Origin of the sequence: Flavobacterium sp. (assembly GCF_031409475.1) — a bacterium.
In the GTDB taxonomy this organism is placed as follows: domain Bacteria; phylum Bacteroidota; class Bacteroidia; order Flavobacteriales; family Flavobacteriaceae; genus Flavobacterium.
In genome coordinates this window covers 1-53663 of record NZ_JANNXH010000056.1, presented here as the reverse complement: position 1 = coordinate 53663, position 53663 = coordinate 1, and the positions used below count along the sequence as shown (strand labels likewise).

The 53663-nt window shown below is 32.8% G+C and carries 47 protein-coding genes and 1 tRNA gene; 28 read left to right on the top strand and 20 right to left on the bottom strand.

Annotation, left to right across the window (positions count from 1 at the left end):
* Positions 1 to 635 precede the first annotated feature (635 nt).
* Positions 636 to 2939 (top strand): radical SAM protein, encoded by a 2304-nt coding sequence (locus RMO53_RS10145; RefSeq protein WP_310380228.1) that lies wholly within the window; start codon positions 636 to 638, stop codon positions 2937 to 2939.
* A gap of 142 nt (positions 2940 to 3081) precedes the next feature.
* Positions 3082 to 5184, top strand: coding sequence for an ATP-binding protein (locus RMO53_RS10140; protein ID WP_310380227.1), 2103 nt, complete (start codon positions 3082 to 3084; stop codon positions 5182 to 5184).
* A gap of 213 nt (positions 5185 to 5397) precedes the next feature.
* Here the strand turns inward: RMO53_RS10140 and RMO53_RS10135 are convergent, their stop codons facing one another.
* A complete protein-coding gene (locus RMO53_RS10135) occupies positions 5398 to 6084 on the bottom strand; it encodes a response regulator transcription factor (RefSeq protein ID WP_310380225.1) in 687 nt (228 codons plus the stop codon).
* 60 nt (positions 6085 to 6144) lie between these two features.
* Entirely contained in the window at positions 6145 to 7401 is a 1257-nt protein-coding gene (locus tag RMO53_RS10130) for a HAMP domain-containing sensor histidine kinase (RefSeq protein WP_310380223.1), read from the bottom strand.
* Between the two features lie 179 nt (positions 7402 to 7580).
* Here RMO53_RS10130 and RMO53_RS10125 point away from each other — a divergent pair, with 179 nt between their 5' ends.
* Positions 7581 to 7985, top strand: coding sequence for a DUF1573 domain-containing protein (locus tag RMO53_RS10125; protein WP_310380221.1), 405 nt, complete (start codon positions 7581 to 7583; stop codon positions 7983 to 7985).
* 61 nt (positions 7986 to 8046) lie between these two features.
* On the opposite strand, the gene RMO53_RS10120 is transcribed toward RMO53_RS10125, so the two are convergent.
* The 4 genes from RMO53_RS10120 to RMO53_RS10105 form a co-directional block, all read right to left on the bottom strand.
* Positions 8047 to 9381 carry an aminotransferase class III-fold pyridoxal phosphate-dependent enzyme gene (locus RMO53_RS10120; RefSeq protein WP_310380220.1) on the bottom strand — a complete coding sequence of 445 codons (1335 nt, stop codon included), beginning with the start codon at positions 9379 to 9381 and terminating at the stop codon, positions 8047 to 8049.
* A gap of 24 nt (positions 9382 to 9405) precedes the next feature.
* Complete coding sequence (locus RMO53_RS10115) at positions 9406 to 9852, bottom strand: GNAT family N-acetyltransferase (RefSeq protein ID WP_310380218.1); 447 nt, start codon at positions 9850 to 9852, stop codon at positions 9406 to 9408.
* 2 nt (positions 9853 to 9854) lie between these two features.
* Positions 9855 to 10334 (bottom strand): GNAT family protein, encoded by a 480-nt coding sequence (locus RMO53_RS10110; RefSeq protein ID WP_310380216.1) that lies wholly within the window; start codon positions 10332 to 10334, stop codon positions 9855 to 9857.
* Between the two features lie 125 nt (positions 10335 to 10459).
* On the bottom strand, positions 10460 to 11917 hold the full coding sequence (locus RMO53_RS10105) for a CoA-acylating methylmalonate-semialdehyde dehydrogenase (protein WP_310380213.1): 1458 nt from the start codon (positions 11915 to 11917) through the stop codon (positions 10460 to 10462).
* 228 nt (positions 11918 to 12145) lie between these two features.
* Here RMO53_RS10105 and RMO53_RS10100 point away from each other — a divergent pair, with 228 nt between their 5' ends.
* From RMO53_RS10100 to RMO53_RS10025, 16 genes are all read left to right on the top strand, one after another.
* Positions 12146 to 13672, top strand: a complete 1527-nt coding sequence (locus RMO53_RS10100) for a Na+/H+ antiporter NhaC family protein (protein ID WP_310380211.1) — start codon at positions 12146 to 12148, stop codon at positions 13670 to 13672.
* An 8-nt stretch (positions 13673 to 13680) separates the two neighbouring features.
* Positions 13681 to 14340 (top strand): GNAT family N-acetyltransferase, encoded by a 660-nt coding sequence (locus tag RMO53_RS10095; RefSeq protein ID WP_310380210.1) that lies wholly within the window; start codon positions 13681 to 13683, stop codon positions 14338 to 14340.
* Positions 14341 to 14357: 17 nt separating this feature from the next.
* Complete coding sequence (locus RMO53_RS10090) at positions 14358 to 15005, top strand: GNAT family N-acetyltransferase (RefSeq protein WP_310380209.1); 648 nt, start codon at positions 14358 to 14360, stop codon at positions 15003 to 15005.
* Between the two features lie 41 nt (positions 15006 to 15046).
* Positions 15047 to 16393 carry an aspartate aminotransferase family protein gene (locus tag RMO53_RS10085; RefSeq protein WP_310380208.1) on the top strand — a complete coding sequence of 449 codons (1347 nt, stop codon included), beginning with the start codon at positions 15047 to 15049 and terminating at the stop codon, positions 16391 to 16393.
* Positions 16394 to 16492: 99 nt separating this feature from the next.
* A complete protein-coding gene (locus RMO53_RS10080) occupies positions 16493 to 18070 on the top strand; it encodes an amidohydrolase (RefSeq protein ID WP_310380206.1) in 1578 nt (525 codons plus the stop codon).
* Positions 18071 to 18119: 49 nt separating this feature from the next.
* The gene (locus RMO53_RS10075; protein ID WP_310380203.1) at positions 18120 to 18596 is read left to right on the top strand and encodes an Lrp/AsnC family transcriptional regulator; all 477 of its coding nucleotides are present in this window, start codon (positions 18120 to 18122) and stop codon (positions 18594 to 18596) included.
* A 1-nt stretch (position 18597) separates the two neighbouring features.
* Positions 18598 to 19899 carry an aminotransferase class III-fold pyridoxal phosphate-dependent enzyme gene (locus RMO53_RS10070; RefSeq protein WP_310380202.1) on the top strand — a complete coding sequence of 434 codons (1302 nt, stop codon included), beginning with the start codon at positions 18598 to 18600 and terminating at the stop codon, positions 19897 to 19899.
* 199 nt (positions 19900 to 20098) lie between these two features.
* Entirely contained in the window at positions 20099 to 21520 is a 1422-nt protein-coding gene (locus RMO53_RS10065; RefSeq protein WP_310380201.1) for an aldehyde dehydrogenase family protein, read from the top strand.
* A 99-nt stretch (positions 21521 to 21619) separates the two neighbouring features.
* Complete coding sequence (locus RMO53_RS10060; protein WP_310380200.1) at positions 21620 to 22270, top strand: GNAT family N-acetyltransferase; 651 nt, start codon at positions 21620 to 21622, stop codon at positions 22268 to 22270.
* A 27-nt stretch (positions 22271 to 22297) separates the two neighbouring features.
* Positions 22298 to 23374 (top strand): CaiB/BaiF CoA-transferase family protein, encoded by a 1077-nt coding sequence (locus RMO53_RS10055; protein ID WP_310380196.1) that lies wholly within the window; start codon positions 22298 to 22300, stop codon positions 23372 to 23374.
* A 10-nt stretch (positions 23375 to 23384) separates the two neighbouring features.
* Positions 23385 to 23870: a GNAT family N-acetyltransferase gene (locus RMO53_RS10050; protein WP_310380194.1), complete on the top strand. Its 486-nt coding sequence runs from the start codon at positions 23385 to 23387 to the stop codon at positions 23868 to 23870.
* A 62-nt stretch (positions 23871 to 23932) separates the two neighbouring features.
* The gene (locus tag RMO53_RS10045; RefSeq protein WP_310380192.1) at positions 23933 to 25285 is read left to right on the top strand and encodes an NAD-dependent succinate-semialdehyde dehydrogenase; all 1353 of its coding nucleotides are present in this window, start codon (positions 23933 to 23935) and stop codon (positions 25283 to 25285) included.
* A gap of 34 nt (positions 25286 to 25319) precedes the next feature.
* The gene (locus RMO53_RS10040; RefSeq protein ID WP_310380190.1) at positions 25320 to 26993 is read left to right on the top strand and encodes an NAD(P)/FAD-dependent oxidoreductase; all 1674 of its coding nucleotides are present in this window, start codon (positions 25320 to 25322) and stop codon (positions 26991 to 26993) included.
* A gap of 58 nt (positions 26994 to 27051) precedes the next feature.
* The gene (locus RMO53_RS10035; RefSeq protein WP_310380188.1) at positions 27052 to 27882 is read left to right on the top strand and encodes a hypothetical protein; all 831 of its coding nucleotides are present in this window, start codon (positions 27052 to 27054) and stop codon (positions 27880 to 27882) included.
* Positions 27883 to 28111: 229 nt separating this feature from the next.
* The gene (locus RMO53_RS10030) at positions 28112 to 28537 is read left to right on the top strand and encodes a hypothetical protein (RefSeq protein WP_310380186.1); all 426 of its coding nucleotides are present in this window, start codon (positions 28112 to 28114) and stop codon (positions 28535 to 28537) included.
* 3 nt (positions 28538 to 28540) lie between these two features.
* Complete coding sequence (locus RMO53_RS10025) at positions 28541 to 28861, top strand: hypothetical protein (protein ID WP_310380185.1); 321 nt, start codon at positions 28541 to 28543, stop codon at positions 28859 to 28861.
* A gap of 70 nt (positions 28862 to 28931) precedes the next feature.
* Here the strand turns inward: RMO53_RS10025 and RMO53_RS10020 are convergent, their stop codons facing one another.
* The 6 genes from RMO53_RS10020 to RMO53_RS09995 all read right to left on the bottom strand — a co-directional run bounded on the left by RMO53_RS10020 (position 28932) and on the right by RMO53_RS09995 (position 36647).
* Entirely contained in the window at positions 28932 to 30803 is a 1872-nt protein-coding gene (locus tag RMO53_RS10020) for a proton-conducting transporter membrane subunit (protein WP_310380183.1), read from the bottom strand.
* On the bottom strand, positions 30803 to 33349 hold the full coding sequence (locus RMO53_RS10015; RefSeq protein WP_310380181.1) for a DUF2309 domain-containing protein: 2547 nt from the start codon (positions 33347 to 33349) through the stop codon (positions 30803 to 30805). Before RMO53_RS10015 ends, RMO53_RS10020 begins: the two co-directional genes overlap by 1 nt.
* Before the next feature lie 10 nt (positions 33350 to 33359).
* Positions 33360 to 34043, bottom strand: coding sequence for a carbonic anhydrase family protein (locus RMO53_RS10010; RefSeq protein WP_310380179.1), 684 nt, complete (start codon positions 34041 to 34043; stop codon positions 33360 to 33362).
* A gap of 20 nt (positions 34044 to 34063) precedes the next feature.
* Positions 34064 to 34729, bottom strand: coding sequence for a DUF2490 domain-containing protein (locus RMO53_RS10005; protein ID WP_310380177.1), 666 nt, complete (start codon positions 34727 to 34729; stop codon positions 34064 to 34066).
* 15 nt (positions 34730 to 34744) lie between these two features.
* Positions 34745 to 36316 (bottom strand): SulP family inorganic anion transporter, encoded by a 1572-nt coding sequence (locus tag RMO53_RS10000; protein WP_310380173.1) that lies wholly within the window; start codon positions 36314 to 36316, stop codon positions 34745 to 34747.
* Between the two features lie 61 nt (positions 36317 to 36377).
* Positions 36378 to 36647 carry a hypothetical protein gene (locus RMO53_RS09995; protein WP_310380171.1) on the bottom strand — a complete coding sequence of 90 codons (270 nt, stop codon included), beginning with the start codon at positions 36645 to 36647 and terminating at the stop codon, positions 36378 to 36380.
* A 411-nt stretch (positions 36648 to 37058) separates the two neighbouring features.
* Here RMO53_RS09995 and RMO53_RS09990 point away from each other — a divergent pair, with 411 nt between their 5' ends.
* Positions 37059 to 38084, top strand: a complete 1026-nt coding sequence (locus RMO53_RS09990; RefSeq protein ID WP_310380169.1) for a porin — start codon at positions 37059 to 37061, stop codon at positions 38082 to 38084.
* Positions 38085 to 38276: 192 nt separating this feature from the next.
* Here the strand turns inward: RMO53_RS09990 and RMO53_RS09985 are convergent, their stop codons facing one another.
* From RMO53_RS09985 to RMO53_RS09965, 5 genes are all read right to left on the bottom strand, one after another.
* A complete protein-coding gene (locus RMO53_RS09985) occupies positions 38277 to 39125 on the bottom strand; it encodes an N-acetylmuramoyl-L-alanine amidase (RefSeq protein WP_310380167.1) in 849 nt (282 codons plus the stop codon).
* 84 nt (positions 39126 to 39209) lie between these two features.
* On the bottom strand, positions 39210 to 39698 hold the full coding sequence (locus RMO53_RS09980) for a hypothetical protein (protein ID WP_310380165.1): 489 nt from the start codon (positions 39696 to 39698) through the stop codon (positions 39210 to 39212).
* 27 nt (positions 39699 to 39725) lie between these two features.
* Positions 39726 to 41027 carry a 30S ribosomal protein S12 methylthiotransferase RimO gene (rimO, locus tag RMO53_RS09975; RefSeq protein WP_310380163.1) on the bottom strand — a complete coding sequence of 434 codons (1302 nt, stop codon included), beginning with the start codon at positions 41025 to 41027 and terminating at the stop codon, positions 39726 to 39728.
* Between the two features lie 282 nt (positions 41028 to 41309).
* On the bottom strand, positions 41310 to 42812 hold the full coding sequence (locus RMO53_RS09970; protein ID WP_310380162.1) for an outer membrane protein transport protein: 1503 nt from the start codon (positions 42810 to 42812) through the stop codon (positions 41310 to 41312).
* A 54-nt stretch (positions 42813 to 42866) separates the two neighbouring features.
* Complete coding sequence (locus RMO53_RS09965) at positions 42867 to 43715, bottom strand: hypothetical protein (protein ID WP_310380160.1); 849 nt, start codon at positions 43713 to 43715, stop codon at positions 42867 to 42869.
* Positions 43716 to 43816: 101 nt separating this feature from the next.
* Between RMO53_RS09965 and proS the strand changes: the two genes are divergently transcribed.
* The 3 genes from proS to rpsT all read left to right on the top strand — a co-directional run bounded on the left by proS (position 43817) and on the right by rpsT (position 45732).
* Positions 43817 to 45295 (top strand): proline--tRNA ligase, encoded by a 1479-nt coding sequence (gene proS, locus RMO53_RS09960; RefSeq protein WP_310380158.1) that lies wholly within the window; start codon positions 43817 to 43819, stop codon positions 45293 to 45295.
* Positions 45296 to 45373: 78 nt separating this feature from the next.
* Positions 45374 to 45445 (top strand) — tRNA-Glu (locus RMO53_RS09955).
* A 35-nt stretch (positions 45446 to 45480) separates the two neighbouring features.
* A complete protein-coding gene (rpsT, locus tag RMO53_RS09950; protein WP_269684195.1) occupies positions 45481 to 45732 on the top strand; it encodes a 30S ribosomal protein S20 in 252 nt (83 codons plus the stop codon).
* Positions 45733 to 45794: 62 nt separating this feature from the next.
* Here rpsT and RMO53_RS09945 read toward each other — a convergent pair whose 3' ends face one another.
* Positions 45795 to 46202: a response regulator gene (locus RMO53_RS09945; protein ID WP_310380155.1), complete on the bottom strand. Its 408-nt coding sequence runs from the start codon at positions 46200 to 46202 to the stop codon at positions 45795 to 45797.
* 5 nt (positions 46203 to 46207) lie between these two features.
* Positions 46208 to 47908, bottom strand: coding sequence for a PAS domain-containing protein (locus tag RMO53_RS09940; protein WP_310380153.1), 1701 nt, complete (start codon positions 47906 to 47908; stop codon positions 46208 to 46210).
* A gap of 161 nt (positions 47909 to 48069) precedes the next feature.
* On the opposite strand from RMO53_RS09940, the gene typA reads away from it, so the two are divergent.
* Positions 48070 to 49866: a translational GTPase TypA gene (gene typA / locus RMO53_RS09935; protein WP_310380151.1), complete on the top strand. Its 1797-nt coding sequence runs from the start codon at positions 48070 to 48072 to the stop codon at positions 49864 to 49866.
* 212 nt (positions 49867 to 50078) lie between these two features.
* Here the strand turns inward: typA and folP are convergent, their stop codons facing one another.
* Positions 50079 to 50903: a dihydropteroate synthase gene (gene folP, locus RMO53_RS09930; RefSeq protein WP_310380149.1), complete on the bottom strand. Its 825-nt coding sequence runs from the start codon at positions 50901 to 50903 to the stop codon at positions 50079 to 50081.
* A gap of 110 nt (positions 50904 to 51013) precedes the next feature.
* On the opposite strand from folP, the gene RMO53_RS09925 reads away from it, so the two are divergent.
* The 4 genes from RMO53_RS09925 to RMO53_RS09910 all read left to right on the top strand — a co-directional run.
* A complete protein-coding gene (locus tag RMO53_RS09925; protein ID WP_310380147.1) occupies positions 51014 to 51556 on the top strand; it encodes a DUF1599 domain-containing protein in 543 nt (180 codons plus the stop codon).
* A gap of 60 nt (positions 51557 to 51616) precedes the next feature.
* A complete protein-coding gene (locus RMO53_RS09920; protein WP_310380142.1) occupies positions 51617 to 52714 on the top strand; it encodes a BT_3928 family protein in 1098 nt (365 codons plus the stop codon).
* 21 nt (positions 52715 to 52735) lie between these two features.
* Positions 52736 to 53230 (top strand): TlpA disulfide reductase family protein, encoded by a 495-nt coding sequence (locus tag RMO53_RS09915; protein ID WP_310380141.1) that lies wholly within the window; start codon positions 52736 to 52738, stop codon positions 53228 to 53230.
* On the top strand, positions 53230 to 53663 hold a 434-nt coding region (locus RMO53_RS09910; protein WP_310380139.1), incomplete at its 3' end, for a triose-phosphate isomerase. The genes RMO53_RS09915 and RMO53_RS09910, both read left to right, overlap by 1 nt.

Below are 53663 nucleotides of genomic sequence, written 5' to 3'. Positions count from 1 at the left end.
ACTCTGGCAGGTTCATTGGTTACCAAAACATCGGGCAAAATTGCCATTATCAGATTTTGTAAATCGCCACGATAGGAGTGTTCTCGTGCGTTCCCTGTTTTGTGTAAGGTATCTATTTTAGAAAGATACTGTTGAATCGTCATTAGGCTTTTTTTCAGAATTTAAAAGTAGTAATTATATTCTTAAATACAGAAAACGTTCGATAATGAATCTCATTCTTTTTTTAAACCATTAGGTTGAGGGTTTATTGGTCTTAAATATAGTTTAAAACTTTGCACTTTAATGCATTTCGCTTTCGCTTCTAAAAATATTTTACCGCAAATTCGCTAATTATTTTCCGTTTTTCGAGCTTTTAATTCGCGAATTCGCGGTTAATTTTACATTTCAACAGTGCAGACTTTCAGTTTGCAAAACCAAATCTATGGACTTCCAGTTCATAGTGCTTTAGTTGCCCTTTCAACCGCCGAGAGATTCAAGCTATTGCGAACAAGCGAAGCAAATCACATAACGCAAGCAAAAAAATGAGATGCTTCCTCACGTCAGCATGACAAAAAAACGGCGTGTTTTCTGGTAAAGTCAAAAGATTAAAAGATTTAAATCCTAAATTTCTCTTACTTTTGCACAAAACATTCCTTTTGAAAACCAAAGTATTTCTCATCACGCCTCCATTTACTCAACTGAATACACCGTATCCGGCAACAGCGTATATCAAAGGTTTTCTGAATACTAAAAACATTTCGGCAACCCAAGCGGATTTAGGCATCGAAGTGATTTTGAAATTATTTTCGAAAGAAGGATTAAAGGATTTGTTTCAGGTTTCAAGTTCAAAGTTTCAGGTTGTAGATCAAAAAATATCGTATAATTCGACAAGAATCCTCACTTTACAAGACGAATACATCAAAACCATCGATTCGGTTATTGCCTTTTTGCAAGGGAAAAATCCAACATTGGCATTACAAATTTGTCAGGAAGATTATTTACCCGAAGCGTCTCGTTTTGCACAACTCGAAGAATTGGATTGGGCTTTTGGAACCATGGGAACACAGGACAAAGCCAAACATCTCGCCACTTTATACCTTGAAGATATTTCGGATTTTATTGTAGAATGTGTTGATGGTAATTTTGGTTTCAGCCGCTACGCCGAACGTTTGGGACGAAGCGCGAATTCTTTCGACGAATTGTACGAAGCTTTACAAAAAGAACCAACTTATATTGATGCGATATTAATTTCGATTTTAAAAGAGAGAATCGAAACCATTCAACCCGAATTATTCTTGATTTCGGTTCCTTTTCCAGGGAATTTATACAGCGCTTTTCGTTCGGCTCAATATGTAAAAAAACACTATCCAAACATAAAAATTTCCATGGGTGGCGGTTTTCCCAATACCGAATTGCGTTCGCTTTCTGACGCTCGTGTTTTTGAGTTTTTCGATTATATTACTTTGGATGATGGTGAATTGCCTGTGGAACTTTTATACTCTCATATTAGTCATTGCTACGCCAATTCGAGCTTTGCTCTCGGGTCTGACGCAGGAAGAATCTCATTTTCTAATTCTGTACAAACTCAAGAACCAAATTTTAAAAGAACATTTTTATTAGAAAATGGTGTTGTAGTTTATAAAAACAATTCCTTAAAACCAGATTATAAACAATCGCAAGTTGGAACGCCCGATTATTCAGATTTGTTGTTGGACAAATACATTTCGGTTATCGAAATTGTGAACCCAATGCATCGAATGTGGAGCGATGGTCGCTGGAACAAACTCACGATGGCGCACGGTTGCTACTGGGGAAAATGTACTTTTTGTGATATTTCATTAGATTACATCAAATTTTACGAACCCATTGCAGCCAATTTATTGTGTGATCGAATGGAAGAAATGATTTCGCAAACGGGACAAAATGGTTTTCATTATGTCGATGAAGCTGCGCCACCAGCACTGATGCGGGCTTTGGCACTCGAAATTCTTCGTAGAAAATTGTCGGTTACGTGGTGGACAAACATCCGATTCGAGAAAAGTTTCTCCCGAGATTTGTGTTTGCTCTTGAAAGCCTCAGGTTGCATTGCAGTTTCTGGCGGATTAGAAGTGGCTTCGGATAGATTATTGCAATTGATAGACAAAGGCGTAACGGTAGAACAAGTCGCAAAAGTAACCCGTAATTTCACCGAAGCTGGAGTTATGGTTCACGCTTATTTGATGTACGGTTACCCAACGCAAACCGTTCAAGAAACTATTGATAGCTTGGAAATGGTGCGACAATTATTTGAAGCGGGCGTTTTGCAATCCGGTTTTTGGCATCAATTTGCGATGACGGCGCACAGTCCAGTGGGAATGTATCCAGAGAAATTTGGTGTGGTCAAGGAAACCGAAAGCATTGGAACTTTTGCCAATAACGATATTAATTTTAAGGACAAAACGGGAATTGATCACGATAAATTCAGTTTTGGATTAAAGAAATCCTTGTACAATTTTATGCACGGAATCTGTTTTGATTACGAATTACAGGATTGGTTCGATTTCAAAATTCCAAAGACAAAAATACATCCCGATTTTATTGTTGATGCTTTGGAGGATGATTTAGATTGCTTCCGCCACGGCGGACAGGTCTTTTCTCGCAATGACAAGCCTACAGCCAAAATAGTTTGGCTAGGAGGAAAGCCAATTTTAGAACATTTTATTAAATCCAAAAAAGAGAATAGTTGGGAAATGATGACTTTGACTTTTCATGATAAAAAGGAAAGTTTTACGATTCAAACCAATAAAAATGAAGGGGAATGGTTGGTAGAAATCCTTGATAAAATTGCGGTTTCAAAAGAGAAAACCCATACTTTTCTGGAAATTAAAACAGATTTTGAGACTCGTTTTGAAAATTTTGAATTGTTTTGGTATTCAAAACCTATTAATACGTTGCGAGAATTTGGGTTATTGGTGTTGTAATTGCTGTTTAGGATTACTCATTTCAACGCATTATTAATTGTGATAACTATTTACTAAGTTTTTTATTTTATTTGATTATTTATTTTTAAAATGTTAATATTACCCATAATTAATTAAAAATTTGATTTATCTTTTGAAAATAATGGAAGTAAAAAAAACGTATCCTAAAATATTATTATTGATTTTTTCTTCTAGTATTTTTTTTATTATCCTCTATTATATACTTTTTTATTATACAAAACAGGTTGAAAACCAAGTGTATACTAACTCCAAAGCACAGTTTACTAACGAGGTTACTAAATTGGTAGTTTTAGATTCAAAACCTATTTCTGTTGCTATAAATAATGATTCAAACTGGGATGAATATGTAAACTTTATTACGAGTAAAGATACAATTTGGTACAATGAATCGATTGCAAATGAAATAGAAATATATAATGTTGATTATTTAGGAACTTATGATGCCAATCAAAATTTTGTAATTCACACTGCTACTTCAAAAATCAAGACGATTGATTTTATATCAAAACAAGCTATTTTAGACCTCAATAAATCAGGTTTAAGTAAGTTTTATATGAAAATACCAGAAGGAATAATTGAAGTTTCTGGTGCTGCAATACATCCATCTGATGACTCTAAAAAAAATAAAACAAAAGCTTTTGGCTACTTTTTTGTGGTGCGACTTTTAGATGCTAATTTTTTAAAAAATTTAGAAAAACTCACAAATTCTCGTATTCAATTTATAGATTCTAATGCTAAAAATAGTACAGGCAAACATCATATTTACTCCACATTCGATTTAAAAGACAATAACAATAAGGTAATTGCAAAGTTACTATTTGAAAGAAAATTTGATGTGTATTTTGAAAATACAATTGACATTCTTTATATCATTATGGTTGCATTCATTATTAATTTATTAATCAATGTATTTTACACTCGAAAATTAGTTTATCATCCTTTAGAATTAGTAGCCACTGTGCTCGAAACAGGCAGCAAAAAAGCAATAAAGCATTTAAAATCTACTTCTGGAGAGTTTAGTTATATAGGAAATTTATTCGAAGAAAATAATATTCAAAAGCTGGAGTTAGTTAAGGCAAAACTCAAAGCCGAAGAAAGTGATAGGCTTAAATCTTCCTTTCTTGCCAATTTATCGCATGAAATTCGAACGCCTATGAATGCAATAAATGGTTTTACGGATTTGTTATTACATACTAATTTAACGGATGCCGAGAGATTAGAATACTTAAATGTGATAGATAAAAGTGGCAGAAATTTAGTTTCAATAATTGATGATCTTATCGAAATGTCGAAAATAGATTCGAATCAAATAACGCCTAATTATACGAGTATAAATTTAGAGTCTTGTATAAATGAATTATTTGAAACTATAAAAGTTACGATTCCAAAATCTAAAGCGATTGATTTTTTTATCATCGAAAATAAAAACCCAGCAGCTTATACCATTATTGTTGATGAAATTAAATTGAAGCAAATCATTATCAATTTAGTTACAAACGCTATAAAATTTACAAATACTGGCTATGTTTCCTTTGGTTATGAAATCAATAAAAAAAACAATGAAATAGTATTTGTTATACAAGATAGTGGACTTGGAATCGATGAAATAAATCAGAAACATATTTTTGAGAGGTTCAAAAGAGTCGATGGCGATGCTTCAATAAACGAAGGAGGTTTAGGACTTGGATTGGCTATTTCAAAAGCCTATGTTGAAATGATGGGTGGGAAAATATTTTTAAAATCTAAAGTCAATAAAGGTTCTGTTTTTTCCTTTTCAATCCCATTAAAACTCGACAATGCCCAAATGATTTCGGTTCAACCCATCAAAGTTAAAGATAATTTTATAAGCAAAGAGAATGGAGTTATTTTGATTGCAGAGGATGATAATATTAATTTTTTATTATTTCAAAAAATCATGCAATCAAAAAATTATACAATTATAAGAGCAATAAATGGGCAAGAAGCAGTTGATTTTTGCTTATCGAATTCAAGTGTTGACCTTGTACTTATGGATATTAAAATGCCTAAAATGAATGGTTTTGAAGCTTTAGAAATAATAAAAGCAATTAGACCAGAACTTATTGTAATAGCTCAAACAGCTTATGCCTCAGTTGAAGATGAAGAAAAAATTTTAAAAGCTGGATTCCATGGTTACTTAACCAAACCTATAAACAGAGAAAAATTATTTGAAGTAATTGAAAATGTTTTTCGAAATAAAAAATAATTTTTAATGTCAAATAATCCTTCAAATTTTATGCTATAAGTAATTAGAAAGATATATTGTCTTACTATCAAAATAGGATAAAAAGTTTTTGCCACAGATTTCAAGGATTAAAATGATTTTTAAGCTTTGTGACGAATCAATCCGTGTTAATCTGTGAAATTTGTGGCAAATTAATTTAGTGCTTCACTAAAATGCGACATTAAATTTTGACTTTTACTTAGCTACAAATCGGAATCCAATTCCGTGTAGATTTTCGATAGAAATCCCATTTTCGTTTGCGAGTATTTTGCGCAAACGAGAAATAAAAACATCTAAACTGCGTCCCATAAAATAATCGTCATCACCCCAAAGTGATTTTAATATTTCTTCTCGTTTGAGGACTATATTTTTGTTTTCTAAAAAATATTTTAATAATTCTGATTCCCGCTGGGTAAGAATTATTTTTTCAGTATCATTATTTAAGAGATAATTTTTTGGATCAAAACAATAAGTTCCAACCTTAAATAGTTCTTTTTCACTATTTTTATTTTTGTTGGTTCTCTTGAGGAAAATTTCAATTTTCAGTAGTAATTCTTCGATGCTAAACGGTTTTACGAGGTAATCATCGGCGCCAAGACGCAGCCCTTTGAGCCTGTCTTCCTTTAAGGTTTTTGCTGAGAGAAAAATTATAGGAATATCAGTATTTATTTTTCTAATTGCTGTGGCGAGTTCGAAACCATCTACTTTTGGCATCATAATATCAAAAACGCAAATGTCAAATTGCTCTTTTGAGAAAACTTCTAAAGCCTTTTCACCATTAGTACAATGCGTGACTTCGTAGTTGTTTTGCTCCAAATTGTCTTGGGTCAAAAAAGCTAAAGTTTCGTCGTCTTCGGTATAAAGGATTTTATATTTTGTCATTTTTATAGTTTAAAATTGCTATTGCCATTGAAATTGCCATTGAAATTGCCATTGAAATTGTTATTGAATAGGTATTACAATAGAAATAGTTATCCCTTTGGTTGTATTATTTGCAGCGAAAATTTTCCATTTGTGCAAGATGCAAATCTTTTTTACATAATACAATCCGAGACCAAAACCGTTGACTTCATTGCTTTTTTTAGTTGGAATTCTATAAAATTTATCAAAAATAAAATTCAAATCTTTGGTTGGAATTCCAATTCCATTATCGGAAAAAGAAAGATTAATGTGGTTTTTTTCGGCTCTAATCGAAATCACTATTTTTGGATTTACCTCACAATACTTTATTGCATTATCTAATAAATTATATACAATATTGGTGAAATGAAAAACATCGGCTTGAATGCTAAATTCCTTTTCTGTATGAATTGAAACTTCAAGATTTTGATGTTTGAGTTTTATATTTTCGATGACATCCTTCAAAATTGGAGTTATTTCAACTTCCTTTTTTTCCAATGTCATAGGTGAATTATCAGACTTGGCAATGTTCAAAATCTTCTCGATATGATTGTTGAGTTTGTTACTCTGATTGATAATAATTCCAGTATATTTTTCTAGTTTTTTATCGGATTTTATTTTGTCTTGCTGAATTAAATAATTAGATGCTAATAAAATCGAAGATAGTGGAGTTTTGAATTCGTGTGTCATGTTATTGATGAAATCACGTTGCAATTCGGAGTATTTTTTTTGCTGAATAATAGTATAAATCGAATATACGTATACCAATAAAATTACAATTAAAGCTATAGAAAGTATAAACCAAAACCGCATTGAACTGAACAAATAACTGGTTTGGGTAGGGAATCTAACAGCAAAATAATAGACTAAATTTTTGTGTTTTGGGAAATAAATAGAACTTGCTTTTTTGCTGTTTTTAGACAATGTAATATAGTTTCCATAAACCATTTCGTCACTTTGACAATTGTACATTGCGTATTCAAAATCTAGATTTATATTGGTTTTTTTGAATTCGGATTTTAGATAGAATTCTAAAATCGAGGGTTCAAAGTCATTATCAATATTGACAATATAATAATCATTTGAAATTTTTCGCACTGGATTTTCTGCTGGCAGTTCGTGGTTTGTGCCTTCATATAATTTTTTTGCAACTTCAAGTAATGCTATATGCGTTTTTTGGCTGAATTTTTTTTCCTCAAGATTAAAAGCTTCTTTTGTCCAAAGCAATTGTGCTATCAAAATACCAATGATAGCAAAAAGGCCTAGAACTATGACAATATTTAGTTTTTTGGTTTTCAAATAAAAGTGTTTATAAAGTGTAATATTAAGGAAAAATTCGTTCTCATTTTAGCATTAACATGTCATTAACAAACATTTAAAAGCAGTTAACACTAGCTTTTGGTTTTCTAATATACATTTGACTTGTTTAAATTTTACAATCAAAAAAATAATACTTAAACCTTTAAATTACTATTATTATGAAAACTATTAAAATTTCTATTTTGGCTTTATCATTAGGATTAATGTCATTTAGCACAATTACAAAATCTGAAGTAAAAACGGTAACTACTATTACTACAAGCTCAGTATCTTGGAAAAGTGAACTGATTGACGTTCAAGAAATTCCACAAAACAAACCAAAATCGATTGATTTTGAATTCAAGAATACAGGAAAAACCGTTGTGATAATTACAGATGTTAAAGGATCATGTGGTTGTACAGCAACAAGTTATACAAAAACACCAATACAACCTGGAGCAACAGCAACGGTTACTGCAACATACAATGCTGCTAACAAAGGTGCTTTTTCAAAAACGGTTACTGTAACTACTAATACCGGCGAAACGCCTACAGTTCTTACCTTTAAAGGAACAGTTATTTAATATAAATTTTTGATTGAAAAAGGTCCAAATCAATTCAGATTTGGACCTTTTTTTTATAATCTTAAACTAGATGTTCGTCAGCGATTTTTAAAGCTTCTGAAATAATGGCTAAACCTTCGTCGATTTGGGTTTCGTTGATCATCATTGGCGGAGCAATAAAAATATAGCCCCAACGTACAAAAGTGTACAATCCGAGTTCACGAACTTTAGCAGCAATGAGATTGGTTATTTTCAAATCGTCACCGCTTGCATTGTAAGGAGCAATAAGTTCTCCCGTAGTTTTATTTTTTAAAATATCCAAACAGCCCAAAAGTCCAGTGTTTCTAAATTGACCCATACTTGGATGCTGACTTCTCATAGCTTCAATTTTTGATTCCAGATACGCACTCATTTTTCGAGCATTTGCTATCAAATTATCACTTTCGTATATGTTGATAACTGCTAGTGCTGCTGCCATTGAAACAGGATGAGCGTTGTAAGTTAGTCCAATCATCATTGGTGTGCTTTCAAATTTAGAAGCGATTTTGTCAGAAACCATTAAGCAACCTAATGGTAAATAAGAGGACGTCAAGCCTTTTGCCATACAAACCATATCTGGAATGATGTCGTGGTTTTCGAACCCAAACCATTTTCCGGTTCGCCCAAATCCGCTCATCACTTCGTCTGCAATAAACAGAATTCCGTATTTTTCGCAAAGTGCTTTTATACCTTTTAAATAGTCTTTTGGATAATGCAAACAGCCAGAAGAACCACTTTCGCCTTCAAAAATAAAAGCTGCAATATTCGTTTTTCCTTCAAAGTGAATGACTCTTTCTACATATTCTAAACTCAAATTTAACTTTGTGACATCGTCTAAATGGTTCATTCCAAAAAAATTGTATGGATCATCAAGTAGCACTGTGTTGGTCATTTGTTGGGAATCGTTTGCCAGTTTTCTGGGATCACCACCAACGGACATTCCACCGATAGAACCGCCATGGAAAGCACGATATCTACCAATAATTTTATGTCTTCCCGAATATAATCGTGCTAATTTTATGGCGTTGTCTACAGATGATGTACCACATAAAGTAAAAAAAGCTTTGTTTAAGTCGCCCGGACAAATTTCGGCTAATTTTTTAGCTAATTTTGCTCGGATTTCGGTGGTGCAAGTTGGGGTTACAAAACTTACTTTTTGCATTTGTTCTACCACAGCATCAGTAACACGTTGGTCTCCGTGACCAATATTTACGGACATTAAACCTGAAGAAAAATCGATGATTCGTTTTCCGCCAACTTCGTATAAATAGACACCTTCGGCTCTTTCTATTGCGATTGGGTTCATGGTAGCTTGTGCTGACCAGGAAAATAAACTAAATTCTTTGCTGTCGCTTATTATTTGCTCTTTGCTTAACATTATTAATTATAGGTTTTAAATTTATTATACAGTAAGGTCATAGGTGTAAAGGTGTTCGTCTCTGACAAATCCCATTTTATGATACAATCCTTGCGCTATAGTATTGTTTTTTGCGGTTCTCAAACGAATTAAATTAGAACCTAACTCTTTTGAAAGTTCCACAGTTTGAAGAATTAATTGTTCTCCTGTTCCTTTTTTTCGAATGGTGGAATCAACAAATAAATCATTTAGAATCAATATTTTGTTTAAAGCCAATGAAGAAAAAGTGACATAAACTAAGGTAAAACCAATCGCTTTTTCTGGTTTTTCGTCGTCAAAAGCCATGAAAACTGTAGCTTCGTTATTTTCTATTCGTTCCTTTAAATAGGCTTTGTGTTTCTCATGATTAGAAGGTCGTTTGTAAAACACAACATACTGATCAAACAAGGTTGTTAATTGATCTAAATCTTTGAGAGTAGCTTTTCGTATCATAATTATAATAATTTAGACATTAATACTTCGTCAATAAATTGATTTTTACTTTTTAAATAAGTGTAATTTTTCATAACGCCTTCTTTGGTAAAACCTGCTTTTTCATAGAGTCGAATGGCTTTTATATTTGAACTGGCAACACTAAGTTCAATTCTTAAAACTCCAGTTTTAGAACAAAAATCAATAATTTCAAGCATCATTTTCTTTCCAAATCCTTTTCCTGAATGATTAGGATGAATGGCAACTCCACCTACATATAGTAAATGTTCGTTTCTATGTTTTTGTCTAATGAGTTTACACATTCCAACGGGTACTGAATTCTCTTTATAAAGATACAAAACTTCTTGTTGGAGTAAATCATCAAAAATGATTCTGAAAGTTTCTTCATCCATCATTTCATAAAGCAAATACGGATTTACTTCCGGATTCATATACAACTTATAAATAATATCAAAATCTACAGCTGAAACTTTTTCTAACATTTAAAATCAATTAAAAATTACGAATTAAAAATTAAAAATTATTTAAAAAAATACTATTTCAACTCCCAATCATAAATGTGAAGCTTTTACTTTTTCTAGCTTAAATCTAAAATCTGCAATCTGAATTAACTCATCCAGTTTGTTCCTGCTTCAGGATTCCATTTGGTGGTTGTTTTCTTTTCTTTGGTAAAAAATAATAATGAACTTTTTCCTGTAATATCTCCAGAACCAAAACGAGATTCGTTCCATCCACCAAAACCAAAAGGTTCTCTTGGAACTGGAACACCAATGTTTACCCCACACATTCCAGCCGAAGCATTTTCGGTAACATAAGTAGCTAAACCACCACTTTGTGTAAATACAGAACAGGCATTTCCATATGGATTAGCATTTTCGATAGCCAGTGCTTCATCAATAGTTTTGACACGAACAATAGTTAAAACAGGTCCAAAAATTTCTTCTTTTGCCACTTTCATATCAGCAGTTGCATAATCTATTATGGTTGGACCAACATAGAATCCGTTTTCTTTTCCGGGAACTATAGTGTTGCGACCGTCAAGAATTATTTTTGCTCCTTGCTGTTCTGCTTCGGTTATATAGCTTTCGATTCTATCTTTGGCAGCTTTTGAAATTACAGAACCTAAAGTTGTTCCACATTGAATTTTATTGGCATCGCCAATTAATTTATCCAAAATCACATCGCAATTTCCAACTACTAATAATGTTGCAGCCGCCATACAACGTTGTCCTGCACAACCGCTCATCGAAGCTACAATGTTTGACGAAGCCATATCTGGATGCGCATCGGGTAGTAAAATAATATGATTTTTTGCACCACCAAGAGCGAGTACTTGTTTGAGATTGTTACTTCCTCTTTGATAGACAATTTTCGCCACTTTAGTCGAACCTACAAATGTGATGGCTTTAATTCCTGGATGATCACATAGGTTTTCAACAGTTGATTGTGTGCCATTTATGATATTAAAAAGTCCGTCAGGAAGTCCAGCTTCTTTCAATAATTTAGCAATGTATTGACTGCTAATTGGCACAGATTCAGATGGTTTTAAAACCATTGCGTTTCCAAGAGCAATTGCGTTTACAATTGTCCAATGTGGAACCATACTCGGAAAATTAAACGGAACTATTGAAGCTACAACTCCAAGAGGTAATCGAGTAGAGGAACAATAAACTCCTTTACTTACCTCCATGTTTTCGCCATTTACAAATTGCGGAAGCGAACAAGCAAACTCAGTTAATTCAATTGCTTTGTCAATTTCGGCTTTTGCCTCACTATGAATTTTTCCGTTTTCACGGTAAATAATTTCAGTGAGCTCAACACTATTTTTTTCTAATAATTGTTTGTATTTATAAAAAACTTGAACCCGTTCTTTTAAGGTAACTTTTTGCCAAGCCTTTTGTGCTTTTTGTGCATGTTCAATGATTTCATTCAAATCTTCCATGGTAGATTCATTGAAAGTTGACAGCTTACTTCCATCCAAAGGAGAAATAATAGTTTGAATTTCTGTGGAACTTCCTGATTTAAACGCTCCGTTTATAAAGTTTTTTACTTCGTTAAATAACATAATTTAGGTTTTTTTATTTTTCAAATATACACATATTTGTAAAATTACAATAATATTTTTTGTGAGTATTAAAAATATTGTTAGATTTACAAAATATTGATAGCTATGTTAACTTATTTACAAGTTTGATTATTAGTTGTTAATATATATAAGTAGCATAAAGTTTAAAATTAACCAATTTAAATTAATTAACAATTATTATTTATTAACCAAAAAACCAAAAAATCAATGAAATCAATTTCAACAATTACTGGAGTCGCCTTATTATTTCTGGCAGGGCTCTGTTATTTTATCAATTGGCATGCTTTAGTTCCTGCATTTACTGTTTTAGGCGTAGCTATTATGACCAGAAAAGCACTCGAACCTTTAATAATAGGTTGCGCAGTAGGGTTTGCATTATTAGCTTCAAAGGGTGGATCTAAAGAATGGTTTCCTGATGGCGAAGGCATGATTTTTCCTTTAAACATGTTTGATGGTTTGTTTTCATCTATTGCGAGAGATGCACATGATGGAGGATTAATTTGGGTAATATTAGTGTGTATATTGTACGGTGCTTTTGTCCAAATGGTAGTTGCATCTGGTGGAATTAAAGCAGTAGGTAAATATTCTGAGAATCATGTAAAAACAAAAAAACAATCGTTGTTGATGACTTATTGGTTGAGTTTTTTCTTTTTCTTGGATGATTATTTCAGTGCTTTATCAGTAGGAAATACAATGCGACCTATTACAGATAAATTTGGAGTTTCTAGAGCAAAATTAGCATTGGTATTAAGTTTTGTTTGTGTTCCATTGACAATTATTTTTCCTATTTCTACATGGACAATTTTTTACGGAACTCAATTAACTGCCATCGAAGGCGGTGTTCTTGATGCTGCAGGACAGGCAATTACAAGTCCTATTGAAGCCTTTTTGCATACAATTCCGTATAATTTTTCTGCTTGGGTTTCTTTGATTTTTGGAGCGTTAGTGGTTTATGAATTCATACCCGATTTTAAAGGTATAAAAGCAGCAGAAGCTGATGTTGTTATTGAAGAGAAAAAAGAAAAATTAAATAGAAAAGAGAAAAAAGAAGGAAAAGTAAGGTATTTTTTAATTCCGTTATTAATATTAATATGGTGTACAATTTTTCCTTATCCATGGGATTTTGATTATTGGGGAAGTGGTTTTGAATTTAATATCAATTATATCTTTGGAAGTATTGATGCACTTCGTGGAATTGCTACAGCATGTGTATTTGTTTATTTATATTTTCTTGTATTTAAAATTGTTGATTTCCATAAAATTTCTGACAATTTTGTGAAAGGTCTTGAAACTATAACATTTGTATTGGCCGTTTTAGGGTTCACTTATTTATTAAAAGATGTTCAAAATGCATTAGGATTTAATGAGTTTGTAGCATCACATTTGGAAGGAATTAGTTGGTTAAATAGTTCAACCTTACCCTTTATTGTTTTTGCATTGGTAGCTTGGATTTGTTGGGCAACAGGTTCTAACTGGGGAATTTATGCCATTCTAGTTCCTACAACAGCTATTTTGTCCACTCAAGTTAATGCAGATTTCTGGTTAACTCAAGGTGCATTAGCGTCAGGAACAGTTTGGGGTGCAGCGGCTTGTTTCTTCTCAGACAATAGAGTACTAACGGCTCAATCCTGTAAGGTTGATATGATGAAACATGGTATTTCACAATTTCCGTATCAATTGATAATTTTTGCTGTATCGTCTGTATTATATCTTTTGGCAGGATTTATATTATAGTTTAAATTATGATTAGAAGGGAAATTTTGAATAATGAATTTCTATTAAGAAATGCTACTCTTGAAGATGTTATTCAGATGGAGAACGTTCAAATTCAATGTTATCCTACTTTAAATAAGTTGGAAATAATGAATAAGAATCATTTTGAAAATCATATCAAAATTTTCCCTGAAGGTCAAATTGTAATAGAGTTAGAGGGAACTATTATTGGTTCAACCAGCACAATGAGAAGCCGTTTTCCATATGAAGAACACACTTTTATGGAAACTACAGATAATTTGTGGATAACAAACACTCATGAACCCAATGGAGATTGGATGTACGGAATTGATATGGGAATTTTACCTGAATATAGAGGTTTGGGTCTTTCAAGAGAACTGTATTTGGCGCGACAGGAAGTATGTTCAAAACTTAAATTAAAAGGTCAAGTAATTGCAGGAATGACCATTGGATATGGAAATGTTAAAGATAAAATGACCATTGAAGAATATTGTTATGCATTAGAAATTAAAAAATTTACTGACCCAACAGTTACACCACAAAGGAAAGCCGGTTTTAGATGGATCAAACCACTTTACAATCATATTAATGATCCTGGATCTGGTTATACTTGTATATTAATGTATTTTCCAGTGGATGAAAATTATAAAATTAAATTAGATTTTTAAAAAGAAGTTTCAAAATTGTGATATATAAAAAAGTTATATGTGATACATTTATAGTAAGAAATGCAACTTTAGATGACGCAACTGGAATGGAATACGTGCAAGCGCAATGTTTTCCGACCTTACACGAAACAGAATTGATGAATAGAGCCCATTTTGCAAATCATGTAAAAGTGTTTCCCGAAGGGCAATTAGTCGTCGAAAAAGACGGTTTGGTTATAGGTTCAGCTAGTACGTTTAGATGTGATTTTCCAGAGCACGAACACACGTTTTTAGAATCTTGCGACAATTTATGGATTACCAATGCGCACAAGCCAAATGGAGACTGGATGTACGGTTTCGATATGGGAGTTTTACCAGAATATAGAGGTTTAGGACTTTCTAAAGAGATGTATAAAGCAAGACACGAAATTTGTAAAAAATTAGGAATTAAAGCACAGATAATTGCTGGAATGACTATAGGTTATGGTGCTGTTAAAGACAAAATGACGATTCATGAATATTGTAAACGATTAGAAAAAAATGAATTTACAGACCCAACAATTACACCACAACTAAAAGCGGGTTTTCGATGGATTAAAGCAGTATATGATTATATAAATGACCCGGAATCGGGCAATGCAAGTATTTTAATGTACTATCCTGTAGATGAAAATTATTATATCTAAAGAACAAATTAATAAGTAGAATAAAAATTAAATTAAAAATAATGGGAACTCAAATTAAAAAAGTGTCAGAAATTCCTGGTCCAAAAAGCAAAGAAATATTAGCCCGAAGAGCAGCTTGTTTGCCAGCAGGTTTAGGGAAATCTACCGAAGTAGTCGTAGAAAAAGCTGAAGGTGCTTTAGTATGGGATGTTGACGGAAATCAATTAATAGATTTTGCTGGTGGAATCGGAATGGTGAATCTTGGACATAGACCAAAAGTTGTCGTTGACGCAATTAAAAATCAATTAGAAAAATACATTCATACTGGTGCATTAGTGACTACTTTCGAACCGTATTTGGATTTTGCTGAAATGCTAAACGGAATCACGCCTGGAGATTTTCCTAAAAAAACATTACTAGCTTGTTCCGGTTCCGAAGCGGTAGAAAACGCAATTTCGACAGCTAAATATTACACGAAACGTCCAGCAGTTATCTGTTTTGAAGGCGCATACCACGGGAGAACGATGCTTACATTGAGTTTAACCAGTAAATACGGTTTGTTCAAAAGAGGTTTTGGAACTTTTGCTCCCGATATTTATCGTTTTCTGTCTCCAAATTTATACAGAAAACCAGCAAACATGACTGATGACGAGTACATTGATTATTGTATCGAGCGTTTCGATCAAAATTTAATTTCACATGTTGATCCTTCTGCAGTTGCGGCAATTATCATTGAACCAGTGCAAGGTGAAGGTGGATTTATCCCTGTTCCAAAGCGTTTTTTAGAGAAAATCAGAAAAGTGTGTGACGAACACGGCATCGTTTTCATTGCAGATGAGGTGCAATCTGGCGCAGGACGAACAGGCAAATTCTTGGCTATTGAACACAGTGGTGTTATTCCAGATATTGTAACAATGGCAAAATCTATCGGTTCAGGAATGCCAATAAGTGCTACAACCGGTAGAGCCGAAATCATGGATGCACCACATTTAGGTGGAGTTGGAGGAACCTATTCTGGAAGTCCACTTGCGGTAGTTGCTGCTCACGAAACCGTAAAACAAATCAATACACCCGAATTTTTGGCTAAAGCTACTCACGTTGGGAATATTATTGTAAGTCGACTAACAACAATGAGTGAGAAATTTTCAATCATCGGGGATATTCGTGGATTAGGTGCAATGTTGGTTGTAGAATTTGTAAAAGACAGAACTACTAAAGAGCCAGATATGGATTTTGCTATGGCAGTAATCAAGAAATGCGTCTCTAATGGTTTGATTCTAATTCGTGCAGGTTTGTATACGAACTGTATTCGTTTCTTGCCACCAATTGTAATCACTGACGAACAATTGAATGAAGGATTAGACGTAATTGAACAAGCAATTGCCGCAGTTTTAGAAGAAAGAAAATAATTACATTGTTAGGTTAAAAACTTTTGCGTCGCTTCGCAAAGTCTCTGACTTTGAGGTCGTGTTAAACGGTCTCTGAACGCATAAATGATTAAAATAAAAATGATTTTCAAATTAATACACAACACCAACATCATAACTATGGACGAAGCTTTTCCAAAAGCTGACGCTATGGTACTAAATGATTTGGGTAAAATTGAAGCCATTGGAACCGAAAATAATTTGCGAAATCAATTCAAATTTTTTTCAAAAGAAATTGATTTTCAAGGAAAAACTATTGTGCCAGGATTAAACGATGCCCACATTCACGTCTGGAAAATAGGTCATTTACGAACCTACATGCTCGATGTTCGGGGTGTAAAATCAATAGTAGAATTCAAAGAAAAACTAAAAGATTTTGCCGCTAAAAATCCAACTTCCAATTGGATTCTAGCGCGCGGAATTAACGAAATGGTACTCGAAGAAAAACGATTACCAACCAAAGAAGATTTAGATGCAGTCATTACGGATAAACCAGTTTTTGTAATCAGAACTTGTGCTCACATTGGGATTGCAAATTCTAAAGCTATCGAAATTTCAGATGTAGATGAAAATACGGAAGTTCCTTTTGGTGGAGAAATTCGTAAAAATCAAGACGGAAGTTTACAAGGAATTTTTACCGAAAGAGCGTTGGGGTTGATAATGAATAACATTCCCGCTTTTACTTTTGACGAATACAAAAATATGATTCTCGAAGCGCATAATTATTTGTTAAGTCTAGGAATCACTAGTGCAACTGATCCTGCAGCGAACGAAAAATTATTAGCAGCTTACATCAAACTCGATAAAGAAGGATTGTTAAAGGTGCGAATGAATGTTTTTCCGCTTCGAATTCCAGACGGAAGCGATGAAATTCAGGTTTTACCAGAATTATACGAATCGGAATATTTACAAATAAAAACCGTGAAGTTCTTTTCGGATGGCGGTTTGAGTTCGGCAACAGCAGCTATCAATGTTCCTTACAAAAATACAGATGGCTACAAAGGTGTTTTGCGTTTGGATTACGATAAATTTTATGCAACTGCCAAAGAAGCTGTTGCCAAAGGATTTTCGGTGGCAACTCACGCTATTGGTCATCAAGCGGTCGATTTGACTTTGAAAGTGTATCGTGATTTATTCAAAATTAACCCAAATTTAAAACACAGAATAGAACACGTTGGGTTTTTATCCAATGAAAATATACAGGATTTTCAGACGATGAATATGACTGCAGCAATGCAACCGATTTTTATTTATGAATTGGCAAATAATTTCAAAAACACATTAACAGATGATTTGTTAGACGTGGTTTATCCTTGCAAAACCGTTTTGGATAACGGAATAAATTTGGCACTTTCAACCGATGGTCCAGTGGTCAAAGAAATAAATCCGTGGGTAAATATGGAAACTGCTGTAACACGAAAAGCAATTGATGGTTTTGTCATTGGCGAAAGCCAAAAAATCACTTTCGAACAAGCGTTGAAAGCATACACTGTTGGAAGTGCTATTGCCGATAATTTGGAAAATATAAAGGGAAGTCTTTCCAAAGGAAAATATGCCGATTTTATTGTTTTGGATAAAAACCCTTTTGAATTAAACGATGTTTCTTCCATAAAAACTTTAGAAACGTGGATAAACGGAGAATTAAAATATAAAAATTAAACCAATCCCTGTCAGGGTTTTAAACCCTGACAGGGTTAAGATATAAAAAATGAGCGCACTCGACGACGAATTAGATTATAAAATATTAAAACTGCTTCAAAAAGACGGGAGAATGTCGTTTACCGAAATTTCGAAAGAAATTAATGTAGCAGTGAGTACTATTCGGCACCGCTATATCAATCTAGTTGAAGACGGAACGCTAAAAATTATTGGCCGCGTTGACCCTAACAAAATTGGCTTCAATGCCTATGCGAGTATCTTGATTTCGGTCAAGCCAAAAACCCACATGAATTCCATTTTCGAAGAATTAAAAAAATTACCCGAGATAAGCTTTTTGGCTTTAGTTTCAGGAGATTTTGATGTCGAAGCCAATGTTATGTGTCGTGATATGGAACATCTCAATGAATTATTAAGCGATAAAATTCATGTTTTAGAAGGCGTTTTTGATACCAAAACCAATATGTATATGAAAATTTATAAATTTTCGCAACCCGATTTAGAATTAGCAAAATTATCAAGTAAATAAAATGAGCAATACAGATAAATTATACGAAAGAAGAAAAAAAAGTGTGCCCAACGCACTTGGAATTTTCAATCCTTCAAGCATACAATCTGCCAAAGGTGCAATAATTATTGATGCTGATGGAAGGGAATTAATCGATTTTGCAGGAGGAATTGGAGTAAATAATGCCGGACACGGAGTTCCAGAAATTATTGAAGCCATAAAAAACCAAGCTGATAAATTCATTCACGCTTCGTTTAATGTTTCAGTATATGAGCAATATTTGGATTTAACCGAAAAGTTATGCGAAATTTTTCCGCATGGCGAAGCTACAAAAGCCATGTTGACTTTATCAGGCGCAGAATCAGTAGAAAATGCTATCAAAATTGCAAGAGCAGTAACAGGAAAAGCTGGAATAATTTGTTACGATGGATCGTTTCACGGACGAACGATGATGGCAATGACATTGACTTCGAATGTAAAATATAAAGAAGGCGCTGGACCTTATGCACCGGAAGTTTACAGATTAGAATATCCGTATTACAAACCGAGCATGAGCGCTCGAATGACGCAAGATGAGTTTGATGATTTGATGATTATGAAGTTACACAAAACATTTTCATCCACCGTTTCGGTTACACAAACTGCGGCAATCATTTTAGAATTAGTGCAAGGCGAAGGCGGTTTTACAACAGCATCTAAAAAATACGTGCAGTATTTGCGTAAATTTTGTACCGAAAATAATATTTTCTTAATTTTTGATGAGGTGCAATCTGGTTTTGGTCGTACCGGAAAATGGGCAGCTTATGAGCATTACGGAGTGACTCCAGATTTGTCCACTTGGGCTAAATCTATGGGTGGCGGAATGCCAATTGGATGCGTAATTGGTAAAGCCGAAATTATGGATGCGATAAAACCAGGACTTATTGGCGGAACTTATTTGGGTGGACCATTGAGTTGTGTGGCTTCGTTAGCAAGCATTAATTATATGCAAAAAAACAATATCAATGCCGCCGGCGAAAAAGTGGGCAAGATAGTTGGTGAAAAGTTCAATCAATGGCAGGCTTTATTTCCAAAAAACATTACTGACGTTCGTGGACTTGGAGCAATGTTAGCCATCGAATTTTCAAACCCAACAACTGGAATGCCGGATGGAATTTCCACCAAAGCAATTGTAGATAAATGTTTGGCAAAAGGATTAATTGTCATCACTTCTGGAACTTATGGTAATTGTATTCGAATTCTTAGTCCATTATTTATCGAAGACGAAATTTTAGAAAAAGGCTTGGCTATTTTAGAAGAAACGATAAATGAAGTGATATCATAAGTCTATTGCCTCCATCTCTATATTAAATTGCCTCCAGCTTTAGCTGGAGGAAAATGTATGAATGTCAAATTGGCTTTAGCCAAAATAGTTTTGTTTTTTGGCTAAAGCCAATTACCACTATTTCTATTTTAGTTCTCCAGCTAAAGCTGGAGGCAATTGAAAAATTAATAAATAAATTTTCCCTTAAGAGGATAATAATATGAGAAAACAATATATAAACAGAGAATGGTGCGACGCGATTGATGGCGCAACTTGGGATTTACAAAGTCCTGCTACCGAAGAAATTTTAGACAAAGTTCCTTTCGGGAATGCTGATGATTGTAGAAATGCAATTGCTGCAGCCGATGCTTCTTTCAAAACTTGGAAAAATACAACACCTTATTTTAGAGCCGAAATTCTAAAAAAAGTTGCAAATTATATGCGTGCTAATGCTGAGGCTTTCGCCAAAGAAACGTCGCTGGAAACCGGAAAACCAATGCTCGAATCTCGTGGCGAATGGCAGGTTTCAGCCAACCTTTTTGAATGGTACGCCGAAGAAGGAAAACGCAGTTATGGTCGCGTGATTCCGTCAAGCAGAATCGACAAACGTTCGATGGTTATTTACCAACCGCTTGGCGTTGTTGGAGTAATTACCGCTTGGAATTTTCCAGCTTACAATCCTGCAAGAGCTGTCGCAGCTGCATTAGCTGCAGGTTGTACCGTCGTGATGAGAGGTTCAGAATTCACACCATTGTCTAGTTTTAATATGGCAAAAGTGCTGCACGAAGCTGGAATTCCAAATGGGGTTTTCAACTTAATAAACACAGAACCCATTTCTACGGGAATTGAAATGATTGAGAATCCATTATTAAATAAAATAAGTTTCACAGGAAGTACTCGTGTTGGAAAAATACTGATGGATGGCGCATCGAAAACATCGACAAAATTGTCGCTTGAACTGGGTGGAAACGCTCCAGTAATCATCGAAAGTGACGTAGATGTTGAAACGATTGCACACCAAGCCTTGGTCGCCAAATTGAGAAATTGTGGTCAGGTTTGTGTTGCTCCACAACGTTTTTATGTGCATACGGACATTTTTAATCAATTTGTGTCGGTCATAAAAGAAGACATTTCAAAACTGAAAACTGGAATTAATGGCGGCGAAATTGATTTTGTTGGACCATTAATTAATAAAACCCAGCAAAAACATTCCTTGGCAATGCTAGAAAAAGCAAAAAGTGAAGGAGCAACAATTCATATTGGTGGAGAAGCCTCGGAAAAAGGATTTTTCGTTCACCCAGCTTTGATTGAAGCCAGACAAAGTCAGGCTTTTATCAAAACCGAAATGTTTGGGCCTTTGATGATTGTGATTCCTTTCGAAACCCAGCAAGAAGTTATTGAATGGGCAAATGACACCGAATATGGATTGGCTTCTTATGTATTTACCAATCATATAAAAAAAGCAAATGTTTATGCTGAAAATCTAGAATTTGGAATGGTAGGCATCAACGAATGGGCAGCACACGGAACGGAATTACCTTTCGTGGGAATAAAAAGCAGTGGCATTGGTCACGAATCGGGTTCCGAAGGATTGAAAGAATATTTGGAAATGAAATTAATCAGTTACGGGAATATGTCGTAAGATTTAAAGATTGAAAAATTTAAAGATTAAAAGATCCGATTTTCATCCGTGTTTTTGCGAAGCAAATTCGTTTAATCTGCGTACCAAAAGAATTAAATTATGAAAAAAGAAATTTTAGGCAAATACATTTTGCAAACCGCAACACCAGAATATGCAAAACAAGAAGCCGAGCTTCAAAAAATTGTGTTTCCAACTTTGTCAGAGGAAGAATTAATGACCGAAGCGCAGTATAAAAGACATATCGAAATTTTTCCAGAAGGGCAAATGATTGTTTTAGATGGCGACAGAGTTATTGCGGCAACTACGACTTTGATGCAAAATTACCACAAAGGCCACCATACTTTCTTGGAGATTTCGGACAATTTATGGTTGGGAACGCACGATCCTAAAGCAGAATGGTTGTATGGTTTAGACGTTTCGGTTCATCCTGATTATCAAGGAAAAGGCATTGGAAGAGAAATTTACAATGCGCGTCAAGAAGTGGCTAGAGAACTAGGTTGTAAAGGACAAATGACGGCTGGAATGCCAATAGGTTTTGATAAAGTAAAAGATCAAATGACCATTGCTGAATATTGTGATAAATTGATAAAAGGCAAAATTATTGATCCAACGGTTACGGCTCAAACCAAATGTGGATTCATTTTGGTAGAACCATTATTCGACTATTTAGACGATCCTCGTAGCGGAAACTGTTCTGTGTTAATGTATTGGCCTTTGGATTCAAAAACTAAATTGAAAGCACACCATTAATTAATTTACTAGATTTATTATTTTCAGATGCAAAAAGAGCTGTTATTTAAGGATTTAAAAATTGTTGAACTTGCCGGAGTTTTGGCTGGTCCAGCTGTTGGAATGTTTTTTGCAGAACTTGGTGCAAACGTTCTAAAAGTAGAAAACCCAACTAATAATGGCGATGTAACAAGAAGTTGGCGTTTGGAGTCAGAAATCGAAAATGAGCAATCTGCCTATTACAGTAGTGTAAATTATAATAAAACAATTCTTTGGGCAGATTTAAAAAAGGCAGATGATTTTGAAATAGTTATGAATCAAATTGAATCGGCTGATGTTGTGATTTCTAATTTCAAACCTTCATCAGCAAAAATATTAGGATTGGATGCTGTTGCTTTACGCAAGAAATTTCCAAAACTAATTTACGCACAAATTAGTGGTTACGGTATTGATGATGAAACTCCAGCATTTGATGTCGTGCTTCAAGCGGAAACCGGATTTATGAATATCAATGGAGAAGCTGGAGGAGCTCCTTTAAAAATGCCAATCGCAATGATAGATGTACTAGCTGCACACCAATTAAAAGAGGCAATATTAATCGCTTTATTGCAATATTCTAAAACAGGAATAGGATCAACGGTTCATGTTTCACTTTATAATGCGGCGCTTTCTTCATTGGTAAACCAAGCGACAAACTATTTGATGTGTGGTGAAATTCCCCAAAAAATGGGAAGTTTGCATCCCAATATTGCTCCTTATGGAGAAACATTTTATACCCAAGAAGGCAAAGCAATTGTGCTTGCTGTTGGGAATGACAAGCAATTCGCATCGCTTTGTAAATGCCTAGATTTAAAAGATATTGAAGATTTAAATTTGTTTAAAACCAATGCTTTGCGCGTTCAAAACCGAATAGTATTAGGAAAAATATTGGCAGATGCATTTTTAAAAGTAGAAAGTTCAATGCTTTTAAATGAATTGAAAAAGAATAATGTTCCGTGTGGAGAAATTCGTTCCATGGACGAAGTTTTGAATAATAAAACTGCACAAAAATTGATTTTATCAGAAACGTTGAAAGAGGGTCAAATTACAAAAAGAATGGCAACGGCAGTTTTCGATATTTATTAAAATAGTTTAGATGATACAGGATAATAATTTTTTAATGGATTCTGGTTTTGAAATTTCTTTAAGAGAAATTCAAGAACATGATTTAGCACAATTTAAAAAAATGTTGTTGAATTTTTATGAAGAAATTGGCCATAGTTTTAGCGAAGATAATTTAGACACAATAATCAATGATTTTTTAGCCAAAGGAATTATTATTGTATCCATAGAATCTAATTCGAATGCAATAGTTGGATTTATTTGTGCAGTTGAATCGAGTGCTTTGTATGCAAGAGGAAGTTTTGGAGTTATAAACGAACTATATATTATTCCGGAGTTTCGTTCCAAAAAAATTGGACAAAAATTAATAAATTTCTTGATAGAAATTGGTAAAATAAAAAATTGGTCCAGAATAGAATTAGATACTCCCGAAGTAGAAAAATCAATGAAAACGATTCATTTCTATAAAAAGGAAGGATTTGAAACTATTGGCTTTAGAATGAAAAAATATATAATTTAAAGTTTTATAAATTATAAAAACAGAATAATTCAAATATTATAAAATTAGAATTTTTAATAAAAATGATATTCAAATCAATAAATCCATTTACGCAAACAGTCATTGAAGAACACGAAGTTTTGACCAATGCACAATTGAATCACAAACTGCAATTAGCGGAAAGTGCTTTCAAAAATTGGCGTACAACTACTTTTCAAGAAAGAGCGGATAAAATGCAAAAATTCGCGAATATTCTTCGTGCTAATAAACACGAATTAGGATTACTCATTACAAACGAAATGGGAAAAATCCTCGCAGAAGGAATTGCCGAAGTAGAAAAATCAGCTGGAAATTGTGATTTTTATGCCGAGAATGCGGAGAAAATGTTAAAGGATGAATTGTACGATACGCCGTTTAAAAGTATGTCGGTTTACGATCCGTCAGGTGCTGTTTTTGCGATTATGCCTTGGAATTATCCCTTTTGGCAAGTCTTGCGTTATGCTGCGCCAGCGATTATGGCTGGAAATGTTACGCTTTTGAAACACGCTCCAAATGTTATTGGCTGTGCCAAAGCTATCGAAAATGCTTTTCTTGAAGCGGGTTTTCCAGAAGGTGTTTTTCAACAAATAATGATTGATATTCCACAAGTTGAAAGTGTCATTGCTGCCGATATTGTTTCGGGAATTACTTTGACTGGAAGCGAAATGGCAGGTTCATCTGTGGCGTCTTTGGCTGGAAAACACATCAAAAAATCGGTTTTAGAATTAGGCGGATCAGATGCTTTTATTGTTTTGAATGATGCCAATTTAGAGAAAGCCGCTACTGTAGCGACACAATCCAGAATGCTCAACGCTGGTCAGGCTTGTATTTGCGCCAAACGTTTTATTGTTACCGAAAAAGTGGCTGATGAATTTGCCCATTTGTTTGTAACAAAAGTTAGTGCCTTACAGCAAGGAAATCCACTCCAGAATGGAATAAATATGGGACCATTGGCTCGAATAGATTTGGCTGAAAAGCTAAGTTATCAATTAAAACATTCCTTACAACAAGGAGCGAAAATTTTAGTTGGTGGAGAACGGGAACATTGCAATTTTCAACCCACATTAATTGATTTTGTTGATGTGAATAATATTGCTTTTCAAGAGGAAACTTTTGGACCACTAGCAACTATAATTAGGGCCAAAGATGAAAATGACGCCATTGCCATTGCTAATAATCACAGGTATGGTTTGGCTTCGGCGATTTGGACAGAAGACAGAGAGCGAGCATATAAACTCGCGAGAAAAATAGAAGCAGGAAATGTTTTTGTAAATTCTTTGGTGCGTTCTGATTCCCGAATTCCTTTTGGAGGAACAAAAAAATCAGGCTACGGAAGAGAGCTTTCCGAGATTGGAATTAAAGAATTTATGAATATGAAATCAGTGATTATTGAGTAATCTATTAGATTAAAATATAACAAGTCAACATCTTATGAGAAAACCAAAATCAACCGTGCTTAAAAATTTATTATTAAATTTTAAAATAGCCCAATTTTCTAATGAAAATCCAGAAATTGAGGTAGAAAAAATCATTGAATTTAAGAACGCCGATGCGGTAACCAGAAGAAAATTTGTAGGTGATGTTGCAAAATTTAGTTTGCTGACTGGAATTATTGGAACTTCAATGATAAGTTGCAAGAAGGAAATTACTCCTGAAAAAATTATTATTTCGGATGAAGGAGTTCATCCTGTAAATAATAAAAAAGTGGTGATTGTTGGCGCAGGAATGGCAGGATTAAACGCGGCTTACCAACTTAAAAAAGTAGGAATTCAAGCGGCAGTTTATGAAGGCAGTCATCGTTTGGGCGGACGCATTTTAACCCATTATAACGACGCATTGCAAATGGGAATTCATCCTGAATTTGGTGGGGATTTCATCGATTCTAATCATGAAGACATGCTAGCTTTGGCAAAAGAATTTAACTTGGAGTTAATAGATATGTATGCTGAATCGAAGGCAGCAAATTTGCGTCATGAAACCTTTTTCTTTGATGGAAGACATATTTCTGAACAAGAAATTATTAAAGAATTTAAGAAAATTGCACCGCGTATTCTAAAAGATGCCGAAAGTTTAGGAGAAGAATATGATACGCCAGCGGCATTGGTTTTGGATAAAATGACTTTGAAGGATTACATCAAATCATTGGCTTGCACCCAATGGATGAAAGACATTTTGACGGCTGCTTATTTGGCTGAATTTGGTTTAGACACATCGGAGCAATCAGCGATAAACATGCTGGATATGCTTGATTCAGACACTTCCGAAGGGTTTAAAGTTTTTGGTGTTAGTGATGAAAAGTATAGAATCAAAGAAGGGAATTCTAAATTAATCGAAAATTTAGCGGCTAAATTATCCGAGCCAGTGAACATGAAATCAATGCTTACTGCAATAACAAAAAAGGCCGGTAAATACGTTTTATCCTTCAAAGATAAACCTGATGTTCAAGCAGAATATGTGATTATTACTATTCCGTTTACGATGCTTCGGGATGTGAAAATTGATTTACCTGATTTAACACCCGAAAAAATAAATTCGATTCAGGAATTGGGTTATGGACAAAACAATAAGTTATTTATTGGTTATGAAAACAGACCTTGGCGTGAAGGGAAAAATAAGTTTTATGGCTATTTATTTCATAAGGATATTCATGATGGTTGGGATTCCAGCAGTATAAAAAGTATCGAAAGTAAGAAAGGTGTTTATTGCTGTTTCTTTGGAGGTGATGAATCTATAAGGTTGTCAAAAGTAGCGATAAACAATCCTTATGCTCCAGCATCGCACATTTGGAAAACCGATTTACCTCAAAACGAAATTGATAAATATGTAGGCGCAATGGAACAGATTTTCCCAGGTTCAAAAAAGGCGTATGCAAACAAACATGCTTTTGCTTCTTGGACAACGTATCCTTTTGTAAAAGCCAGTTACACCTGTCCAAAACCCGGTCAATGGAATACCGCATTGCTGTATACAAGCGAACCTATAGGTGATGTTTACTTTGCTGGTGAACATTGCAGTGTAGATTATCAAGGCTTTATGAATGGTGCAGCCGAAACAGGAAGAATTGCTGCGGAGCAAATAATTGCTAAAGTGAATAAGAAAAAGTAAATACAATAATAATTAAATATAAATCAAAACCAATTAAAAACCAAAAACAAAAATGAACATGAAAAAAGTAACAATTATTTTAGCTTTATTGCTATCAAGTACAGTAACATTTGCACAAGATGCAGTCAAAGATTCAACTGCAGTTGAAGAAGCAGAACCAAAATTCACAGCTGCAGTCGATGTAGTTTATCCGTATTTATGGAGAGGTGTTCGATATTATGGAGATGATATCGCGATTCAACCTTATGTTGGATATGCATTTACGGACAAATTATCAGTTGAACTTTGGGCTACGACTAATATAACTAGTAAAGCCGATTCTTATTTTGAATTTGATTGGAGTATTTCGTATCAAATTTCACCGGTTATGAGTATCACATTGGCGGATTATTACTGGCCAGCCACTAAAAAAAATGTAGATTGGGAGAAAAGCAGTTATTTTGATTATTCCGATGGTTCAGCCAAAACTTTGGACCTTTCCTTGTTATTTGACTTCTCTGAAAAAGGAGTACCAATCGATTTTACATGGAGTACTTTTATAGGTGGTGGTGATTACAAAGATGATGCTGATGGTGGAAGATCTAGAGCCTATTCTAGTTATGCCGAAGTTGGCTATACTCATACTTTCGAAAGTGCTGGAATCGATGTACGTCCGTTTGCAGGTGCAGCAGTTTTAAACGAAGGTGGTTATTATGGAACCGATGCCAATGGAAATGCAGGATTTACATTTACGAATGTTGGAGTTAATTTTTCTAAAGAGTTTAAAGTTTCTGAAAATTATAGTTTGCCCGTTTTTGTTGGATATTCACACAACGATTATGGAGTTGCAAAAGAAACTAAAACAATTAGAAATTTCTTTTCTTGTGGTGTAACTTTCAATATCAGATAATATTTTATTCAGTATTTGTAGAAATTTTCGATCAATAAAAATATGTTAAATCATTATAAATCAATAATTTATTTGAATATTTAAATTATTGATTTGAATATTTAAATTATTGATTTGTTTTACTAAAAATGAATAAATTAAACTTTTATAGGGAGTTACATTATCTAAATTTAATTAGATTTAAAAATAGACTAAAGTCAACTCCCTTTCAATAATTCAAATATATACAATGGAAAAAAACACAATTATGAAAAAAGCATCAATTTTATTTTACTTATTTCTTTCTTTACTTGTTTCTTGTTCAAAAGAAGAAATAGAAATAGAAAACACTGAAGCCTTTGAATCAGAAATAATTACTAATAATAAAATTAAAAAAAATTCAAGCTTTTTAAATTCTGTCAGCTATCAAAAAATTAATGCTATAAATAAATCAACAAATGAAATTGGCATTTTTTATTTTGAAAACAAACAATCTTCAGTTTTTAAGGTAACTTCTACAAGAGGTTTGTGGTATAGCGGAGGAGATTGTGCAACATGGGGTACTATTTATACTGATGATGTTTCAGGGGTTTCAATTTTTGAACCAGCAAGTCCTTCAACACAATTACTAATGAATGTTTGTGGTTTAAGTAATTTGAGTAGAATTAAATCTTAAATAATGAAAAATAGTATTATATATTTAATTTTAATTATTCTTTTTTGTGTCGGATGTGCCAAAAGACAATATCATTTAAAAAAAAATGAAATATTCTTATCAAACGCTATTTCCCTAGATGCTTACCAAAGTAATTTTGAAAAAAATAATGTAAAATCAGTCATGAATTCTAATAAATTTAATAAGATGAATATTATTCTAGATGGAAAAGTATATGAAAGCACTTTGTTTAAATCTATTATGGATACAATTAAAGGAAGTTACGGTTTTGAAATAGATAATAATAAGAAAATTCTGATTATAAATAGAATACAAAAGAAATAATTTATTAATTGTATAAATGCAGTTTATAGCAAAGTAAAAAACTGCTTTTACAATTAATAAATTATTTCAATTAAGACGAACGATACGCAATGGGATGGTTTTGCTTTTTATTTGGTCCTAAAAACAGTCGTGCATAAATTCGTAATACTGATATTTCTATAAACAAGAAACTAATTGCAGTGATTGTTATTAAAACATATTCGTTTTTATCAATATGACTAAACATTAAGTCAACACCTATAAATGTTGGTGTAAATGGCAATCCAACAAAAGCCAAACACGATATTAAAAACCAAAACCCATACTTTGGATGATCGTGATTATAACCATAAAAATCATTCAAATCAATGTTTTTTTCAATTGCTTTTAGTTTGTACAAACTATAGAATCCGCCACAAGCTGCAATCAATAATCCACTGATGTAAATCAAAATTTCAACATATTCATATTCATCATTTAAAAAAGCAATCGACAATAAAATATAAAACTGACTAGCAATAATCATAAACCAAACTTTGATGGCATCGGTTCTTTTTGCGAACGATTTTAAAATTAGCAACATTCCAATAAAAGCAAAGAAAATATGCAACATTTGGTCTAATTCTTTAGCAAGTATATCTTGATTTAGAAATAAGTAAATACCAATTGCATATATAATTATCAATGAAGTCAGAACGGTTTTATGGCTTAAAAAATTTAGTTTTCTTCCAATCCATTTAAATGGTGACCATAAAATTTTAAATTGAAAAGCATCCAAATTCCACTCTTTTAAACTCAAAACATAAATACTATTAGTGATTTTATTGATAAAAGAATCATTCGCACCATATCGTTTTGGAATATAACTAAAAAATTGGTCGTGAATTAAATACCCTAAAACAGATGGTGAAACTAATAGTTGATAGGTTCTTAAAAAGGCATTTCCTGTAAAATGAACTAAGACTAAAGTATGCCAACCCATTGCTAGTTCAAAGAACATAATTCCGATTTGTGCTATAGAGCCATAAGCAATTTGAGTTTTAACAGACGATTGCACTCTTGCAATTAATGTAGCAACAATAGCAGTTACAATTCCGACAACAATAACTAAAAGTTTTATACTAAAAATAGTTTCCCAATACGGATACGTTCGCATCAAAAGAAAAACGCCAATATGAGCAGAGAGTGATCCATAAAAAATGGCACTCGAAGTTGTTGGTCCTTCCATAGCTCTTGTTAACCAGGAAGAAAATGGAAATTGAGCCGATTTTATTGCAGCTGCAATTACAATCATTAATACAATAAATGAAGCATAATAGCGATGCTCATCGATATGAGACATTACTAAATCTAAATCGTTTAGCTTAATAAAAGTGATGTTTTCGTGCCATAAATGATGACTCATCCATAAAGACAACATCAAACAAACGTCGCTTAAACGGTATAAAGAAATTGTTTTCAATCCGTTTTTAACAGGTAAATATCTATCGCGATAAAAGATAATCAATAAAAAAGAAGTGATTCCTAAAAATTCCCATCCAATAAATAATGTTTCAAAATTTCCTGAAAAAATAATCAACGAATAGGCAAAGAAAAACAATAACAACGTACTGAAAAATCGTTTAAAACCGCTATCTCTATGCAAATAAAACCGACTAAAAATAGCAACTAAAAAAGTGATTAACGATCCTACTAAAGCAAAAACTGCCGTGATTTTATCGAAATACAAATCGATGAAAATTTCAACATTATCTTCTTTGTAAAAGGTAAAGTGTTTGATATCTAAAATAGGTGAACCGTTTGCAATCCAATTCATAATAAATAAAATCAATCCAAATAATTGCAATCCAACTGAACCTATGGCAATAGTTGCAATAGCATTCTCCTCTTTTTGTCGAAAAAACAACGTTACTATAAATCCCAATAAAGGTATAAGTGAAAATAATTGTAGTAATTGCTCCATTAGTTTTCGTTATAAAAATAAATTGGTAAATTTTCTTGAGTTGCGTGTGTGATGTGATTGGTTTCCATTTCCTTAGCATCTTCCAATAAAGAATGAACATCTTTAAAGAAATGAATTTTATTGGTCATGGGTTTATACGTTTCAAATTGACCTTCTTTGAAATAAAATACTTCATCTGTTTCGGGATTAATTACTGATAAATGTACCCATTCATTGATAAACCATTCATACATTTCTGGAACCGATTGTATCACTTTTAAAACCACTTCAGGAAAGTGTTCCACAATTATCATCAATCGAACTGGATCGTGAACTTCGATCATTTGCCAAGGTAATCCTGGGCGTAAATCGCCGTCGCTACTATTGGCAACACCAAAAAGTCCCATTACATTATGTGGCAATTTGGTTCCGGCACCTAACTTATAATTGTCAACTCTTGAGAAGTAATATTCTAGATTTATTCCGCCACAAACTGGACCGAGAGGTTTCATAATTCCAGTTAAAAATGTACCGTCTAAATCGGTTTTATAATCATACGAATTTAAAAATGCTCTTCGATCAAGGAAAATTCCTTTGGTTAAATTTCGTTTTCCAACAATACAAAGTGTATTGGTTCCGTGACCTAATTCTGGACGCGGTTCAAACAACGAAACCGAACGTTCTTTAATGGCTTTACGCACTTTTTTGATGTTGTTTTTGGTATCAATGGAAGCAAAACGACGCGAACGTTCTTTGGCATTTAAGTCTAAAGCATCTTCAAAAGTGTGAAAGTTTTTTATATGACTTTCAGTATTTGTTACATTCAAAGTGGCTATATCATAAAACTCAATTTCATCAGCAGCAGTATCGTGCAAAGCTCCTATAAATTGAGTTGTTGTTGGAATAACAATTCCTTTATCGTTCAACACTTCTCTCACTTTTGGATTGTTTGCCATTAATGCAAAAACTCTAGCGTTAACTGAACCTGGACGACCGCTACACGCTCCGCAATCGTGAGCTCCATGATGCGGATTATTTGCGCTACTACTGCCGTGAGCCACAACATAAACAATTGGAGCAAAATTTTTAGTAAGTGCAATTCCGTTTAATAAACTGGCAACTCGTGTCGCCATTTCATCAACAGTGAAACCAATTTGAAGATTGTTTTCGATGTCGTTAATGTTTTTATTTTCAACAGTTAGCTTTCCTTCAGCGTTCATGTGAAGAAATGCATTTGATATTGCTGGACTTTCTTGCGGTGCAACCAAATTCTTAACCAATCTATAAGCAGACCAAAACCCAAAAACAAACGTACTTAAAAAACCCGTTGTTAATAAGTGCGTTTTATTGGTATATAGTAAATCGTGTTCTCGTTTTTGAGTAACATCAAATTCTTTGATAAGGTATTTTGGTGTAACTGGAGCTGGACATAATTTATCGTAAAACTTAGCACCAAACGCTTGAAAGTAAAACTCAACAGTAAAAAAACCGGGCGTTCCAAATGTTTCTGAATTGGTATCAATACTTTCTACATGTCGACGAATACTGTCTTCTCTCTCGTCGATGCAAAATAAAGCTTGAAATGATTTTGGAGATGTTGTAACAAACTCTTTTGCTTTTTTGGATTTGCTCAATTGCTGTATTCCAGCCAAAACTTCATCGTAATAACTCCACTCGAAAGCATCTTGCCAGATTTTCATCACATCATGATACTCGGTATTTTCGATTTCTTCAAATAAATCAATTGGATTTTGAGAAGTGATTTCAGCAATAGGTTTCCAATTATTTCCTAGTTGATGATCCAAATTGTCAATCTCTAATAACAATTCAAAAAGAATTAAATCATGCAAAGAAATTTGTTTCGGACTCAAAAGTGTTTCAGGTTGTGCTTCAACCGAAGCTACTAAACCACTCCAACCGCGATGACTAAATTGCTGGTCGAAAAGATATTGTTCGTAATATGCTTCGTTTCCAACTACTATTTTCAACAAACTTTCAATTGAAGTAGTTTCATTAAAAAGTAAATCTTTGGCTCGTTTTGTTTTAAAAAAACTAGCGAAACTTGTTTTTTCCAACTCTTTAATAGCTTCTAAAAAACCTTTGTTTCCAATAGGAAAATCCCAAATAGAAATTCCTTGATCGAGATAACTACATAAAAATCGGAAAAGAAAAGGCTGCACTAAATTATCTAAATCGATGTGATAATTTTGCTTCCAATTGTTACGAAGTTTACCAATTCGATGGTCGATGTGATCATTGTATTCTTTAGAAAGCAAATTGGTTTTCCATACTTCAATGGTGTCGTTTGGTTTTCTATTGGTGATACTTTTTTCAACAATTTCAGTACGAATACGACCTATTTCATACAACTTTCTATAATCAGAAAGTGGCATTGTGGCTTGATGTCCAAAAATTTTGGAGGATTTAAAAATAGCATCATAAAATTTCATGTATTGAAATGCGTGCAACGAATTGTGATGAATAAAATCTTTCAACGGAGTTTGTGTTGGAAGATAATGCTTCAATTCGTGCAAAATATGCTTTACATCAAAACGTGTTGTACTCATACTTTTTTGTTTAATAGGTTAAATCTGCAACAGAAAATTTCGGATTTTTATCATCTTTGATATACATAACATCTGTATAAAAAGTAACTTTACCCGTTTCTATATTGTGCATGGCTCCAACGACTCCTATTTCACTATTTTCGATCATGCGCTCTAATATGTTACTGCGTTCAATAATATTTTTCACACTACGTTTTACATTTATTTTGGCTACATTTTCAACAAATTCTGCATTATTAGAGTTTCTATCTACTTTTGTAGTTTTTTCTTGGTAAACTGCTGGTTGAATCTTGGATAATAATTCCGTTAGATTTCCCATTTCTACATGGTCGCATGCCCCTTTTACAGCACCACATTTACTGTGGCCTAGAACAACAATTAATTTTGAACCTGCCACTTTACAAGCAAATTCCATGCTTCCTAAAATATCAGTATTTACAATATTTCCAGCGATACGAACCGAAAAAATATCTCCAAGTCCTTGATCAAAAATTAATTCGGCAGAAGTTCTACTGTCAATACAACTTAATATGGTTGCAAATGGCCACTGACCATCCACTGTTGCATTGGCTTGTTCTAATAAATCTCTATGTGCTTTAAGATTACTTATAAATCTTTTATTTCCTTGTTGTAAATACTCCAATGCTTTTCTTGGAGTCATTTGGGCTTGTGTTTCTCTATTATGTGCTTTCATGTTTTTTTTATTTTAAATTTTTAAAATGGTAAATTGTTGAAAAACGCTATTTGAAATTGATTTCTATTAGAGTTTTCGAGTGTTTGAGCCATAAATCCTGTTTCAATTTTGAAATTCTTATTAAAGACAAAACCTAAAGCTCCATAAAGTCGATTTCTATCAAATACGGGACTTTCAGAATTTATAAATAGTTCATTGTATGCTGAAAGATAAATGGCATTCTTTTCTAATGTTTTTTTATTAATTGGAATGTTTATTCCTAAAAAATACCGAAAACGCATTTGGAAATCATTTGCCAGAAAGCGTTCTTCTATTCGGTATCGATGTTGAATTAAAACGTGTCCTATTTTTTGTTTCGTTATAAACTGCTGATAAATTCGATGCTCGTTTGTATCTGTTTTTTCATCAGAATTAGGAATATATTTTTGTGTATTTATAAATCCATAACCCAATAAAAGATTATTATTATCTTCGGTTAAATTGTACCCAATTCCGGTTCTCAAAAGCAGTTGGTTGGTATCGCCAATAAAGTTATAATTTCGATATTGTACTTCGTTATGCCAATTCCATTTTGGGTTAATCCTTTGATTTCCAAAATAAATAAACCAATTGCCAACTTCTGATTTTTGAGAAAATGCACCATTACAAAAGCAAATAGAAAGCATGATAATTTTGAGTATTTTCATTTAGTATAAGATAAATTATTTCTTATGTTCCACAAAAACATGTTTTTCCTCTTCGCCTGAATTTTCTAGATTGTATTCCTTTTTGAATCCAACGAGCTTTACTTTTATGTTTTCATCTTTGGCTCGATTCTTTTTGAATTCTTTGATTAAATCCAAAACATCATGTGCAATATATACCGTTTCAGCAGCATTGATAATAACATTTGAATTTTCAGGAATTGAGGTCAATGTAGTTTTTATCGCTGCTTTATTCAAAAAAGAAACTTCTTGAGCTAAATCGATGTGAATTACATCGCCCTCTTTGTATTGTTCTTTTCTAAAATTATACGCTCGTTGCATGTTTCCTTTTAATACAAACAAAATGCTGATAATCATTCCTAATGCAACACCTTTTAATAAATCTAAAAAGACTACAGCTCCAAAAGTAGCAATGAATGGAACGAATTGATATTTACCTTGTTGCCAAAAATGTTTAAAAATCGCTGGTTTTGCTAGTTTGTAACCAATTAACAATAAAACTGCAGCTAACGTAGCAAAAGGTATTTTATTTAATAAAATGGGTATAGTCAAAACGCTAATCAACAATAAAACACCGTGAATTACAGTCGACATTTTTGATTTTGCACCAGCATTTGCATTTGCAGATGTCCGAACTACAACTGATGTCATAGGTAATCCGCCTAAAAGTGCGCTTATAATGTTCCCAATTCCTTGTGCTTTGAGTTCCACATTGGTATCGGTATACCGTTTTTGAACGTCCATTCTATCTGACGCTTCAATACAAAGTAAAGTCTCAATTGATGCAACAATAGCAATAGTTATGCCCACAACCCAAACTGCTGGATTTGTAAATGCAGCAAAATTTGGAGTAATTATTATGGCTTTAAATTCTTCTAAAGTTGTTGGAACTGGCAATGAAACTAGGTATTTGCTCGTGATTTCATAAGCTGTTCCTTTAAAAAGCAATTCATTAATTAAAACCCCAACTGTTACAGCAATTAATGCAGCTGGAAGTAATTTTATGGAACTTAAAGCGGGTATTTTATTCCAGATTAATATAATTGTTAATGAAATTGCGGTCACAATTACAACTCCCATTTTTATATCGCCAAAAGCTGCTGCAACATCGCTAAAAATAGCTAATCCAGAACCAACAGAAACGTCAGAACCAAGTGCTTTTGGGATTTGTTTTAAGAAAATGATAACGCCAATTCCGGCTAACATTCCTTCGATTACATTAGTTGGAAAAAAATTAGAAATTCCTCCAGCTTTTATAAAACCTAAAGCTAATTGAATTAATCCCGCTATAAAAACAGCTGTTAGGAATACATCAAAAGCACCTAAATCGGTAATTGCAACGAGTACAATAGCGGTTAAACCAGCCGCTGGACCAGAAACACTTAAATGCGATTTACTTAAAAGTCCAACCACGATTCCTCCAACAATACCAGCTATAATTCCTGAAAATAATGGAGCTCCACTAGCAAGTGCAATTCCTAAACATAGTGGCAAAGCCACCAAAAAAACCACTAAACCTGATGAAAAATCAGATTTGAGGTTGGCAAAAAGGTTGATTTTTTTTGTCATGACCTAAATTAAATTTATACAAATATATTATTTCGTTATGCTAATAACTAAAATGGATGTATTAAATTAATTCTGGTGGTGGAATAAAGATTTCTTCAGAAATTGGATTATGTTTTGAAACATTTTCTGAAATAATATTTTTAGAATAATGAAATTTAAAAGCTATAAACTCCAATTGATTTTTTAAAGTAAAATCAGATTTTAGTTCTTTAAGCTCTTTGTTTTCTTTTTGATTTTCTTCTTCAGAAAAATCATAATTCAATGAAATGTTAGCACTTTTTTCTATTACACAAACTATAGTTGGTGTTAATAGAAAGGTTATAAAAAACAATAATAATATTTGAGCTGTTATTTTCACAGCCACAAAAATAGAACTCTCCAACTTAAAACAAAACAATCAGTTGAAATTTAAAGTAAAATTAACATCTGAATCTATTTTGAATTTTTTTTTATAATAGTATTTTACCTCAATATTTGTATTTTAATACATTTTTATTTGTGGGATTTAATATTAAATTTTTATAAATCTTTATTTTACTAGATATCATATTTATAATTTAAACATTTAAAAAAAACATACCCCATATTTTTTATGGGGTAATATTGTTTTATTTATAAAAATTCATTAAAAGTTGATTAAAAATTTGGGGGTAGTGTATAAATTTTTATGTTTGCCGAGTGAATGACTTATTTTTTTGTTGTCACTATTAACTAAAACAATATAAATTTAACTAAATTAAACATGAAAAAAACAGTACTTATTTTATCAATGATGCTTGTATCAAGCATGACTTTTGCACAAGAAACAACTGAAACTACTCCAAAATCTACACCTTTAGAAATTTCAGGTTCAGCGGATTTATATTACAAATATGATTTTTCAAAAACGGCAAACATTCCTACTAGTTTTGGATCAGATCAAAATTCAGTATCTCTAGGTATGCTTGATATTGCTTTCAAGAAAACCACAGGAAAAGCTTCATTTGTAGGTGAAGTTTCATTTGGCCCAAGAGGACAATACCAATCAATTCCTAATGGTGATGGAACCGATTTAAATTCATTCCACATTCAGAATTTATATGCTACTTATGCAGTCTCGGATAAATTAAGTTTGACTGCAGGATATATGGGAACTTTTATTGGTTATGAAGTAATTTCGCCAGTTGCAAATTTTCACTATTCTACTTCTTATTTGTTTACAAACGGACCATTCCAAAACGCTGGTGTTAAAGCAAATTATAAAATATCAGATAAATTTGGTGCAATGTTGGGATTGTTTAACGACACTTGGAATTCTTACAAATCCGATCCATCAAATGGATTGAACGCTATAGGTGGTCAATTGTCTTATGCATCTGGAAAAACTAGTGCTTACCTTAATTTTATGGATGGTTCTGTAAGCGGAACTATTGTTGATTTAACAGCCACTTTCCAGCTAACTGAAAAATTTAAATTGGGTTTAAATGCTGCTGACTTTTCAAATGAAGGTGATGTAGGTTTTACAGGTGTAGCTTTATATCCATCATATCCACTTACTGATGCATTTACTTTAGGATTACGTGCTGAATATTTTAAATATAAAGAAGGTTCAGGAGATACAGATGTAACAGCTTTAACTTTATCAGGTAACTATAAAGTAGGTGGTTTTGCTGTAATTCCAGAATTTAGATTAGACAGTAATTCTGACGAAGTATTGTTTGTAAATTCTAATTTAGCACCAGCAAAATCTGCTTCTCAATTTCTTTTAGCAGTTGTTTACGGTTTTTAATTAAAAAAAAGAGTACGCATTCGATAACAGATAATTGTACTTTTAAAATTCATATACTGCCAAGTCACGCAATGTGTCTTGGCAATTTTTTTTGTCGTTAATACTTATGGTTTTACTATTTTAATTTTGAAGGAAACAGATAAAGCTGTTTTTTGAATCCTCAAAAAGCCACTTTTTTATTCAAATACTAAATCACTGTTTTGTATAAATATTATAAATAGTGTTTATCGTTTTTTCGTCAAGAACGGAATCAACTTCTGTTTGAATATAATGTAACTTGAAGGCAGCAATTGCAGCAGGAAGATTCTTTGTATCGTAACCAATAATTCTTAATGCTAGCTCTACATTAAAATTAACTGGTGCTGGTTCTAAAATTGCGTCGGGCCAAATGCCAAATTCTTTTTCTGCTAAAATTTTCCAAGGAAATAAAGCGCTTGGATCATACTTTCGAGTAGGAGCAATGTCTGAATGACCAATAATATTTTGAGTAGGAATGTTATAATCGTATTTTAATTTTGCAATTAAAGCCATCAAACTTGTAATTTGTGGTTCTGAAAATGGTTCTGAACCGTTATTGTCCAATTCAATTCCGATAGATGCGGAGTTAATATCGGTATTTTTCCCCCAAGATGAATTTCCCCCATGCCAAGCTCGCAGGTAATCATTTAACATTTGAACAACACGACCATCATCTGCAATTACATAATGTGCACTAACTTTGGTTTTTACCAAAGTAAATGTTTTTATGGTTTGTGCCAATGAATCTTGAGCTGTATGATGAATAATAATGAAGTTTGGTTTTCGTAAATTAAAATTTGTTGTACCAGTCCATTGTGTGTCAATTCCATTTTGCAACGGGACAGATTCTTCTTTAGTTAGTGTTTCTTTTAAAGAATTTATAACTGAATCCTTATACGTTTTTAAACTATCAGCAAGTACAACTCTAATTTGTTCTTCAAACTTGATAGAGTCTATTTTTGTTATTGTTTCAAGTGGTTTTTCAATTTTCAAAACAGGCTTTGTTGCACATGATGCTATCATAATGCACAAAAACAAATAAAAAAAACAGTTCCGTACTAGATGTTGCATACAATATGATTGTTATTGATGTTTAAAATAACTGGATTATTTTTGTTTCTTTTTAGATTTATCTTTTTTTGGATTTTTTCTTTCTTCTTTGAAAAGGAGGAATTTTTCTTTTTGCTCTTTGCTTAAAAAGTCCATTATTTTTCGATCAGTAGTTTCAGAAAGTACTTGAAAATTTTTTATTTGATCGTCTTGACTATAATTTTGTTTTAATAATATTCCTTGTTCTCTAATGCTTTCGGCTAAAACATTGGATATTGCAATTACCTGAAGTTCATCAAGATTTATTGCAGGTTTCATAACTTCGATGATTTTTGCAACGGTTACTTCAATAGGAATCTCTTTTGGTTTTTCAGGTTCATTTCCTTGGTAAATTTGATTGTTTCTTCCGCCGTAGGCATTATTATTTCCATAGCCATTTCCATAGCTATTTCCATTTCCGTAACCATTATTTCCATATTGTGCAGAAATGGTGTTTATCGAAAATAAAATAATTATACTTGTTACTATTGTTTGGAATGTTTTCATAATATTAATTTAAAAATAATAATAATTTTAAACGGGTTCTGCATATAAATCAAATTCTGTAGCATCGGTAATTTTTACCATTACGAATTCTCCTGTTTTTACATAATGTTTTGAAGCTTCAATAAGCACTTCATTATCAACATCAGGACTGTCAAACTCTGTTCTTCCTACAAAATATTCTCCTTCTTTTCGGTCAATTATACAACGAAAGGTTTTGCCAATTTTTTCTTGGTTTAAATCCCATGAAATTTGCGATTGAATTTCCATTATCTCGTTTGCGCGATTTTGTTTTACATCCTCTGGAACATTGTCTTCGAGTAAATAGGCATGAGTGTTTTCTTCATGTGAATACGCAAAACAGCCCAAACGTTCAAACTTCATTTCTTGAACCCAGTCTCTCATGGTCTCAAAATCTTCCTGAGTTTCGCCGGGATAACCTACAATCAATGTAGTACGAATGGTCATTCCGGGAACTGCCTTGCGAAAATCTTTGAGCAGTTTGGTTGTTTTTTCCTTAGTTGTTCCGCGTCGCATTGATTTTAAAATAGAGTCCGAAATGTGCTGCAACGGAATGTCAATATAGTTACAAATTTTTGGTTCCCGTTTCATAATTTCCAGAACATCCATCGGAAAACCAGTTGGGAAGGCATAGTGCAAACGAATCCATTCGATTCCATCGACTTTTACTAAAGCTTCGAGTAATTCGCCAAGATTACGTTTTTTATAAATATCAAGACCATAATAGGTTAAATCTTGCGCAATCAAAATCAATTCTTTTACACCATTTTTAGCCAATCCTTCGGCTTCTTTTACTAGTTTTTCAATAGTTTGCGAAACGTGTTTTCCTCGCATAATGGGTATAGCACAAAAACTACAAGGTCTATCGCAACCTTCGGCAATTTTGAGGTATGCATAATTTTTTGGAGTTGTCGTCAACCGTTCGCCTAATAATTCATGCTTGTAATCTGCCCCGAGTGCTTTTAGTAATGCAGGCAATTCTGTAGTTCCAAAATATTGATCCACATTTGGAATCTCTTTTTCTAAATCTGGTCTGTAACGTTCTGACAGGCATCCTGTTACAAAAAATTTATCTACTAATCCATCTTCTTTTTTCTTGGCATATTCTAGTATCATATTTACTGATTCGGCCTTAGCATTATCAATAAATCCACAAGTATTTATAACCACAATGTTTCCTTCTTGTTCATGCACCACATCTTTTCCGCTAGCTTTAAGCTGTCCCATCAAGACTTCACTATCATAAACATTTTTTGAACACCCGAGAGTGATAACGTTAATTCTGTTCTTTTTTAAAGATTTAGTTCTCATAGATAAATATTCCCCCTATTTTAGGAATTTTGCAAAATTACGTTTTTTATTTTTAGGAGCATAAAACTTTGTTTTTTTATAGCGATTTGTCCCGCTATTCGCTCTATCTTGTTTATAGGCCTCTAGTCTTTTGAAGGCTGGAAGCCTATAAACAAGGATGCCGCTTCTATCGGGGCTGTTTTATGGCTTTTAGCTTTTCATAAAGCTTTTCCAAAAGAAAAACCATTTCAATAAATGAAATGGCGTTCTAATATATTTTCCAAAGTATTAATTTCTAAAATATTACAATTCAAACAACAAGGTCAACGAAACAACATCTTTAATTGAATTTATCTTGGCTCCATCCGTAAATCCTTGATTAAAAAATCCTTGTTGTGAATCTCTTTGTGCCGTTGAATACGACAAATCTACTTTAGTTGAACCAAAATTATATCCTAATCCACCAGAATAACCTGTTAAATCTCCAATGGTTGTTTTGTTTTTATACGGACTTTGTTCCTTGCGGAAACCTGCACGTAAACTCCATTCTTTGATTTTATATTCGGCACCAATGCGCAATTCACTAGTTTTCTCAAGAACAGAATTCATATAACTGTTTACCACTCTGTAATAGCTGTCGTTTTCAGGTTTAAATTTTGTATTACTATAATCTTTTATCGCATAATCAACGCTAATGAGTCCACTTTTTCCAAAAACATAAGCGAAACTTCCGGTTAGTTTACTCGGGGTTTGCAATTTATAAGGTTCGTAAACGTTTGTAATTTGAGGGTCAACAATATCTGGAGGCAATGATCCGGTTGAATTACTACTCACTGCAACCAGTTTTTGTGTCAACTCATCATTCAATTTATACCAAGTAGAAGATTCATAAGCTAATCCTAACCTGATTTCGTCACTTACTTTTGCAATAGCGCCAACTTGAAACGAAAAACCTGAACCATAGGTATATAAATCATTGTCAAAACGTAAACTAGTTACTTCGTCATTTAAGCCTAATGGGTTACTATTGTCTTCATAAAAACTTGAGGATTGTGTATAATCTGCAAAATGTGAATTTAAATTGATTCCTAAATAGAGTTTATCCTTATATTGAGTTGCTGCATTAAATGACAATTTACCGTTAAAACCAGTTGAAACAATTGAATTTTCTTGATAATAATCACCGCCTGCGGCAACATTTGAAGTATATAACGTGTTATTTGCATTATTAGTAACAGGGTTAATAACGTAACCTTGATATGCTAAAAAAGCTTGTTGACCGCCATTATTTAAGTCTTCATAGTTTAAATCTTCTAAATCACTTAATGGAACACCGTTTGCATAACTCAAGAAATAATTGGCTACAGAATTAGTAGGATTTGTTCCAGCAGAAAATATGGAGTTGTCAAAATTGTTGGTGTTTTCATAATTTACAGCTAATGAGAATTTTTTCCAAGAGCTATTTGGGTTGCGATCTCTAAAAACAAAAACACCACCAGCTTGATTTAAATCAAAGGAATTGTTATTTTCAGATGCATTAGTTCCAAAATAATTAGAATTATTTTTAGTGCTATAATTACTTAAGGTTACTGCCATTTGATTATTCGAAAAAACGGCAGAACCGGCAGGGTTTATATTTATTGAGGACAAATCGCCACCCAAAGCGCCAAATGCTCCACTCATTGCTCTAAAACGAGCGGTTCCATTTAAATTGTCTTGAGAATAGCGTAATGCATCTGTAATATCTTGTGATTGAGCAAAACTAAAAGTCAATCCAGCTAGTAATAGATATATGTATTTTTTCATGTTTTTTCAGGTAAGGTTTTTAATTTTTTTAGGGCAAAAAGGATTTAATTTTACTTAATTTCCACCGCCACCTCTGCGTCCACCTCCAGAAGATCTTCCGCCACCACCTGAACTTCCTGAGTTAGATGAGCTTCTTGAAGGCGAATAGCTATCACTTCTTGAGTTGTTTGAACTTGGAGTGTATGATCTCGATGGAGCATCATTTTGAGTTCGGCTTGTGCTTGTTCTAGTTCTATTTTGAGATTGAGAATCGTTTCTTCTTGAAAACATTGGAACGCTACTGTTTGAACTATTTCTTCTGTAGGTCGAATAGTTTGTTCCTCTAGAGTTTGCTTGGTTTTGAGTATATCTATTCCCAGTATTGTTATAGGATGAACCTCTTCTACTTGGATTATAAGAATAATCTCTATTAGAATATCCGTAACCATAATTTGGATAATTCCAACCAGAATAACCCCAATTCATGCCCCATCCTAATCCCCAACCAGAATATCCCCAACCAGAATATCCCCAATTAGGATAACCCCAACCCATGCCCCAACCAGAATAACCCCAATTAGGATAACCCCAACCAGAATTTCCCCAACCAAAATTCCCCCAATTATTGTCATAAACATTTACAACAACCTCATTAGGCTCTGAACCCCAGCTAGGATAACTTTGAATAGTATCGTTTAAAGTACTATTCTCGTTTTGCAAAGAACTAAAATAATCTTTGTATTGATTGTTTTGAGTGTTTGTGGATTCCTTTTCTGGCATACGAGTTTGGTCACTTCCATATATTCCATCGTTGTCGTAAAAGGAACTGTTTTGATAAGACCCGCAAGAAGTTAAAAGAACGCTTATAAAACCAAAAAGAATAAAAAGCGATGTGTTTTTCGGAAAAATAAATTTAGTTTTCATATCAATGGGATTTTTTATTGTTGCACATTACAAAAATAGTTAGTTTTGCGGAACTATTTAGTTAAAATTATTAACACAAATTTTGTACCAAACTATTCAATATGAGTAAAAACCTTACCACAAGATCAGAAGATTATTCAAAATGGTATAACGAACTGGTTGTAAAAGCAGATTTAGCCGAAAATTCAGGTGTTAGAGGTTGTATGGTTATCAAACCGTATGGTTATGCAATTTGGGAAAAAATGCAAGCAGAATTAGACAGAATGTTCAAAGAAACGGGGCATCAAAACGCTTATTTTCCTTTGTTTGTTCCAAAAAGCATGTTTGAAGCCGAAGAAAAAAATGCTGAAGGTTTTGCCAAAGAATGTGCTATCGTTACTCATTATAGATTAAAAAACGATCCAGATAATCCAGGAAAGTTAATGGTCGACCCAAATGCAAAATTAGAAGAAGAACTTATTGTTCGTCCTACAAGTGAAGCTATAATTTGGTCAACCTATAAAGGATGGGTTCAATCTTATAGAGATTTACCTTTGCTAATCAACCAATGGGCAAATGTCGTGCGTTGGGAAATGAGAACAAGATTGTTCTTAAGAACAGCAGAATTTTTGTGGCAAGAAGGACATACCGCTCATGCTACAAAATCAGAGGCCATTGAAGAATCCGAAAAAATGATGCATGTTTATGCCGAGTTTGTAGAAAATTTTATGGCTATTCCAGTTATAAAAGGTGTTAAAACCGAAACAGAGCGTTTTGCTGGAGCCGAAGAAACCTATTGTATCGAAGCCTTAATGCAAGATGGTAAGGCATTACAAGCAGGAACATCCCACTTTTTAGGTCAAAATTTCGCAAAAGCTTTTGATGTAAAATTCGCAACCGCCGAAGGAAAACAAGAATACGTTTGGGGAACTTCTTGGGGAGTTTCTACACGGTTAATGGGAGCTTTAGTTATGACACATTCCGATGATAAAGGTTTGGTGTTGCCGCCAAATTTAGCTCCAATACAAGTTGTCATTGTTCCTATATATAAAACAGACCAGCAATTAGAAGAAATCACTTTGGTTGTTAATGTACTAACAGCAGAATTAAAAAAATTGCATATTTCGGTTAAGTTTGACAATAGAACTACCCAGAAACCAGGATTCAAGTTTGCTGAATGGGAATTAAAAGGAGTTCCGTTAAGAATTTCGGTTGGACCAAAAGATATAGAAAACGGAACTTTTGAATTAGCAAGAAGAGATAATTTGTCAAAAGAAATGATAAGTAAGGACGGAATTGCAATTTACATTCAAAATCTATTGGGACAAATTCAGAAAGATTTATTTGATAAAGCATTAAATTATCGCAACTCACATATTACGGAAGTAAATAGTTTTGAGGAGTTTGTATCCGTTCTTGAAAGCAAAGGTGGATTTTTGTCGGCACATTGGGATGGCACAGTTGCAACCGAGGAAAAAATAAAGAATTTGACAAAAGCGACCATTAGATGCATACCTCTAAATAGGGTAGAAGTTGCTGGAAGCTGTATTCTCACAGGGAATTCCTCTGTTGGTAGAGTCTTATTTGCGAAGGCCTATTAATTTTTTTTTATTTTTTTTGCATCTACTATTGTGCGTCTAAAAAATAGTTGTATTTTTGCATCCGCATTGAAGAAGTATGGCCCGTTCGTCTATCGGTTAGGACGCATGGTTTTCATCCATGTAAGAGCGGTTCGATTCCGCTACGGGCTACAAAAAAATTATTAAAGAAAAAATTATTTAAAAAAATGGCAAATCATAAGTCAGCTTTAAAGAGAATTAGAAGTAACGAGAAAAGAAGAGTTCTTAACAGATACCAACACAAAACTACTCGTAATGCAATTAAGGCATTAAGAATAGCAACTGATAAAGTAGATGCAACATCTAAACTATCTAGTGTAATATCTATGATTGATAAATTAGCAAAAAAGAATATCATTCATGATAACAAAGCTTCTAATTTAAAATCTAAATTAACAAAGCACGTTTCTAAATTGTAATACGAACTACATATAGATATAAAAAAAGCTCTCAAATTTTGAGAGCTTTTTTTATGGGTGTTTTAAATTTTATTTTTGATGTATTCTAACATTTCTTTTGTTATTGGTTTTGAAAGAAAATCAATAACCATAGGGTATTTTTGAGATTTTTCCAAGTCTGCAGGGTCAATTGTAGAGGAAAGAATAATAACTTTTGTTTTATTGAAATCGGAGTATTTAGAATTGGAAAAACTATCCAGAAACTCCCAGCCATTCATTACCGGCATGTTCAAATCCAAAAACAGTAATTGAGGTTGTTTGATAGATGCATTGGTCTCAAAGTCTACTAATAGATTGTCAAAATAGTTTATGGCTTCTTCACCATTTCTAGCTGTAGCTATTTCTTTTGAAAAAGAGGATTTAGTAATTACCATTTTACATAACATAAGTGTTATGGGATCATCATCTATGCATAAAACTAATTCTAACATTGTATTTATTTTTTGAATGTTAATGTAAATGTTGTGCCAATGTCTACTTTGCTATCAATGGTTATAATTCCTCCCATGGCTTCAACCTGAGATTTCACAAGGTAAAGTCCAAGTCCTTTGCCGTCAGGTAGGTTATGAAATCTTTGATATAGACCAAAAACTTTATCTCGGTTTCTTTCAAGGTCTATTCCTATTCCATTATCTTTAAAAACGATTACTAAATCTTCATTAACTTTTTTTGAAGTTACTGTGATTTTTAAAGTCCTTTTGTCAGATTTATATTTTATCGCATTCGTCATCAGATTTAATAAAATACTTTCTAAATAGGCTTTGTTTATATTTAAGTGAGTAGCTTTTTCAAAATCTATTTTTAGAATTGGTTTTTGGGAACTAATTAAAAAGTCTAATTGTATAAATACATTTTCAAAAATATCTCTCAAAAGAATGTCTTCTTTTTGAATCGATGGACTATCTTTTATGATAATCACTTTAACTAAATCGTTGATGGTTTCGTTTAATAAATGAGTCGATTTATTAAATCCATTAATAATTTCTTTTAATTCTGAATTTTCAATTGGAATATCATCTATTAGATTTAGAAGTCCAGTTAAGTTTGATAACGGAGCTCTAAGATTATGCGAAGTTATATAGGAAAATTGCTGTAAGTCTTTATTATTTTGAGTTAACTCGCGAATAAGTTGCTCTTTTTCAACTTCAAGTTTTTTGTCCTCAGAAATATCTCTTTGTATAGAAACCCAGTGAGAAAGTTCATTTTCCGAATCATATATAGGTATCATTGAAAATAACACCCAAAATTCTTCTTTGTTTTTTCTATAACTAATAGTTTCAATTTGGCATTCCTTTTTATCTTTTATGGCATTGAAAAGTTTTTCATATGCAATTTTATCTGAATTTGGACCTTTAAATAAAGTTGGAGATTTTCCGAGTACTTCGCTAGATTGATATCCAGACATTGTCGAAAAAGCAGGATTAGCATAAATTATTGTTGGAATTTTGTTGTCTTTTGGGTCAGCTTCTGTAATAATAATAGAGTCTTTAGTTTGTGTAATTACCGTTTCTAGTAATTTTAGCTGTTTCTCTTCAACTTTTTGTTTAGTAATATCCTGAATTGCTCCTATCATTCTTACGACCTTGCCTTCTTCATCTTTTAAAATAAAACCCCTGTCTAAAACATATTTATAAGTTCCGTCAGAACATTTAAAACGATATTGATCTTGCCATTTTTCTGTTTTTTGTTCTATAAACGAGTATAGTTTAATTGACATTTTAAGGCTGTCTTCGGGATGAATGTTATCAAACCACCATTTTGACGTTTTGCCAACTTGGTCTTTTTTGTAGCCAAAAATCCCTTCAATTCCTTTGTTCCAAATAAGATTGTCATCTTCTATTTTCCAATCCCAAATGGTATCACTTGTGGCTTTTGCAACGATATCATATCTTTCGTTCGAATCTTTAATCTCTGTATTTGATTCAATAATTTCTTTTATAGCTTTAGCATTATTCTTATTGTTTTTTGTTATGACATATTTAATAAATACTCCAGAAAACAAAACAATCATTATGTCTTTTACAAAATAATAATTCAAAAATTGAGAATATTTTTGCAGTAAAATACTACAAATTATTACCATAAATATGGTGAAAAAAATGTAAGTTAGGATTAGTTGATCGACTCTATTTTTCATTAATCAAATATAATTAATTAAAGCGTAATTATTTAACATCATGCAAAACTTATTTTATTTTACTGGTTTTTAGGTCTATTAGATTAAGATAATGTAAACTATATCAGAAAGATTTTTTATATCAAAATAAAGTGTACCTTTGCAACCTCAAAAAAAGACAGATGGAATCTATTAGAAACATTGCAATTATTGCCCACGTCGATCACGGTAAAACTACTTTGGTTGATAAGATTATGTATCATTGTCAGTTATTTCGTGACAACGAGAATACAGGAGACTTAATCCTAGACAACAATGATTTGGAGCGTGAAAGAGGGATTACTATTACATCTAAAAATGTTTCAGTAGTTTATAAAGGAACAAAAATCAACATTATCGATACTCCAGGTCACGCGGATTTTGGTGGTGAAGTAGAGCGTGTTTTGAATATGGCGGATGGAGTTTGTTTGCTAGTAGATGCTTTTGAAGGTCCAATGCCACAAACCCGTTTTGTTTTGCAAAAAGCTATCGATTTAGGATTAAAACCTTGCGTCGTAATTAATAAAGTGGATAAAGAAAACTGTACTCCTGAGGAAGTTCACGAAAAAGTTTTTGATCTAATGTTTGAATTGGGTGCAGAAGAGTGGCAGTTGGATTTTCCAACAGTATACGGTTCTGCAAAAAATAACTGGATGTCTGACGATTTTAATACTATTACAGACAATATCGAGCCATTATTAGATATGGTACTTGCTCATGTTCCAGCTCCAAAAGTTTCTGAAGGAACACCACAAATGTTAATTACATCACTTGATTTCTCTGCTTTTACGGGTCGTATTGCTATAGGTCGTCTTGAAAGAGGCATCTTGAATGAAGGTATGCCTATCTCTTTGGTAAAAAGAGACGGTAAGGTAATGAAATCTAGAATCAAAGAATTGCATACTTTTGAAGGTTTAGGTCGTAAGAAAGTTCAAGAAGTTATTGCCGGAGATATTTGCGCTATTGTTGGAGTTGAAGGCTTTGAAATTGGTGATACAATTGCTGATTTTGAAAATCCTGAAGCGTTACAAACCATAGCAATCGATGAGCCTACAATGAGTATGTTGTTTACTATAAACGATTCACCTTTCTTTGGTAAAGAAGGAAAATTTGTAACTTCTCGCCATATTAGAGATAGATTGACTAAAGAATTAGAGAAAAACCTCGCAATGAAATTGGGCGAAACTGATTCTGCTGATAAGTTTATGGTTTTTGGTCGTGGTGTATTGCACTTATCGGTTCTTATTGAAACCATGAGACGAGAAGGTTACGAAATGCAAATTGGGCAACCGCAAGTTATCATTAAAGAAATTGATGGTAAAAAATGTGAGCCAATTGAGGAATTAACTATCGATTTACCAGACCACCTTTCTGGTCGTGCGGTTGAGTTTGTTTCTTTCCGTAAAGGTGAAATGTTGAGTATGGAAACTAAAGGGGAACGTATGATTATAAAATTTAATATTCCATCTCGTGGAATTATTGGTTTGCGTAATCAATTGTTAACTGCAACTGCCGGTGAGGCTATTATGGCACACCGCTTTATAGGATACGAACCTTTTAAAGGGGAAATTTCTGGACGTAACAAAGGTTCATTAATTTCTATGGAAAAAGGAAAAGCGATTCCTTACTCTATCGATAAATTGCAAGATCGGGGTAAGTTTTTTGTTGAACCAAATGCCGAAATTTACGAAGGTCAAGTTATTGGAGAAAACTCTCGTGGTGATGACATGTGTGTAAACGTAACTAAAGAGAAAAAACAATCTAACGTTCGTTCGTCTGGAAATGATGAAAAAGCAAGAATTATTCCACCAATTATTTTCTCATTAGAGGAAGCTTTAGAATACATTCAAAAAGATGAATATGTTGAGGTTACACCAAAATCTATTCGTTTAAGAAAAATATATTTGACAGAAACTGACAGAAAAAGATTTAAGATTTAATTTTAAAACTTTCGTTTATTACTAAATAATCCATTCAGATTATTAAATAAAAAACAGCATCAAATTTTTTTTGATGCTGTTTTTAGTTTTATAGGTTTTTATAAAAAGTTTATTTTACTAGTGCATTTGATTAAGTGTTAGCATATGGTTTGCTAAATAATGGAATAGTAAATGTAAAATTATTAAAGTGCAAGATGTTCTTAAAGTTCTTATTAATTAAGCAACAACTCACACAATTTAATACATTCCATGGCTTCCTTAACATCGTGAACCCTAAGTATATTTGCTCCTTTAGTAAGTGCAATAGTGTTTAAAACGGAAGTGCCATTCAATGCTTTTTCAAGATCAATTTCTAGGGTTTTATAAATCATTGATTTACGAGAAATTCCAACTAAAATTGGTAATTCCAACATTTGAAATAATTCCAATTTACTCATTAATTCAAAATTTTGTTCTACGGTTTTTGCAAATCCAAAACCTGGATCAATTATCAAATCATTAATGCCAAAACTTCTTGCTTTTGCTACTTTTTCCGAAAAATAAAACAAAATATCCTTGACTAAATTGTTATAATCAGTTAGTTTTTGCATGGTTTGCGGTGTGCCACGCATATGCATCATTATATATGGAACTTGAAGTTTGGCAATATATTCAAACATTTCAGGATCTAAATTTCCAGCTGAAACATCATTAATCAAAGCGGCTCCATTATCTATACAAACTTTTGCTACTTTACTATTAAAAGTATCAATAGAAAGTAAGGTTTCTGGAAAATTTTTCAAAACCAAATCCACCACAGGAACTACTCTTTTTAATTCTTCATCAGTAGTAATAATGTTAGCATTTGGCTTGGTTGATTGTCCACCAATATCAATAAAAGTAGCACCATCAAGTAACATTTTTTCAACTTTATTTAAAATATCCTTATCAGAAGTATATTTTCCAACATCGTAAAATGAATCAGGAGTAACATTCAAAATCCCCATTACTTTCGGAATCGATAAGTCAATAAGTTGCCCTTTGCAGTTAATTGTCATTTGTAATAATTTTTGTTTTTAAAATCTGCAATCAAAAATCGTTAATCTTCAATCAACAATCAAAAAAATATCTTATTTTTGAACCAATTTGATACAAATATAATTTATTAATGAGTAATACAATACAACAATACGATGCTATAATTAAAATATGTCGTGATTTATATTCCAAAAAAATGATGGATTATGGTGCTGCTTGGCGTATTTTAAGATTACCATCATTAACCGATCAAATATTTATTAAGGCGCAGCGTATTCGCAGTTTGCAAGAAAACGAAATTAGAAAAGTTGACGAAGACGAAACTTCCGAATTTATTGGGATTATTAATTACTCTGTTATGGCTTTAATTCAGTTGGAAAAAGGAGTTGCGGTTCAACCCGATTTAGAGTCAGAAGAGGCAATACAATTGTATGACCAAAAAGTGCAAATTACCAAAGAATTAATGCAAAACAAAAATCATGATTATGGTGAAGCTTGGCGCGATATGCGGGTTAGTTCGTTAACAGATTTAATTTTGCAAAAAATTCTTCGAATCAAACAAATAGAAGACAATAAAGGCAAAACAATCGTTTCGGAAGGAATCGATGCCAATTACCAAGACATGATTAATTACGCAGTTTTTGCTTTAATTTTAATGGATTTTAAGAAATAACAACTCATTAACAGTATTTATAAATTAACTGTTTTACATTTGAAAATATAATTTTATATTATGAAATACCTAGTTCACTTTTCCCGCATTTTCGTCGGAATATTATTCATTATTTCTGGATTAATTAAACTAAATGACCCGATTGGTTTCTCCTATAAATTAGACGAATATTTTGGACCAACCGTTTTTAACATTCCGTTTTTATTGCCATTTACGTTGGCTTTGGCATTGTTTGTAGTAATTTTGGAAGTAGTTTTAGGCATAATGTTATTAGTAGGTTTCAAACCCAAATTTACGGTTTGGAGTTTGCTGTTGTTGATTGTATTTTTCACCTTTTTAACTTTTTATTCTGCTTATTTTAATGTAGTTAAAGATTGTGGTTGCTTTGGCGATGCTTTAAAATTAACACCATGGGAATCGTTTACCAAGGATATTGTTTTGTTGGTTTTTATTTTAATTTTATTTTTTGGAAGAAAACACATTAACACATTATTTAATGAAAAATTCGCAACGATTACTTCAATTATTGCGCTTTTCGCCTCGTGTTTTTTAGGATATTATGTAATTAATCATTTGCCAGTTATCGATTTTAGAGCCTATGCAGTTGGCAAAAATATTCAAAAAGGAATGGAATTTCCTGATGGTGCTCAAAAGTCAGAGTATGAAATGATTTTTGTGTACAAAGTAAATGGTGTAAACAAAGAATTTGGCGAAAAAGACCTAATGAATTTACCTCAAGGTGCTACATTTGTAGAAAGAAAAGACAAATTAATTAAGGAAGGTTACGTTCCACCAATTCACGATTTCTCTCTTGAAAAAGATGGTTCAGATTACACAACCGAAATTTTGAATGAAGAAAAAATGATATTTTTCGTACTTTATAATTTAGAAAAATCAAATATAGAAGCACTTACTAGCTTAGAAGTATTTCATCAGAAAGCAAAAGCAAAAGGCTACAAAGTAATTGCACTTTCTGCATCAGACGAAAAAACAATTGCAAAAGTAAAACAAGCCAATAAATTTAGTTTTGGTTTCTATTTTTGCGATGGAACAACCCTAAAAACTATCGAAAGAAGCAATCCGAGTATTGTAGTTTTGAAAAAAGGAACAATTGTTCAAAAAGTGCATTATAATGATATTGATTCTGTAAATTTGTAATAAAAAAATAAAACAATTAAAATGAAAAAAATAATCTGCTTACTATCCGTAGTATTATTCAATATTTCTTGCACACAGGCGCAAACCCAGTTTAAAGAAGCCGCCACCGATTATAAAATGCAATCACTAACTGGAGAAGAAGTTCAGTTTAAGAGGATTTTAAGACAAAATTACGGAAAAATTACCGTTATAGAAGTTTGGGCATCTTGGTGTAGTGATTGTGTAAAAAATATGAACAAAATCAAAGAATTACAAGCAGCCAATCCAGATTTGAATTATGTATTCCTGTCAGTAGATAAAACGCCAGAAGCTTGGAAAAAAGGAATCGAAAAACATGAAATTCAAGGAACACATTATTTAATTTCTGATGGAATGAAAGGAGTTTTTGGTAAATCAATTGATCTTGATTGGATTCCGCGTTATATAATTTTAGATCAAAAAGGGAAAATAGTACTTCATAGAGCTATAGAAACTGATTTTGACAAAATTAACGAAACCATTAAAAGCCTTAAATAATGAGAACCAAAATTGTAGCTGGCAATTGGAAAATGCATAAAAATGCTGAAGAAACCGAAGACTTAATTAATGAACTAATTGATAAATTACCAACGGATTTAGATGCTAAGGTCATTATTGCACCAACATTTGTTAATTTAGCTTCGGCTGTGGATCATACCGAATTTACCAACATTCATGTTGCCGCACAAAATGTACACCAAGCAGAAGGAGGAGCATTTACGGGCGAAATTTCGGCAGATATGCTAAAGAGCATTGGGGTAAACACTGTAATTATTGGGCATTCTGAGCGTCGTGCCTATTTTCATGAAAGTGACGCTTTATTAGCCAATAAAGTCGAAACCGCTTTAAAGCACGATATGACTGTTATTTTTTGTTTTGGTGAAGAATTAAAAGACAGAACGACCAACAGCCATTTTAACATTGTAGAAGG

Excerpts from the sequence above, each read along its gene's own strand:
- RMO53_RS10050 (WP_310380194.1), top strand. The coding sequence starts at position 23,385 with ATGATACAGGATAATAATTTTTTAATGGATTCTGGTTTTGAAATTTCT.
- rpsT (WP_269684195.1), top strand. The coding sequence starts at position 45,481 with ATGGCAAATCATAAGTCAGCTTTAAAGAGAATTAGAAGTAACGAGAAA.
- RMO53_RS10110 (WP_310380216.1), bottom strand. The coding sequence starts at position 10,334 with ATGTTAGAAAAAGTTTCAGCTGTAGATTTTGATATTATTTATAAGTTG.
- RMO53_RS10115 (WP_310380218.1), bottom strand. The coding sequence starts at position 9,852 with ATGATACGAAAAGCTACTCTCAAAGATTTAGATCAATTAACAACCTTG.
- RMO53_RS10030 (WP_310380186.1), top strand. The coding sequence starts at position 28,112 with ATGGAAAAAAACACAATTATGAAAAAAGCATCAATTTTATTTTACTTA.
- RMO53_RS10035 (WP_310380188.1), top strand. The coding sequence starts at position 27,052 with ATGAAAAAAGTAACAATTATTTTAGCTTTATTGCTATCAAGTACAGTA.
- RMO53_RS09945 (WP_310380155.1), bottom strand. The coding sequence starts at position 46,202 with ATGTTAGAATTAGTTTTATGCATAGATGATGATCCCATAACACTTATG.
- rimO (WP_310380163.1), bottom strand. The coding sequence starts at position 41,027 with ATGAGAACTAAATCTTTAAAAAAGAACAGAATTAACGTTATCACTCTC.
- RMO53_RS10140 (WP_310380227.1), top strand. The coding sequence starts at position 3,082 with ATGGAAGTAAAAAAAACGTATCCTAAAATATTATTATTGATTTTTTCT.
- RMO53_RS10040 (WP_310380190.1), top strand. The coding sequence starts at position 25,320 with ATGAGAAAACCAAAATCAACCGTGCTTAAAAATTTATTATTAAATTTT.
- RMO53_RS10060 (WP_310380200.1), top strand. The coding sequence starts at position 21,620 with ATGAAAAAAGAAATTTTAGGCAAATACATTTTGCAAACCGCAACACCA.
- RMO53_RS09990 (WP_310380169.1), top strand. The coding sequence starts at position 37,059 with ATGAAAAAAACAGTACTTATTTTATCAATGATGCTTGTATCAAGCATG.
- RMO53_RS10070 (WP_310380202.1), top strand. The coding sequence starts at position 18,598 with ATGAGCAATACAGATAAATTATACGAAAGAAGAAAAAAAAGTGTGCCC.
- typA (WP_310380151.1), top strand. The coding sequence starts at position 48,070 with ATGGAATCTATTAGAAACATTGCAATTATTGCCCACGTCGATCACGGT.
- RMO53_RS09920 (WP_310380142.1), top strand. The coding sequence starts at position 51,617 with ATGAAATACCTAGTTCACTTTTCCCGCATTTTCGTCGGAATATTATTC.
- RMO53_RS09940 (WP_310380153.1), bottom strand. The coding sequence starts at position 47,908 with ATGAAAAATAGAGTCGATCAACTAATCCTAACTTACATTTTTTTCACC.
- RMO53_RS09925 (WP_310380147.1), top strand. The coding sequence starts at position 51,014 with ATGAGTAATACAATACAACAATACGATGCTATAATTAAAATATGTCGT.
- RMO53_RS10000 (WP_310380173.1), bottom strand. The coding sequence starts at position 36,316 with ATGACAAAAAAAATCAACCTTTTTGCCAACCTCAAATCTGATTTTTCA.
- RMO53_RS10015 (WP_310380181.1), bottom strand. The coding sequence starts at position 33,349 with ATGAGTACAACACGTTTTGATGTAAAGCATATTTTGCACGAATTGAAG.
- RMO53_RS10025 (WP_310380185.1), top strand. The coding sequence starts at position 28,541 with ATGAAAAATAGTATTATATATTTAATTTTAATTATTCTTTTTTGTGTC.
- RMO53_RS10055 (WP_310380196.1), top strand. The coding sequence starts at position 22,298 with ATGCAAAAAGAGCTGTTATTTAAGGATTTAAAAATTGTTGAACTTGCC.
- RMO53_RS10105 (WP_310380213.1), bottom strand. The coding sequence starts at position 11,917 with ATGTTATTTAACGAAGTAAAAAACTTTATAAACGGAGCGTTTAAATCA.
- RMO53_RS10085 (WP_310380208.1), top strand. The coding sequence starts at position 15,047 with ATGGGAACTCAAATTAAAAAAGTGTCAGAAATTCCTGGTCCAAAAAGC.
- RMO53_RS10095 (WP_310380210.1), top strand. The coding sequence starts at position 13,681 with ATGATTAGAAGGGAAATTTTGAATAATGAATTTCTATTAAGAAATGCT.
- RMO53_RS10120 (WP_310380220.1), bottom strand. The coding sequence starts at position 9,381 with ATGTTAAGCAAAGAGCAAATAATAAGCGACAGCAAAGAATTTAGTTTA.
- RMO53_RS09985 (WP_310380167.1), bottom strand. The coding sequence starts at position 39,125 with ATGATAGCATCATGTGCAACAAAGCCTGTTTTGAAAATTGAAAAACCA.
- RMO53_RS09970 (WP_310380162.1), bottom strand. The coding sequence starts at position 42,812 with ATGAAAAAATACATATATCTATTACTAGCTGGATTGACTTTTAGTTTT.
- RMO53_RS10020 (WP_310380183.1), bottom strand. The coding sequence starts at position 30,803 with ATGGAGCAATTACTACAATTATTTTCACTTATACCTTTATTGGGATTT.
- RMO53_RS10005 (WP_310380177.1), bottom strand. The coding sequence starts at position 34,729 with ATGAAAATACTCAAAATTATCATGCTTTCTATTTGCTTTTGTAATGGT.
- RMO53_RS09915 (WP_310380141.1), top strand. The coding sequence starts at position 52,736 with ATGAAAAAAATAATCTGCTTACTATCCGTAGTATTATTCAATATTTCT.
- RMO53_RS10135 (WP_310380225.1), bottom strand. The coding sequence starts at position 6,084 with ATGACAAAATATAAAATCCTTTATACCGAAGACGACGAAACTTTAGCT.
- RMO53_RS09965 (WP_310380160.1), bottom strand. The coding sequence starts at position 43,715 with ATGAAAACTAAATTTATTTTTCCGAAAAACACATCGCTTTTTATTCTT.
- RMO53_RS09980 (WP_310380165.1), bottom strand. The coding sequence starts at position 39,698 with ATGAAAACATTCCAAACAATAGTAACAAGTATAATTATTTTATTTTCG.
- RMO53_RS10075 (WP_310380203.1), top strand. The coding sequence starts at position 18,120 with ATGAGCGCACTCGACGACGAATTAGATTATAAAATATTAAAACTGCTT.
- RMO53_RS10080 (WP_310380206.1), top strand. The coding sequence starts at position 16,493 with ATGATTTTCAAATTAATACACAACACCAACATCATAACTATGGACGAA.
- proS (WP_310380158.1), top strand. The coding sequence starts at position 43,817 with ATGAGTAAAAACCTTACCACAAGATCAGAAGATTATTCAAAATGGTAT.
- RMO53_RS10045 (WP_310380192.1), top strand. The coding sequence starts at position 23,933 with ATGATATTCAAATCAATAAATCCATTTACGCAAACAGTCATTGAAGAA.
- RMO53_RS10100 (WP_310380211.1), top strand. The coding sequence starts at position 12,146 with ATGAAATCAATTTCAACAATTACTGGAGTCGCCTTATTATTTCTGGCA.
- RMO53_RS10065 (WP_310380201.1), top strand. The coding sequence starts at position 20,099 with ATGAGAAAACAATATATAAACAGAGAATGGTGCGACGCGATTGATGGC.
- RMO53_RS10010 (WP_310380179.1), bottom strand. The coding sequence starts at position 34,043 with ATGAAAGCACATAATAGAGAAACACAAGCCCAAATGACTCCAAGAAAA.
- RMO53_RS10125 (WP_310380221.1), top strand. The coding sequence starts at position 7,581 with ATGAAAACTATTAAAATTTCTATTTTGGCTTTATCATTAGGATTAATG.
- folP (WP_310380149.1), bottom strand. The coding sequence starts at position 50,903 with ATGACAATTAACTGCAAAGGGCAACTTATTGACTTATCGATTCCGAAA.